Annotated in this window: 56 protein-coding genes, 2 tRNA genes and 1 pseudogene (2 of these 59 only partly in view); 20 read left to right on the top strand and 39 right to left on the bottom strand. The window is 69.2% G+C overall.

Annotation, left to right across the window (positions count from 1 at the left end; all coding sequences use genetic code 11):
• Positions 1-132 carry the final stretch of a Dps family protein gene (locus ACGG9C_RS00575; RefSeq protein WP_071043305.1) on the top strand. Its footprint begins 354 nt before the window's first position, so the window shows 132 of its 486 coding nt (coding positions 355-486); its start codon lies off the left edge, out of view; the stop codon is at positions 130-132.
• A gap of 75 nt (positions 133-207) precedes the next feature.
• Here ACGG9C_RS00575 and ACGG9C_RS00570 read toward each other — a convergent pair whose 3' ends face one another.
• From ACGG9C_RS00570 to ACGG9C_RS00555, 4 genes are all read right to left on the bottom strand, one after another.
• Positions 208-1,704 carry an amidohydrolase family protein gene (locus ACGG9C_RS00570; protein WP_071043303.1) on the bottom strand — a complete coding sequence of 499 codons (1,497 nt, stop codon included), beginning with the start codon at positions 1,702-1,704 and terminating at the stop codon, positions 208-210.
• A gap of 91 nt (positions 1,705-1,795) precedes the next feature.
• Positions 1,796-2,806, bottom strand: a complete 1,011-nt coding sequence (locus tag ACGG9C_RS00565) for an Fpg/Nei family DNA glycosylase (protein WP_390178083.1) — start codon at positions 2,804-2,806, stop codon at positions 1,796-1,798.
• Positions 2,806-3,351 (bottom strand): ribose-5-phosphate isomerase, encoded by a 546-nt coding sequence (locus ACGG9C_RS00560; protein WP_071043300.1) that lies wholly within the window; start codon positions 3,349-3,351, stop codon positions 2,806-2,808. Before ACGG9C_RS00560 ends, ACGG9C_RS00565 begins: the two co-directional genes overlap by 1 nt.
• A 23-nt stretch (positions 3,352-3,374) precedes the next feature.
• A complete protein-coding gene (locus ACGG9C_RS00555; RefSeq protein ID WP_390178082.1) occupies positions 3,375-4,586 on the bottom strand; it encodes a ferrochelatase in 1,212 nt (403 codons plus the stop codon).
• Positions 4,587-4,712: 126 nt separating this feature from the next.
• On the opposite strand from ACGG9C_RS00555, the gene pepN reads away from it, so the two are divergent.
• The 4 genes from pepN to ACGG9C_RS00535 all read left to right on the top strand — a co-directional run bounded on the left by pepN (position 4,713) and on the right by ACGG9C_RS00535 (position 10,586).
• Complete coding sequence (gene pepN, locus ACGG9C_RS00550) at positions 4,713-7,259, top strand: aminopeptidase N (protein ID WP_390178081.1); 2,547 nt, start codon at positions 4,713-4,715, stop codon at positions 7,257-7,259.
• 69 nt (positions 7,260-7,328) lie between these two features.
• On the top strand, positions 7,329-8,429 hold the full coding sequence (locus ACGG9C_RS00545) for a mechanosensitive ion channel family protein (protein ID WP_390178080.1): 1,101 nt from the start codon (positions 7,329-7,331) through the stop codon (positions 8,427-8,429).
• The gene (locus ACGG9C_RS00540; protein WP_194385217.1) at positions 8,429-8,896 is read left to right on the top strand and encodes a globin; all 468 of its coding nucleotides are present in this window, start codon (positions 8,429-8,431) and stop codon (positions 8,894-8,896) included. The genes ACGG9C_RS00545 and ACGG9C_RS00540 overlap by 1 nt, the downstream gene beginning before the upstream one ends.
• 25 nt (positions 8,897-8,921) lie before the next feature.
• Positions 8,922-10,586: an FAD-binding dehydrogenase gene (locus ACGG9C_RS00535; RefSeq protein WP_071043293.1), complete on the top strand. Its 1,665-nt coding sequence runs from the start codon at positions 8,922-8,924 to the stop codon at positions 10,584-10,586.
• Positions 10,587-10,591: 5 nt separating this feature from the next.
• Here ACGG9C_RS00535 and ACGG9C_RS00530 read toward each other — a convergent pair whose 3' ends face one another.
• Positions 10,592-11,263 carry a hypothetical protein gene (locus tag ACGG9C_RS00530; RefSeq protein ID WP_286720684.1) on the bottom strand — a complete coding sequence of 224 codons (672 nt, stop codon included), beginning with the start codon at positions 11,261-11,263 and terminating at the stop codon, positions 10,592-10,594.
• Between the two features lie 58 nt (positions 11,264-11,321).
• Between ACGG9C_RS00530 and ACGG9C_RS00525 the strand changes: the two genes are divergently transcribed.
• Complete coding sequence (locus ACGG9C_RS00525; protein WP_071043291.1) at positions 11,322-12,221, top strand: acyl-CoA thioesterase II; 900 nt, start codon at positions 11,322-11,324, stop codon at positions 12,219-12,221.
• A gap of 11 nt (positions 12,222-12,232) precedes the next feature.
• On the opposite strand, the gene ACGG9C_RS00520 is transcribed toward ACGG9C_RS00525, so the two are convergent.
• The 4 genes from ACGG9C_RS00520 to ssb are packed head-to-tail and all read right to left on the bottom strand — an operon-like array spanning position 12,233 to position 15,550.
• Positions 12,233-12,721, bottom strand: coding sequence for a thioesterase family protein (locus ACGG9C_RS00520; RefSeq protein ID WP_286720686.1), 489 nt, complete (start codon positions 12,719-12,721; stop codon positions 12,233-12,235).
• Entirely contained in the window at positions 12,714-14,393 is a 1,680-nt protein-coding gene (gene ettA, locus ACGG9C_RS00515) for an energy-dependent translational throttle protein EttA (protein ID WP_071043287.1), read from the bottom strand. The genes ACGG9C_RS00520 and ettA overlap by 8 nt, the downstream gene beginning before the upstream one ends.
• 56 nt (positions 14,394-14,449) lie before the next feature.
• Positions 14,450-14,992: a DUF6993 domain-containing protein gene (locus ACGG9C_RS00510; RefSeq protein ID WP_390178079.1), complete on the bottom strand. Its 543-nt coding sequence runs from the start codon at positions 14,990-14,992 to the stop codon at positions 14,450-14,452.
• Between the two features lie 36 nt (positions 14,993-15,028).
• Positions 15,029-15,550: a single-stranded DNA-binding protein gene (ssb, locus tag ACGG9C_RS00505; RefSeq protein WP_071043286.1), complete on the bottom strand. Its 522-nt coding sequence runs from the start codon at positions 15,548-15,550 to the stop codon at positions 15,029-15,031.
• Between the two features lie 225 nt (positions 15,551-15,775).
• On the opposite strand from ssb, the gene ACGG9C_RS00500 reads away from it, so the two are divergent.
• Entirely contained in the window at positions 15,776-16,027 is a 252-nt protein-coding gene (locus ACGG9C_RS00500; protein WP_390178078.1) for a hypothetical protein, read from the top strand.
• An 18-nt stretch (positions 16,028-16,045) separates the two neighbouring features.
• Here the strand turns inward: ACGG9C_RS00500 and ACGG9C_RS00495 are convergent, their stop codons facing one another.
• Complete coding sequence (locus tag ACGG9C_RS00495) at positions 16,046-17,473, bottom strand: PLP-dependent aminotransferase family protein (RefSeq protein ID WP_071043282.1); 1,428 nt, start codon at positions 17,471-17,473, stop codon at positions 16,046-16,048.
• Positions 17,474-17,534: 61 nt separating this feature from the next.
• Here ACGG9C_RS00495 and ACGG9C_RS00490 point away from each other — a divergent pair, with 61 nt between their 5' ends.
• Positions 17,535-18,155, top strand: a complete 621-nt coding sequence (locus ACGG9C_RS00490; RefSeq protein ID WP_390178077.1) for a YitT family protein — start codon at positions 17,535-17,537, stop codon at positions 18,153-18,155.
• On the opposite strand, the gene ACGG9C_RS00485 is transcribed toward ACGG9C_RS00490, so the two are convergent.
• Both ACGG9C_RS00485 and ACGG9C_RS00480 read right to left on the bottom strand, forming a co-directional pair.
• Positions 18,115-18,327, bottom strand: coding sequence for a methyltransferase (locus ACGG9C_RS00485; RefSeq protein ID WP_071043278.1), 213 nt, complete (start codon positions 18,325-18,327; stop codon positions 18,115-18,117). The two genes, ACGG9C_RS00490 and ACGG9C_RS00485, sit on opposite strands and share 41 nt — an antisense overlap.
• Before the next feature lie 77 nt (positions 18,328-18,404).
• Positions 18,405-18,477: transfer RNA gene (locus ACGG9C_RS00480), tRNA-Arg, on the bottom strand.
• A gap of 62 nt (positions 18,478-18,539) precedes the next feature.
• Here ACGG9C_RS00480 and orn point away from each other — a divergent pair.
• The 5 genes from orn to ACGG9C_RS00455 all read left to right on the top strand — a co-directional run bounded on the left by orn (position 18,540) and on the right by ACGG9C_RS00455 (position 20,390).
• Positions 18,540-19,163 (top strand): oligoribonuclease, encoded by a 624-nt coding sequence (gene orn / locus ACGG9C_RS00475; protein ID WP_286720694.1) that lies wholly within the window; start codon positions 18,540-18,542, stop codon positions 19,161-19,163.
• A gap of 37 nt (positions 19,164-19,200) precedes the next feature.
• Positions 19,201-19,276: transfer RNA gene (locus ACGG9C_RS00470), tRNA-His, on the top strand.
• The gene (locus tag ACGG9C_RS00465) at positions 19,277-19,627 is read left to right on the top strand and encodes a metallopeptidase family protein (protein ID WP_071043274.1); all 351 of its coding nucleotides are present in this window, start codon (positions 19,277-19,279) and stop codon (positions 19,625-19,627) included. It abuts the tRNA gene before it with no gap.
• Complete coding sequence (gene clpS, locus ACGG9C_RS00460) at positions 19,624-19,920, top strand: ATP-dependent Clp protease adapter ClpS (protein WP_194385150.1); 297 nt, start codon at positions 19,624-19,626, stop codon at positions 19,918-19,920. The genes ACGG9C_RS00465 and clpS overlap by 4 nt, the downstream gene beginning before the upstream one ends.
• Positions 19,917-20,390 (top strand): DUF2017 family protein, encoded by a 474-nt coding sequence (locus ACGG9C_RS00455; RefSeq protein WP_194385149.1) that lies wholly within the window; start codon positions 19,917-19,919, stop codon positions 20,388-20,390. Before clpS ends, ACGG9C_RS00455 begins: the two co-directional genes overlap by 4 nt.
• Positions 20,391-20,422: 32 nt before the next feature.
• On the opposite strand, the gene ACGG9C_RS00450 is transcribed toward ACGG9C_RS00455, so the two are convergent.
• The 6 genes from ACGG9C_RS00450 to gatC all read right to left on the bottom strand — a co-directional run bounded on the left by ACGG9C_RS00450 (position 20,423) and on the right by gatC (position 26,042).
• Positions 20,423-21,016 (bottom strand): hypothetical protein, encoded by a 594-nt coding sequence (locus tag ACGG9C_RS00450; RefSeq protein WP_228481015.1) that lies wholly within the window; start codon positions 21,014-21,016, stop codon positions 20,423-20,425.
• Positions 20,991-21,311, bottom strand: coding sequence for a hypothetical protein (locus tag ACGG9C_RS00445; protein ID WP_071043395.1), 321 nt, complete (start codon positions 21,309-21,311; stop codon positions 20,991-20,993). Before ACGG9C_RS00445 ends, ACGG9C_RS00450 begins: the two co-directional genes overlap by 26 nt.
• A 44-nt stretch (positions 21,312-21,355) precedes the next feature.
• Positions 21,356-22,621 carry a DNA polymerase IV gene (gene dinB / locus ACGG9C_RS00440; RefSeq protein WP_194385147.1) on the bottom strand — a complete coding sequence of 422 codons (1,266 nt, stop codon included), beginning with the start codon at positions 22,619-22,621 and terminating at the stop codon, positions 21,356-21,358.
• A gap of 66 nt (positions 22,622-22,687) precedes the next feature.
• Positions 22,688-24,217 (bottom strand): Asp-tRNA(Asn)/Glu-tRNA(Gln) amidotransferase subunit GatB, encoded by a 1,530-nt coding sequence (gene gatB / locus ACGG9C_RS00435; protein ID WP_390178076.1) that lies wholly within the window; start codon positions 24,215-24,217, stop codon positions 22,688-22,690.
• A complete protein-coding gene (gene gatA / locus ACGG9C_RS00430; protein ID WP_071043264.1) occupies positions 24,217-25,731 on the bottom strand; it encodes an Asp-tRNA(Asn)/Glu-tRNA(Gln) amidotransferase subunit GatA in 1,515 nt (504 codons plus the stop codon). The genes gatB and gatA overlap by 1 nt, the downstream gene beginning before the upstream one ends.
• A gap of 11 nt (positions 25,732-25,742) precedes the next feature.
• Positions 25,743-26,042 (bottom strand): Asp-tRNA(Asn)/Glu-tRNA(Gln) amidotransferase subunit GatC, encoded by a 300-nt coding sequence (gene gatC, locus ACGG9C_RS00425; RefSeq protein WP_071043262.1) that lies wholly within the window; start codon positions 26,040-26,042, stop codon positions 25,743-25,745.
• Between the two features lie 64 nt (positions 26,043-26,106).
• Between gatC and ACGG9C_RS00420 the strand changes: the two genes are divergently transcribed.
• On the top strand, positions 26,107-27,804 hold the full coding sequence (locus ACGG9C_RS00420; RefSeq protein ID WP_286720701.1) for a long-chain-fatty-acid--CoA ligase: 1,698 nt from the start codon (positions 26,107-26,109) through the stop codon (positions 27,802-27,804).
• A 33-nt stretch (positions 27,805-27,837) separates the two neighbouring features.
• Here ACGG9C_RS00420 and ligA read toward each other — a convergent pair whose 3' ends face one another.
• From ligA to ACGG9C_RS00405, 3 genes are all read right to left on the bottom strand, one after another.
• Positions 27,838-30,096 (bottom strand): NAD-dependent DNA ligase LigA, encoded by a 2,259-nt coding sequence (gene ligA / locus ACGG9C_RS00415; protein WP_071043259.1) that lies wholly within the window; start codon positions 30,094-30,096, stop codon positions 27,838-27,840.
• Between the two features lie 67 nt (positions 30,097-30,163).
• Positions 30,164-31,261, bottom strand: coding sequence for a tRNA 2-thiouridine(34) synthase MnmA (gene mnmA, locus ACGG9C_RS00410; RefSeq protein ID WP_390178075.1), 1,098 nt, complete (start codon positions 31,259-31,261; stop codon positions 30,164-30,166).
• Positions 31,262-31,320: 59 nt separating this feature from the next.
• Complete coding sequence (locus ACGG9C_RS00405) at positions 31,321-32,484, bottom strand: cysteine desulfurase family protein (protein WP_071043256.1); 1,164 nt, start codon at positions 32,482-32,484, stop codon at positions 31,321-31,323.
• Positions 32,485-32,548: 64 nt separating this feature from the next.
• Here ACGG9C_RS00405 and glgX point away from each other — a divergent pair, with 64 nt between their 5' ends.
• From glgX to glgB, 3 genes are read left to right on the top strand one after another with little or no spacing between them, the layout of a single operon-like run.
• Positions 32,549-34,648: a glycogen debranching protein GlgX gene (gene glgX, locus ACGG9C_RS00400; protein ID WP_071043254.1), complete on the top strand. Its 2,100-nt coding sequence runs from the start codon at positions 32,549-32,551 to the stop codon at positions 34,646-34,648.
• A gap of 38 nt (positions 34,649-34,686) precedes the next feature.
• The gene (locus ACGG9C_RS00395) at positions 34,687-36,768 is read left to right on the top strand and encodes an alpha-1,4-glucan--maltose-1-phosphate maltosyltransferase (protein ID WP_390178074.1); all 2,082 of its coding nucleotides are present in this window, start codon (positions 34,687-34,689) and stop codon (positions 36,766-36,768) included.
• Positions 36,765-38,945 (top strand): 1,4-alpha-glucan branching protein GlgB, encoded by a 2,181-nt coding sequence (glgB, locus tag ACGG9C_RS00390; RefSeq protein WP_390178073.1) that lies wholly within the window; start codon positions 36,765-36,767, stop codon positions 38,943-38,945. The genes ACGG9C_RS00395 and glgB overlap by 4 nt, the downstream gene beginning before the upstream one ends.
• 55 nt (positions 38,946-39,000) lie before the next feature.
• Here the strand turns inward: glgB and ACGG9C_RS00385 are convergent, their stop codons facing one another.
• Together ACGG9C_RS00385 and ACGG9C_RS00380 are read right to left on the bottom strand one after the other, a co-directional pair.
• A complete protein-coding gene (locus ACGG9C_RS00385; protein WP_390178136.1) occupies positions 39,001-39,903 on the bottom strand; it encodes a tetratricopeptide repeat protein in 903 nt (300 codons plus the stop codon).
• A gap of 23 nt (positions 39,904-39,926) precedes the next feature.
• Complete coding sequence (locus tag ACGG9C_RS00380; protein WP_390178135.1) at positions 39,927-41,768, bottom strand: glycosyl transferase; 1,842 nt, start codon at positions 41,766-41,768, stop codon at positions 39,927-39,929.
• A 174-nt stretch (positions 41,769-41,942) separates the two neighbouring features.
• On the opposite strand from ACGG9C_RS00380, the gene ACGG9C_RS00375 reads away from it, so the two are divergent.
• A complete protein-coding gene (locus ACGG9C_RS00375) occupies positions 41,943-43,004 on the top strand; it encodes an AI-2E family transporter (RefSeq protein ID WP_071043246.1) in 1,062 nt (353 codons plus the stop codon).
• A gap of 3 nt (positions 43,005-43,007) precedes the next feature.
• On the opposite strand, the gene ACGG9C_RS00370 is transcribed toward ACGG9C_RS00375, so the two are convergent.
• The 9 genes from ACGG9C_RS00370 to rpsB all read right to left on the bottom strand — a co-directional run bounded on the left by ACGG9C_RS00370 (position 43,008) and on the right by rpsB (position 49,720).
• Positions 43,008-43,736: an alpha/beta hydrolase gene (locus ACGG9C_RS00370; RefSeq protein WP_390178072.1), complete on the bottom strand. Its 729-nt coding sequence runs from the start codon at positions 43,734-43,736 to the stop codon at positions 43,008-43,010.
• Entirely contained in the window at positions 43,736-44,023 is a 288-nt protein-coding gene (locus ACGG9C_RS00365) for a hypothetical protein (protein WP_071043242.1), read from the bottom strand. The genes ACGG9C_RS00370 and ACGG9C_RS00365 overlap by 1 nt, the downstream gene beginning before the upstream one ends.
• 3 nt (positions 44,024-44,026) lie before the next feature.
• On the bottom strand, positions 44,027-44,761 hold the full coding sequence (locus ACGG9C_RS00360; RefSeq protein ID WP_071043240.1) for a lytic transglycosylase domain-containing protein: 735 nt from the start codon (positions 44,759-44,761) through the stop codon (positions 44,027-44,029).
• A 55-nt stretch (positions 44,762-44,816) separates the two neighbouring features.
• Complete coding sequence (locus ACGG9C_RS00355; protein ID WP_071043239.1) at positions 44,817-45,404, bottom strand: DivIVA domain-containing protein; 588 nt, start codon at positions 45,402-45,404, stop codon at positions 44,817-44,819.
• Positions 45,401-46,450, bottom strand: a complete 1,050-nt coding sequence (locus ACGG9C_RS00350) for a phosphatidate cytidylyltransferase (RefSeq protein ID WP_071043238.1) — start codon at positions 46,448-46,450, stop codon at positions 45,401-45,403. The genes ACGG9C_RS00355 and ACGG9C_RS00350 overlap by 4 nt, the downstream gene beginning before the upstream one ends.
• Before the next feature lie 8 nt (positions 46,451-46,458).
• Positions 46,459-47,013 (bottom strand): ribosome recycling factor, encoded by a 555-nt coding sequence (gene frr, locus ACGG9C_RS00345; RefSeq protein ID WP_071043236.1) that lies wholly within the window; start codon positions 47,011-47,013, stop codon positions 46,459-46,461.
• A gap of 52 nt (positions 47,014-47,065) precedes the next feature.
• Positions 47,066-47,785, bottom strand: coding sequence for a UMP kinase (gene pyrH / locus ACGG9C_RS00340; protein ID WP_071043235.1), 720 nt, complete (start codon positions 47,783-47,785; stop codon positions 47,066-47,068).
• 83 nt (positions 47,786-47,868) lie between these two features.
• Positions 47,869-48,699 carry a translation elongation factor Ts gene (tsf, locus tag ACGG9C_RS00335; RefSeq protein WP_390178071.1) on the bottom strand — a complete coding sequence of 277 codons (831 nt, stop codon included), beginning with the start codon at positions 48,697-48,699 and terminating at the stop codon, positions 47,869-47,871.
• 97 nt (positions 48,700-48,796) lie between these two features.
• Positions 48,797-49,720 (bottom strand): 30S ribosomal protein S2, encoded by a 924-nt coding sequence (gene rpsB, locus ACGG9C_RS00330; RefSeq protein ID WP_071043231.1) that lies wholly within the window; start codon positions 49,718-49,720, stop codon positions 48,797-48,799.
• 98 nt (positions 49,721-49,818) lie between these two features.
• Between rpsB and ACGG9C_RS00325 the strand changes: the two are divergent.
• Positions 49,819-50,502 (top strand): annotated as a pseudogene (locus tag ACGG9C_RS00325) (murein hydrolase activator EnvC family protein); the annotation flags it as partial.
• 77 nt (positions 50,503-50,579) lie between these two features.
• Here the strand turns inward: ACGG9C_RS00325 and ACGG9C_RS00320 are convergent.
• From ACGG9C_RS00320 to dprA, 3 genes are read right to left on the bottom strand one after another with little or no spacing between them, the layout of a single operon-like run.
• Positions 50,580-51,173, bottom strand: a complete 594-nt coding sequence (locus tag ACGG9C_RS00320) for a DUF3060 domain-containing protein (RefSeq protein WP_194385129.1) — start codon at positions 51,171-51,173, stop codon at positions 50,580-50,582.
• Positions 51,174-51,200: 27 nt separating this feature from the next.
• Entirely contained in the window at positions 51,201-52,103 is a 903-nt protein-coding gene (locus ACGG9C_RS00315) for a tyrosine recombinase XerC (RefSeq protein WP_194385128.1), read from the bottom strand.
• Positions 52,104-52,151: 48 nt separating this feature from the next.
• Entirely contained in the window at positions 52,152-53,336 is a 1,185-nt protein-coding gene (gene dprA / locus ACGG9C_RS00310; protein WP_194385127.1) for a DNA-processing protein DprA, read from the bottom strand.
• 197 nt (positions 53,337-53,533) lie between these two features.
• Here dprA and ACGG9C_RS00305 point away from each other — a divergent pair, with 197 nt between their 5' ends.
• Positions 53,534-54,040, top strand: coding sequence for a hypothetical protein (locus ACGG9C_RS00305; RefSeq protein WP_390178070.1), 507 nt, complete (start codon positions 53,534-53,536; stop codon positions 54,038-54,040).
• Positions 54,041-54,142: 102 nt separating this feature from the next.
• On the opposite strand, the gene ACGG9C_RS00300 is transcribed toward ACGG9C_RS00305, so the two are convergent.
• The 4 genes in view from ACGG9C_RS00300 to ACGG9C_RS00285 are tightly spaced (each overlapping or abutting the next) and all read right to left on the bottom strand, a layout consistent with a single transcriptional unit that may run on beyond the window.
• Complete coding sequence (locus ACGG9C_RS00300; RefSeq protein WP_390178069.1) at positions 54,143-54,439, bottom strand: hypothetical protein; 297 nt, start codon at positions 54,437-54,439, stop codon at positions 54,143-54,145.
• Positions 54,436-54,621 carry a hypothetical protein gene (locus ACGG9C_RS00295; RefSeq protein ID WP_390178068.1) on the bottom strand — a complete coding sequence of 62 codons (186 nt, stop codon included), beginning with the start codon at positions 54,619-54,621 and terminating at the stop codon, positions 54,436-54,438. Before ACGG9C_RS00295 ends, ACGG9C_RS00300 begins: the two co-directional genes overlap by 4 nt.
• Positions 54,618-55,043: a hypothetical protein gene (locus ACGG9C_RS00290; protein WP_390178067.1), complete on the bottom strand. Its 426-nt coding sequence runs from the start codon at positions 55,041-55,043 to the stop codon at positions 54,618-54,620. Before ACGG9C_RS00290 ends, ACGG9C_RS00295 begins: the two co-directional genes overlap by 4 nt.
• Positions 55,033-55,179 carry the 3' portion of a hypothetical protein gene (locus tag ACGG9C_RS00285; RefSeq protein ID WP_390178066.1) on the bottom strand. Its footprint extends 246 nt past the window's final position, so only the last 147 of its 393 coding nucleotides appear in the window; its start codon lies off the right edge, out of view — the gene reads right to left on this strand; its stop codon occupies positions 55,033-55,035. Before ACGG9C_RS00285 ends, ACGG9C_RS00290 begins: the two co-directional genes overlap by 11 nt.

Genomic DNA, 55,179 nt, shown 5'->3' with positions numbered 1-55,179 from the left:
GTGATCGCCGACCTCCAGGCCGCGATCGACGGACTGGACGAGGTCGACCTCACCAGCCAGGACATCGCGATCGCCCTGAAGCAGTCGATCGAGAAGGACCGCTGGTTCCTCGTCGCTCACCTCGCTGAGTGAGATGACGATCCTCGAAGCCCCCGGTGACACTCCTCGCCGGGGGCTTCACTCATGCCGGCGGACGCCGCGCCGGGTTCACGCCAGGTGCGTGACGCGACCAGCCAGAACGGTGGCGGCGACCGTCGTCGCGCGCAGCTCCCATTCGTCGGCCGTCGCGGGATCGCGGTCGCAGACGACCAGATCCGCCACGGTGCCGGGCTGAAGCATGGACGGCGATGTCGAACCGCCCCGTGTCGAAGCTGCCATCGCGATCTCCGCCGAGACCCTCTCATCGGGCCGCCACGCTTCACGTCCATCACGGCTGCGGTGCACAGCCGATGCCATCGCGGCCCAGGGGTCCAGACGCGCCACCGGGGCGTCGGAGCCGAACCGAAGGTTCGCACCGGCCGCCGACAACGAGCGCAGCGGATAGACGAGAGCGGTCTGATCACGCCACATGGCGTCGGTCATGTCGCGATCGTCGAGCGCGTGCTCCGGCTGCACACTCGCCGCGACACCGAGGCGTGCGAACCTGGCCAGATCGGCGTGGGCGACCAGCTGAGCGTGCTCGATCGTCCCCCGCGCCCCCGAGGCGGCGAACGCGTCCAGCGCGGCCGAGTTCGCGACGTCGCCGATCGCGTGGATCGCGCAGTCGATACCCGCTCCCGTCGCGCGCGTCATGAGGGCCAGCACCTCGTCGGGCGGGTAGTTGAGTGCGCCGACATTGCCCGGTTCTCCGGTGTAATGACGCGAGCAGGCCGCCGTCCTCGTGCCGAGCGATCCATCGGTGATCACCTTGAGCGGTCCGACCCGCACGAGGCCGCCGGATCCGGTGAGCTCGTCGCCGGTTCGGAGCCCTTCGCCGACGGCGCGCTCGAGGTGCTCGGGGTAGATGCCGAAATCCACGCGAAGGGCGTCGAACCCGCCCGCCACGCGGCGCTCCCACGCCGAAGCGTTCCATGCCATGTCGAGGTCGACGATCCCGACCACACCTCGGGAGGCGGCATCGGCGGCCATGGCGTCGACGGCGGCGTCACCGACCGCGGGGTCCACATCGTTGAGGCGCCGCGAGATCTCGAAGGCGGGCTCTTCCCGAACGAGACCGCTCTCGTCGGGGCGCATCCCCTCTCGCTCGAAGGCTGCGGAGTTCATCCAGACGCTGTGCACATCGGAATTGATGAGATAGGTCGGCACCGCACCCGTCGCCGCGTCGATCAGCTCCAGTGTCGGCGCGTCGCCCCAGAGCCCGTCGCGGAATCCGGTGCCGACGCGCCTTCCGTCGGAGAGCACCGGAGCCCACGCCATGATCTGCGCGGCATCCGCTGCCGAGGTCGCGACGTCGAGATGCTGACGCTGCGCGACGAGTGCCCACTGCATGACGTGCACGTGATGATCCCACAGCCCCGGGATGACCCACGCGCCGCCGGCGTCGAGGACTCGGCCGACGGGACGCACGGCGCCGGCGGGGGCGATGTCCACGATCACGCCGTCGGCCAGGAAGACATCGACCGGCCCCAGCGGGGCGAGGCTGCTCCCCGGTCCGCTCAGCCGGGCTGCCACGATGGTGTCGACACGGTCCCCGACGGCCGTCACCGATCACCTCTCGAGCTCACTCGTCGGGGGTGGCAAACGCGGGCACGCGAGACGGTCTGACGCACCCGGCCAGCCTACGCGGCGACACGGCTCACGCTTGACAGCGCGGACACCAGTAGAGCTTGCGACCGGCGGCCTCCTCGACCACGATCGCGGTTCCGCAGACCCGGCAGGGCAGACCCGCCCGATGGTAGACCCAATGCCGGTCATCACGACTGGCCATCGCGCGACGGTAGTCCTCGGGCGCGAGGTCGTCCATCGTCATCATCTGGCCGGTCTCGACGCCGATGGCGAGCAGCCTCACCCAGTCGCGCCAAAGCGCTCGGACGATGTCCTCCGGCACCTCTCGACCGGGTGTGTGGGGATTCAGGCGGGCCCGGAAGAGCAGCTCGGCACGGTAGACGTTGCCGATCCCCGACACCACCGACTGATCCATCAGGAGGAGCCCGATCGCGGTCGGCTTGCGTCGCACGACCGAGACGAAGCGCTCTTCGCCGATCGCGGGGTCGTCCACCAGGGGGTCGGGGCCGAGCCGCGAGACGGTGGCCGCCATCTCCTCTCCGGTCTGGAGTGCGCAGGTGGTCGGGCCCCGCAGATCGGCGCAGACGGCATCGGTGAGCAGACGCAGCCGCACCTGCCCCACGACGGGTGGCGGCCAGGGGACATCGCCGTCGTCATCCAGCCCTGTTGTCTGCTCCGACATGCGAACGTGCACCCGAGTCCGCCGCGGTGCGCCGATCGACGAAAGCGAGTTCTCGCCGGCTCGGTCGAAGACGGGCATCTCGTCGCCATCGATCGCGGTGCCGCGGTGATTCGTCTGTCCCATGCGCCCGTTGGCGGACGCGATCGTGGAGTCGACGAGGATATCGCCGGCGAAGTCCCATGCCCCGTACATCCCGAGGTGCACTCGGAGCCACAGATCGTCGTCGAAACCGAGGAACATCTGCTTGCCGACGGCTCTCACCTCGTGCGGAACCCGCCCGTCGAGGACCGCCGCACCCTCGACGAACCTCCCTTGCGGGCTGGATGCCGCCACGGCACGGCCGACGATATTGCGGTCGAACTGTCGCGCGATGCGATGGACGGAATGCCCCTCCGGCATCAGCCGGCTTCGGGGTCGAAGGAACTGTCGTCCGCAGCGAGCACGTCGGGGGCGGCCTCATCGGCCCGCGGGTCGGGAAGCAGCGAGCCGTCCGCCTCGAACGCGGCGATCTGACCGATGCGGCGCACGTGGCGTTCGTCGTGGGAGAACGGGGTCGCGACGAATCGGTCGATGAAGGTCACGGCCTCTTCGAAGGTGTGCTGGCGTGCTCCGATCGCGATGACGTTGGCGTCGTTGTGTTCGCGCGCGAGCTCCGCGGTGGCGATGCTCCACACCAGGGCGGCGCGGATGCCGGCCACCTTGTTGGCCGCGATCTGCTCGCCGTTGCCCGACCCGCCGAAGACCACGCCGAGGGCCGGCACACCGGCGGCCTGGTCCGCCACGACTCCTTGAGCGGCACGGACGCAGAAGGCCGGGTAGTCGTCGAGCGGGTCATAGTCGATCGGACCGTGATCGACGACCTCGTGCCCCTCCGCGGCGAGGTGATGCTGCAGCTGCGTGGAGAACTCCAGGCCCGCGTGATCGGTGGCGATGTGGATGCGCATGGCGCCCATCCTATTGACGCCGATCACGGCGCGATGCCGGCCGCTGCCGGCTTGAAGCCGGCACGGACGTTCTCGCAGCATCCGGGGCGGCAGACGTCGTACCACGGACCGAGCGGCGTCTCATGCGGCCGATCGCCCGCCTTCGTTCCGGCCAGCCGTTCCTGGACGAGGTCGACCAGGCCGCTGACGTACGCCGGATCGACACCGGGGGTCTGGGACCGGATAGCGCGCAGGCCCGCCTCCTCGGCCGCCTCCATGGCCTCGGTGTCGAGATCCCACAGCACTTCCATGTGGTCGCTGACGAAGCCGAGAGGAACGATGACCACGGCTCTCGCCCCGCGGGCGGGTAGCTCCGCGATGACGTCGCACACGTCCGGCTCGAGCCAGGGCTGCGACGGCGGTCCGGAGCGCGACTGGTAGACGAGCTCCCACGGGATCCCGCTCGCGGCGGGCACAGCGGCGGCGACGGCGTCCATGACGACCTGAGCCACGGCGAGGTGCTGCGCGGCGTAGGCGCCCCCGTCGCCGAAGTCGACGTCCCGGGGCCCGGAACGCTGCGCATCGGCGGTCGGGATGCTGTGGGTGGAGAAGAGCACGTGCACGTTCTCGGGTGCGATGCCCTCGTCGGTGACGAACGTCGACACGGCCGCCTCGACACCGTCGACGAACGGCCGCACGAAGCCCGGGTGATCGAAGAACTGGCGCACCTTGTCGATCGTCACCCGCTCCCCCAGGCCGGTCTCGGTCAGCACGCGCGCGAAGTCCTCCCGATACTGACGACAGCTCGAGAAGGAACTGTAGGCGCTGGTCGCCAGCGCGAGCAGCGTGGTGTCCCCGGCCGCCGCGGCATCCTGCACGGCGTCTTCGAGGTAGGGCGCCCAGTTGCGGTTCCCCCAGTACACCGGCAGGTCGATGCCGCGTCGCGCCAGCTCCGCCTCGAGTGCCGCTTTCAGCGCTCGGTTCTGGGCGTTGATCGGGCTCACGCCGCCGAAGTGACGGTAGTGATGGGCGACCTCTTCGAGCCGCTCATCGGGGATCCCGCGTCCGCGTGTGACATTGCGCAGGAACGGGATGACATCATCCTGTCCCTCGGGTCCGCCGAACCCGGCGAGCAGGAGGCCGTCGTAGGAGACGGGCTCCTCGACGTGCTCCGGGCCGGAGGCGGCGAACGGTGAGGCGAACGGCACAGGACCGGACACGCCGGCGGGGTCGGATGCGGGAGAAGGCGTACTCACCCCACCATCCTCGCACCGCGCGAACACGCCGGATCCGCACCGCCGACTGGCGTAGGGTGGGAGGGTTGTCGCCGGCGCCAGCAGCGCCGCTCCGCGGCATCCACCCCAACCCCGGGAGCAGACTCAGTGCCAGGAGAGAACCTCACCCGCCTCGAAGCGCAGGAGCGCCGCGCGGTCGTCGACACCCAGTCGTACGCGATCACCCTCGACCTGAACCGGGGCGCCGAGGTCTTCGGCTCCCGCACGGTCGTGCGCTTCACGGCCACCGAAGGCGCCTCGACCTTCATCGACCTGATCGCGCGCGATGTGCGCGAGATCACCCTGAACGGCCGGTCGATCGACCCCGCCGTGGCGTTCGCCGATTCGCGGATCGCGCTGGACGGGCTCGCGGCCACGAACGAGCTGGTCGTCGACGCCGACGGCGTCTACACGAACACCGGTGAGGGCCTGCACCGCTTCGTCGACCCCGTCGACGGCGAGGTCTACCTCTACTCCCAGTTCGAGGTGCCCGATTCCCGCCGCGTCTTCGCGGTCTTCGAGCAGCCCGACCTGAAGGCCGAGTTCCAGTTCACCGTGACGGCTCCGGCGGCATGGAAGGTCATCTCCAACTCCCCCACCCCCGAACCGGAGCCGGGCGACGACGGCACGGCGACCTGGACCTTCGAGCCCACACCGCGCATCTCGTCGTACATCACCGCGCTTGTGGCCGGTCCGTATGAGGCGACCTACTCGGAGCTGACCAGCGCATCCGGGCGCGTCATCCCGCTGGGGGTGTTCGCCCGCAAGAGCCTGTGGCAGCACCTCGACGCGGACTACGTGTTCGAGAAGACCCGCCAGGGCTTCGCCTACTACGAGGAGAAGTTCTCCTACCCGTACCCGTTCGCCAAGTACGACCAGATGTTCGTTCCGGAGTTCAACGCGGGCGCCATGGAGAACGCCGGCGCAGTGACCTTCACCGAGACGTACGTGTTCCGCAGCAAGGTCACCGACGCCGTCCGCGAACGTCGCGTGGTCACGATCCTGCACGAGCTGGCGCACATGTGGTTCGGCGATCTGGTCACCATGAAGTGGTGGAATGACCTGTGGCTGAACGAGTCGTTCGCCGAGTGGGCCTCGACGATCGCCACCGCCGAGGCCACCGAGTGGACGGCGGCGTGGACGACCTTCAACGCCATGGAGAAGACCTGGGCGTACCGCCAGGATCAGCTGCCATCCACCCACCCCGTCGTCGCCGAGATCAACGACCTCGAGGATGTGCAGGTCAATTTCGATGGGATCACCTACGCCAAGGGCGGATCGGTGCTCAAGCAGCTGGCCGCTTGGGTGGGGGTCGAGGCCTTCTTCGCGGGCGTCTCCGCGTACTTCACCAAGCACGAGTTCGGCAACACCGAGCTCACCGACCTCCTGGTCGAGCTCGAGGCCACCAGCGGCCGCGAACTGACGGCCTGGTCGAAGAAGTGGCTTGAGACCGCCGGCGTCAACACGCTCTCCCCCGCGATCACCGAGGGTTCCGACGGCACGATCTCGCGCTTCGCCGTCGTGCAGACCGCCCCCGCGGACTATCCCACGATCCGTCCGCACCGGCTGGGCATCGGCTTCTACAACCTCGACGGCTCCAGCCTCGTGCGCACGCATCACGTGGAGCTCGACGTGGACGGCGACCTCACGGAGGTGCCGGACCTCGTCGGCCAGAAGCGCCCCGATCTCGTGCTGCTCAATGATGACGACCTCGCCTATGCGAAGATCCGGCTCGATGAGCGTTCGCTGCAGACCGCGATCGACCATCTCTCGAAGATCAGCGATCCGCTCGCCCGCTCCCTCGTGTGGGGTGCAGCGTGGGACCAGACGCGCGACGCGGAAGCCCCGGCGAGCGACTACGTCGATCTCGTGCTGCGCAACATCGGCAGCGAGACCGAGTCGACGACGGTGCGCACCACCCTCGCCCAGCTGCAGCTGGCGGCGAACGCCTACGTCGCACCCGAGAAGCGCGAGATCACGCGCATCAAGGTCGCCGATGCGCTGTGGGATCTCGCTCTGGAGGCTCCCTCGGGAAGCGACAGCCAATTGCAGTTCGCCACGGCGTTCGCCGCCGCCGCGGCGACACCGTCGCAGTGGGAGAACGTGCGTGCGCTGCGCGACGGCGAGACCGCTCTCGAGGGTCTCGAGATCGACACCGACCTGTCGTGGCAGCTGCTGGTTTCTCTCGCTGCGGGTGCGGTCATCGACGTGCCGGACATCGAGCGCGCCCTCGCCCAGGACAACACGGCAAAGGGCGGTGAATTCGCCGCCCAGGCCCGTGCCGCCCTCCCCACGCCGGAAGCGAAGAAGGCCGCATGGGCTTCGCTGGTCGAGCGGGATGACCTGCCGAACACGATCGTGCGCTTCGCGGCCATGGGCTTCGTGCACCCCTCGGGTGCGGCACTGCTGCCGGACTTCGTCGAACCGTACTTCGCGATGCTCGACACCGTCTGGACCAGCCGCACGTACAAGATCGCCGAGTATCTGATCACCGGGCTCTATCCGAGCGTGCTCGCGTCGGTCGAGCTGCGCGACGCGACGCGCGCCTGGCTGGACACCCACTCGGATGCCCCGGCGGCTCTGCGCCGCATGGTCTACGAGAACCTCGCCGGTGTCGAGCGCGCGCTCGCGGTTCAGGAGCGCGACGCCTCGTGATCCCGCTCCGGTTGCCCCGGTGCTCGCCGCACAGCGAGCACCGGGGCATCCGTCGTTAGGATCGTCGCGATGAGCGCCATCGACTTCGCGCATGACACGACCGAGCAGGTTCTGGAGACGGACCTGTGGACGGCTGTGCAGGCGTGGCTCTTGGAAGCCGGCACCCGCCTGCTGGCGGTGGCGGCGATCGTCGCGGTGGCCGTGGTCGTCGCGTGGATCCTGCGGATCATCATCCGAAGGGTGGTGGACCGCATCGTCCACGGCGCGAAGTCTCGCGCCAACGTGCTCGACACCCAGGCGCTGGAGAGGTCGCCGCTGGCCTCACTCCGACTCGTGCAGCGCACGCGCACCCTCGGCTCGATCCTGCAGAACATCGTCGGTGTGGCGGTGGTGATCGTCTCCGGACTGCTGATCGTGAACGTGCTCGCCCCGAACGCGCTGGGGTCCCTCACCCTCCTCACCGCCGCGATCGGAGCGGGACTGGGGTTCGGGGCGCAGAACATCGTCAAGGACGTGCTGAACGGCATCTTCATCGTCGCCGAGGATCAGATCGGCATCGGCGACGTGGTCGATCTCGGGCTCGCGACCGGCATCGTCGAGTACGTCAGCGTGCGCATCACCCACGTGCGCGATGTCCACGGCACCCTCTGGTATGTGCGCAACGGTGAGATCACGCGGATCGGCAACATGTCGCAGGGGTGGTCGCGCGTGGTCCTCGACATCGGCGTCGCGCGCGCCGCCGATGTCGACCGTGCCGAAGCAGTCATGCTCACGGCAGCGACCGACCTTGCAGAGGATCCGAAGTGGCGCACGCGCGTCATCGAGCCTCCCGAGGTGTGGGGTCTGGAATCGATCGGCGGCGATGCCATCGTCGTGCGCGTGGTCATCAAGACGCGCGCCGGCGCACGGGATGATGTCGGACAGGAGCTGCGCACACGCGTGCGGCGCGCGCTCGACGCCGACGGCATCGACGTTCCGCACCTGAGCACGGTGACCCTGACCGGCCCGGACGCGGCACAGCGCGTGCGCGGCGCGAACCCGCCCAAGACGAAGCCGAACCCGCTCGCACCCGCCACCGACGAGCTCCCCGCATCTCCGCGGTGGCGTTTCAAGCGAGGCGCCGACGCGCCTCCGCCCCAGACGGCGGCGGACGACGAGGAGGAGAACTGATGACCGACCCCGCACCCGCCAGCTTCTACGACGAGATCGGCGGCCACGAGACCTTCGTGAAGCTGGTCGATGTCTTCTACGACGGTGTCGCGGGCGACGACGTGCTGCAGCCCATGTACCCCGAGGCGGATCTCGGTCCGGCGAAGGAGCGCCTCCTGATGTTCCTGGAGCAGTACTGGGGCGGCCCGACCACCTACGGGGAACGGCGCGGGCATCCGCGCCTGCGGATGCGGCACCGGCCGTTCCACGTCAATCCCGACGCGCGGGATCGGTGGCTGGCGCACATGCGCACCGCGGTGGATTCCCTGCATCTCGCGCCGCTGCACGAGGCCACGCTGTGGGACTACCTCGAGCGGGCGGCGCACGCGATGGTCAACACGTTCGAGCCGACCGGCATCGGCGCCGCCGCTGACGGTCGCGATCATGGCAACCTGTCGGTGACCGCCCAGGAGGACGCACCCTCCTGACGCGGGTCGAGACGAAGGAGTCCCGATGACCGGAAACATGCAGCGCACCGACGTCCTGGTGATCGGATGGGGCCTTGCCGGCCTCGTCGCAGCCTCCGAGGCTCTCGCCGCCGGACGACATGTCACACTGATCGACCAGGAGCCCCGCTTCAATCTCGGCGGACAGGCGTGGTGGTCGTTCGGTGGGCTCTTCTTCGTGGACTCGCCGGAGCAGCGACGCATGGGAATCCGCGATTCCCCGGATCTGGCCCGACAGGACTGGTTCGGAACGGCGGGCTTCGACCGCGCCGAGGACGCGTGGCCACGGAAGTGGGCGGAGGCGTATCTGGAATTCGCCCACCGTGAGAAGCGCTCGTGGCTCCGGTCCAAGGGAGTGCGGTTCTTCCCCGTCGTCGGCTGGGCCGAGCGGGGCGGCTACGGAGCGACCGGCCCCGGCAACTCCGTCCCGCGCTTCCACATCGTCTGGGGAACGGGACCGGCTCTCGTCGCAGCCTTCCAGGCCGAGCTCGAGCAGGCAGAGGGCGAGGGCCGTGCCGTCATCCTCCCCCGCAGGCGAGTGCGCGAGCTCACCGTGGTCGACGGCTCTGTCACGGGTGCCGCGGGCGACGTGCTGGCGCCCTCCGGTGCGGTGCGGGGCACCGCGTCGTCCCGCGAGATCGTGGGAGAGTTCCAAATCGACGCGGCGGCGACCATCGTGGCATCCGGGGGTATCGGCGGAAACCACGACCTGGTGCGTCGCCGGTGGCCGGAGCGTCTCGGTCCCCCACCGGCGACGATGGTGACGGGTGTCCCGGCCTACGTCGACGGAGCCATGCTCGGCGTCTCCGAGACCGCCGGCGCACGCCTCATCAACGGCGACCGCATGTGGCACTACGTCGAGGGGGTGCAGAACTGGTCGCCGATCTGGCCGGGACACGGCATCCGCATCCTGCCCGGGCCCTCTTCGCTCTGGCTCGACGCGACCGGCCGCCGTCTGCCGGTGCCGCTCTACCCCGGCTTCGACACCCTGGGCACCCTTGCCCACCTGCGATCGACCGGTCACGACCACTCCTGGTTCGTGCTGTCGCAGAAGATCATCGAGAAGGAGTTCACCCTCTCCGGCAGTGAACAGAATCCCGACCTCACCGGAAAGGACATCAGCCTGCTGCTGCGCTCGCGCCTGGGCAGGGGCGCGAGCGGGCCCGTGCAGGCTTTCCTCGACCGTGGCGACGATTTCGTGGTCAGCCCCGACCTCGACGGCCTGATCGTGAAGATGCGTGAGCTTCCCGGCGGAGACGCGCTGGATTCCGCGCTCGTTCGTGCAGAGGTCGAGGGTCGTGATCGCGAGGTCGGAAACACCTTCACGAAGGATGCCCAGATCGCGATGCTGCGCTCCGCGCGCGCCTACCGCGGCGACCGGCTCGTGCGCACCGCATCACCGCATCGACTGCTGGACCCCGCAGCCGGTCCGCTCATCGCGGTCAAGCTGCACATCCTCACGCGCAAGTCCCTCGGTGGCATCGAGACCGACCTGTCCTCGCGCGCGCTCGGTGCCACCGGGGATCCGATTCCCGGCCTCTACGCGGCCGGTGAGGCGAGCGGTTTCGGCGGGGGCGGCGTTCACGGCTATCGCGCGCTGGAGGGGACGTTCCTCGGCGGGTGCCTCTTCTCCGGTCGCTCCGCAGGACGAGCGGCGGCCGCCGCGGTCTGAGGCGATCAGCGCGATCCGGTGGACCGAACGTCGGTCATGCCCACGCGGACCGGCCCCCGCACCACCACGTGGCCACGGTCGAGGGTGACACGCGTCCAGGGTCCGTTGATCAGCACGCGAGCCGCTTCTTCGCCACCGATGAATCCGAGCGCGAACGCGGCGAAAGCCGCGCCGAGGGGAAGCCCGCCGAGCGCGTCGTCCGGCTCGCCCCAGATCGCCGCCCGGACCTCGCGCACGATGTCCTCGCCCGGATCGACCGGCATCGCGTCCGCCACCGCGGCGATGCCGAACTGGGCGCGCGAGGCCAGCACCGACGCCGCCAACCCACCGTGGGCCTCCCACGATCCGCGCGGCGGCGAGACCCCGGCCCACGGCGCTGAGACGGCGGAGTCGGGCAGGATCAGCGCCGAGGAGGAGGCGTCTTCGCGATCGAGGGCGGACGCGTCCACCAGGAGATCGCACTCGAGTTCGGGATCGGCCTGAAGCATGCGCATCGCCAGGACCGTCGGGGTGCGGTCGAACAGTCCGCGCGGTGCGAGCGGGGCGGAGGTCATCACGAGCACGCCCGCCGACGCGCGAAGCCTCACCGCGCCATCGCCGAGGGCACGGGTGCGTCCGGCGAAGGTGAGGGCATCCGATGCGGCGTGCGGATCGGCAAGAAGAAGGCGCGGGGACATCCGACTTAGACTATCCACCAGCCGTGCTCCGACGGCGTGAACGGCATCCGGAGGCCCCATGACCGACGTCGCCCCGACCTCGCCCACCGCCGACCATGACCCGGTCGCGGCCATGCTGCACGTGCTGGACCTGTCGACGACGGCGGCCCGGACGACCGAGGACATCTTCACCGGCTCCTCCCTCGCGATGCCGCTCGGACGCGTGTTCGGCGGGCAGGTGCTGGCGCAGTCGATCGTCGCCGCGGAGCGAACCATCCCCGACGATCGCGCGGTGCACTCGATGCACGGATACTTTCTGCGGCCCGGCGACTCCGCCCAGGGCATCACGTTCTCCGTCGATCGCATCCACGACGGCCGTTCCTTCTCCACGCGACGCACGCAGGCCTTCCAGGACGGTGTGCCCATCTTCTCGATGATCGCGTCGTTCCAGGTCGACGACCCGGGCTTCGAGCATCACGCGCCGATGCCGGAGGGTCTGCCCGGTCCGGAGGATCTGCCCCGCATCGAGGATCACCTTCCCGACGTCCACCCCATGTCCAAGAGCCTGTTCATCGATCGGCCGGTCGACCTCCGGCACATCCCGTCGCCGCTGTATCTGAGCGTCGAGGGCGAGCACAGCCCCAGCCAGGCGGTGTGGCTGCGGCTGCGACGTCCCATCGGCGACGACCCCCTGGTGCACCGAGCGGTCCTGGCCTACATGAGCGACCTGTCCATCCAGGAGTCCATCCTGCGCGCGCACGGCATCGCGTGGGCGACGCCGGGTCTGAAGGTCGCCAGCCTCGATCACGCCATGTGGTGGCACCGCTTCGCGCGCGTCGACGAGTGGCTGCTCTATGTGCAGGAATCCCCGAGCGCGCGCGGCGGCCGCGGTCTCGGCACCGGCCGGCTCTACACGCGGGACGGCGCCCTCGTGGCAAGCGTCGCCCAGGAGGTCATGGTGCGCGTCCCGGCATCGTGACGGGGCGGGACTCAGCGCCGGTGGCCGAAGCTGATCGGATCACCCAGGAACGGCTCCCACGCGGACCTCTCGTCCGTCGAGAGCCGCATCGGACGGCCGGATGCGGCGTCCACCTTCACGACGACAGTCGTGGCCCGTGCGAACACCTGCGGCTCGGGGTCGGTGATCGGCCCGCACACCTCGTAGCAGACATCGATGCTCGACCCGCCGAGTCTCCCGAACCAGATCTGCACATCCAGCGGCTCGCGTCGGTAGGGCACCGGCGCGAGATACTCGATCTCCTGTCGGGCGATGAGCGTGAGCACGCCGCTGTGCAGCCCGGAATCGAGCACGGCCGTCGACGGCGCGGTCTCGCCGGCATGCGGCAGCCAGAAGGCACGCACGCGCGCCTCTTCGAGGAGCTTCAGCATCGTCGCGTTGTTGACGTGATTGAACGCGTCGAGGTCGCCCCACCGTAGATGGATGGGGATGTGGAGCCGACCGCCGCCGGTCTCAGTCACGCGTGAGCTTGCGATACGTCGAGCTCGCCCGGTTGAGGGCGTCGGGCCCGAGACGCTCGAGCTTGTTCTGCTCGTAGGCCTCGAAGTTGCCCTCGAACCAGTACCACCGGTCGGGATCCTCATCGGTGCCCTCGTAGGCGAGGATGTGGGTGGCGATGCGGTCGAGGAACCACCGGTCGTGCGTGATGACCACGGCGCATCCCGGGAACTCCAGGAGCGCGTTCTCGAGCGAGCCGAGGGTCTCCACGTCGAGGTCGTTGGTGGGCTCGTCGAGCAGCAACAGGTTCCCACCCTCCTTGAGCGTGAGCGCGAGGTTCAGTCGGTTGCGCTCACCTCCGGAGAGGACGCCCGCCTTCTTCTGCTGGTCCGGCCCCTTGAATCCGAACTTCGACACGTAGGCACGAGAGGGGATCTCGGTCTTGCCCACGGTGATGATGTCCAGGCCGTCCGAGACGACCTCCCACAGCGACTTGTTCGGGTCGATGTTCGAGCGCGTCTGATCGACGTAACTGATCTTGACGGTCTCACCGACCTTCAGATCCCCGCCGTCGAGCGATTCCAGGCCGACGATCGTCTTGAACAGCGTGGTCTTGCCGACACCGTTGGGACCGATGACGCCGACGATGCCGTTCGGCGGCAGGCTGAAGGTGAGACCGTCGATGAGCGAACGACCGTCGAAGCCCTTCTGCAGCTTCTTCGCCTCGATCACGATGTTGCCGAGGCGAGGTCCCGGCGGAATCTGGATCTCCTCGAAGTCGAGCTTGCGGGTGCGCTCAGCCTCGGCCGCCATCTCCTCGTAGCGAGCCAGACGCGCCTTCGACTTGGCCTGACGGCCCTTGGTGTTCGAGCGGACCCAGTCGAGTTCCTCGGAAAGGCGTTTGGCGAGCTTCGCGTCCTTCTTGCCCTGGATCTCGAGGCGTTCGCGCTTCTTCTCGAGGTAGGTCGAGTAATTGCCCTCGTACGGATAGAGACGCCCGCGGTCGACCTCCGCGATCCACTCTGCGACGTTGTCGAGGAAGTACCGGTCGTGGGTGATCGCGATCACCGCACCGGCGTACTTCTGCAGGTGCTGCTCGAGCCACAGCACACTCTCCGCGTCGAGGTGGTTGGTGGGCTCGTCCAGCAGGAGCAGATCGGGCTTCTGAAGCAGGAGCTTGGTCAGGGCGACACGACGCTTCTCGCCTCCGGAGAGGTGCGAGATCTCGGCGTCGCCGGGCGGTGTGCGGAGGGCGCTCATGGCCTGTTCCAGCTGCGAGTCGAGATCCCACGCGTCGGCCGCGTCGATCTCCTCCTGCAACTGGCCCATCTCCGCCAGCAGTGCGTCGAAGTCGGCGTCGGGGTCGCTCATCAGCGCCGAGATCTCGTTGAAGCGGTCGAGCTTGGCCTTGATGGCGACGCCCTCCTGGATGTTCTCCAGCACGGTCTTGGTCTCGTCGAGCTCCGGCTCCTGCATGAGGATGCCGACGGTGAAGCCCGGGCTGAGCTTCGCCTCGCCGTTCGACGGCTGGTCGAGGCCGGCCATGATCTTCAGGATCGTCGACTTGCCGGCGCCGTTGGGGCCCACCATGCCGATCTTCGCACCGGGGATGAACGACATCGTGACGTCGTCAAGGATCAACTTCTCGCCCACGGCCTTGCGCGCGCGGACCATCTGATAGATGTACTCAGCCATAGCCGCTCCAGTCTATGCGGGTCCGCGAACCGCTTGCGCGCCGTAGCGGGACCTGCTCACCAGTCGATCGGACGCGTTGCACCGACCAGGCATCCCCCGTCGGGAAGCGCATCGACGACGACCGTGAACGGATCTCCCGTCGCCGGACCGACCTGTCCCACGAGGCATTCCTCGCCCCACGCGACCGAGAACTGGATGCTCTCAGCGGGGTTGCCGACCGTGGAGGTGTCCTCGGTGACCTGCATCGCGGACTTGTCGAAACCGGCGGCGGTGAGTGCGTCGATGTACGTCCTGCCGGCGACGGCACTCTCGCCCCCGGCCGCCCACACCTCTTCGACCACGAGGGTGAAGAACTCCAGGTTCTCCGCGGCGGTGCCCTCCGGACGGAGCGCCGGCTCCGCCGGTTCGGTGGGCGTCGGGGTCACCTCGATGGACACGGTCGGCGTCGCCGTCGGGCCCGGGTCCTCCGCGAGAGCGGTGCACCCGGTGAGCGCGACGACGCCGAACACCGCGAGTGCGGCGAGCGGGGTCCTGGCCGCGCCTCGCGTGGGCGTCACGGGCGGATGCAGGCGGCGGGAATCTCGCAGGCGCGGGGACACCCTGCCGAGTCTACGTGCGCCATGCTGCGCGCCCGGTCAGAACGGCGTGGCCTCCGCCTCGGGGGCCGGCGCACCCCAGTCCCCCGCCGCGCCGGTCGCCGGAGAGGCCGCGAGCGCTCCGTTCTCGGAGGAATCGCTCCCGCCCGGTGTCGCCGTCGTCCAGGTGTCCGATGCCTCGGAAGGTGTTCGCTCCGAAGTCGACCGCTCCTGGGGGCGGAACGACGTGACGCCGTAGCGGAGGTCGGGTCCGATCGCGTCGGCGTCGACCTCCGGCGACGTCCGCCATCCGTGCTCGGACTGCCACGAGCGCAGTCGCAGGCGCCCCGTCACGACGACCCTGCTCCCCTTCGTCAGCGACTGCGCCACGTGCTGGCCGAACTCCCGATACGCGGAGACCGTGTAGTAATTTGCGTCGACGTCGACGAAGCGACCGGCGCCGGTGTCGAACTTCCGCCTGCTCGAGGCGAGCCGGAAGCTGGTCACGGGCGTGCCGTCCGGGAGGTGCTTCGTCTCGGGTGGCGTGGCGAGGTTGCCCACCACGGTGATGGTGTCGTTCATGTCTCCTCCTCAGCGTGCGCGGGGGACTTCCCCACGATGTGAGCCGGCGGCCGCGTGCCCGACGACCGCCGGCACGACCAGCTTCACCGGCGCCGACGAGACGACGACCGTCCACCGGCTTCGCCGTGGACAGAGCACGGCGAGGCATCACCTGTGCAGGAAGGGTGAGCCCCCGATCGCGATGTCGGAGGTCGAAGCTACGTTCGAACTCGAGAGGAGAGAATCATGATCGTCCTGACCGACACCATCGCGCCGCACCTCACGCGACCCACCCCGCTGCGACTGCACCCGGCATCTTTCGGCCTGTGGCGTGTGCTCGACGCGCGGGGCAGGATCGTCGGTCACCTCGAGCGCGTCGGAGACGACACGCTCGAGCGCTGGCGCGCACGTCGTCTCAACCCGCTGCGTCGAGAGTTCCAGAACCTGGGAGATTTCTGGTCACCCGACGACGCTCTCGAGTGCATCCGCTACACATGACGAGGCCGCGTGCGGGCCTCACACGACGGTCGCGAGAGCGTCCACGCCGGCGTCCGGAGCGAGCCGCCGCACCTGCGGCCAGCGCTCCGCGAGAATGTCGACCGCACGCACCAGGGCGTCGGGCGCACTCGTGAACGGGACCCGAAGGTGGCGGTCATGGCCACCCTCGATCGAGAAGCGCGGCCCCGCCGAGAGCAGAAGGCCCCGTGATCGCACATCCATCACCAAGGCGGAGCTCAGCGGCGCATCCAGCCCGACCCACAACGAGACGCCTCCGCGCACCTCCGGCACGGCCCATTCGGGAAGCCGTTCGCGCAGCGCCGCCGTCACGGCATCGCGACCTTCCCCCAGCACGTGCGCCCGCTGGGTGACGATCTCGTCCAGGCGAGCGACGAGACGTCGAGCGATGTCCTGCTCCAGCTCCGGGGTGCCGAGGTCGCCCTCCGGCCGTGCCGCGACGAGTCGGCGCAGCAGCCCCACCTCGCCCCGGATCCATCCGACGCGCAAGCCGCCCCAGACGGTCTTGCCGACCGAGCCGATGCGCACGACGTGCGCGGGATCAGCGGCGCGGAAAGATCGCACGCCGGAACGGGGTTCCTCGATCCCGAGGTCCGCCGTCGTCTCGTCCACGATGAGGGTGGTGCCCGCTCGCTCGGCCTCGCGAAGGAAGACGGCCCGCTCCTCGTCGGACATCGACCGCCCGGTCGGGTTCTGGAAGTCGGGCATGAGGTAAGCGAGCATCGGCAGAGTGCGCCCGAAGGCCTGGGTCGCGCGATCGAGATCCCAGCCGTCGGACGTGGTCACCGGAACGCCGACCAATCGGGCTCCGGCGCGTCGGAAGGCGTCCGCGGCGTGCGGATACGTGGGAGTCTCCAGCAACACGCGGTCACCGCGCGTCACGAGCGTGCGCGCCAGAAGATGGATGGCGCTCTGCGCGCCGTTCGTGATCAGCACCTGCTCGGGATCGGTCGGCAGGCCGCGCTCGGAGTAGCGAGCCGCGATCCCGGCGCGCAGGCGCTCGTCGCCGACCATGTCGTAGCCGGATCGTCCGACAAGAGAGGCTGCGTCGGCCGCCGCCTCGGCGATCACCCCCGACAGCCCCGGCCACGCGGGCGGACTCGCCTGCTGCAGGTCGATCGCGCCCTCGTCGCCTCGAGTGTGGCCGGGGTCGTGTCGCCGGAGCGGCAAGGTGATCGAGCCGGATCCGCGCACGCTCGTGATGTGTCCGGACTCCCGCAGACTGCGGTACGCCGCCGCCACCGTGCTGCGGCTGAGGCCGAGCGCGTGTGCGAGCTCGCGCTCAGCCGGCAGTGCGGTTCGCGGAGCGATCCGGTTGTCCATGCACAAGAGCCGCACCCCGTCGGCCAGCGCTTCGTAGGCGGGCTCGCGCGACCGCCAGCCGCCGAGCGCAGATGACAGGGAACGTGCCGAGATCTTCGCATCCACGAAGCCACCCCTATCACATTGGCCCGTTTACCTCGAGCCAATCGAGGTATTGGATTGAGACATGACACGTCGCCTCGTGCAGCTCGTGGTGGGGCTGCTGCTTTACGGAGCCGGGTGCGCCCTGACCGTGCGGGCGGGCCTCGGCGTGGACCCGTGGACCGTCCTCGCCGAAGGTGTCTCCGGTCACATCGGCATCGGTGTCGGGTGGACGACGAATCTCATCGGACTCGGCGTGCTCCTGCTGTGGCTACCGCTTCGACAGCGACCCGGCGCCGGTACCGTGGCCAACATCGTTCTCGTCGGCACCTCCATGCAGGTCGTCCTCGACGTCCTGCCTCCGGCGGAGGGCACCCTGGGGCAGGTCGCCGCGTGCCTCGGCGGGATCGTGGTGGTCGCCGCCGCCTCCGGCCTCTACATCGGAGCGAACTTCGGTCCCGGTCCGCGCGACGGTCTCATGACCGGAATCCACCGACGGTGGAGGTGGCCCATCTGGCTGGCACGCGGCAGCGTCGAAGTCACGGTGCTTGCCGCCGGGTGGATGCTCGGCGGCACCGTGGGTGTGGGCACCGTGCTGTTCGCGGTGTTGATCGGTCCGCTCGTCCACGTCGCGCTACCGCTGACGGAGACCCGACGACGCGGCGTCAGTGTTCGCGGAACTGCGGCCAGTCCGACCCCGGCTTGAGATGGGCGTGCAGTGCGCTCTTCGCGACGTCCATCGTCGGGTAGGTGCCGATCGCCTCGTCTGCGCCGGCCATCGTGACGGTGTAGCCCGCGTCGTCCCGGCGAATGCTTCCCACCACGCCCGCGGGCCCGTAGGCGACCCACAGTCCGTGCATGGTCTCGGTCGTTGCCATGATGAACTCCTTCCGACGCCACCGACGGTACGCCCGTCATACACGGAACGGAAGGGGGTCGCGTGACCGATCAGAAGCGCCCCCGACAGGACTCGAACCTGCAACCACCGGATTAGAAGGCCGATGCTCTATCCATTGAGCTACGAGGGCCCTTCCAGAGTAGCGAACGGTGCGCACGCGGCCGGTGTCGGCGCGATCGATAGGATGAGCCCATGGCCGGGAGCGAGAACGACAGACTCGTATGGATCGACTGCGAGATGACGGGTCTCGACCTTGCGGTCGACGAACTCGTCGAAATCGCCGTCGTGGTGACCGATTTCGAGCTGCGTGTGCTCGACCCGGGATTCCAGGTCGTGATCAAGCCGTCCCAGACCGCGCTGGCCAATATGAACGACTTCGTCACCTCGATGCACGAGTCCTCCGGGCTTCTCGACGAACTCCCCGCAGGCGTCAGCCTCGCGGACGCGCAGGCGCAGACTCTCGCGTACATCCGCCGATTCGCCCCCCTGCCGAGCAAGGCCCCGCTGGCCGGCAACACCATCGGAACGGACCGCATGTTCCTGGCGAAGTACATGCCCGACGTCGACGATCACCTGCACTATCGGAACGTCGACGTTTCCAGCATCAAGGAGCTCTCCCGACGCTGGTATCCCCGCGCATACATTCACGCGCCGGCGAAAGACGGCGGCCATCGCGCGCTCGCCGACATCAAGGAGTCGATCCGCGAACTGGCCTACTACCGCCAGGCGGTCTTCGTGCCGGAGCCCGGCCCGACGAGCGATCACGCACGCACCGCCGCGGCATCCGTCGTGTCGTCGTTCGCTCCGATTATGTGAGAGAATCTTCTGGTTGCCCGCTCGGCGGGAGGACATGGTGGCTATAGCTCAGTTGGTAGAGCACCGCGTTGTGGTCGCGGGGGTCGCGGGTTCAAGTCCCGTTAGCCACCCCAATGCGTGACATGGATGCCGAGACATTCGAGGCGCTCGTCGTGGACGAGCTCGACCGACTGCCCGACGACATGGTCGACGGTCTCGACAATGTCGTGTTCGTGGTGGAGGACCGCCCGGAGGACGGGAGTCTCGATCTGCTCGGCCTCTACGACGGATGGTCGCTGACCGAGCGTGATCGATACGGCATGGGCGAGCTGCCCGATCGCATCATCGTCTACCGCGAGCCCCACCTGGACCGGTGCGCCGACGAGCCGGAGCTGCGCCGCGAGGTGCACACGACGCTCGTTCACGAGATCGCGCACTTCTACGGGATCGACGACGAGAAGCTGCACGAACTGGGGTGGGCATGACGACGACTCCGACACTCCCAGAGATCGAGCAGTCCGTCACCGCTGGCCAGCACTTCGCACGCGTCTGGCAGACCGTGGTCTGGAACGACCCCGTGAATCTGATGAGCTATGTGGTGCACGTGTTCCGCACGTACTTCGGCTATCCGCGGGATCGCGCCGAGCATCTCATGCTCGCCGTGCACCACGACGGACATGCCGTCGTGGCTGAGGGAGCGCGCGAACAGATGGAGCTTCATGCGCAAGCGATGCACGACTACGGACTGTGGGCGACCGTGAGAGAGGCACCGGAATGACCGACGCCAAGACCGTGATCCTCGAGATCACTCCACTCGAGGCGACGCACCTCACCGACCTCGTCACGCAGTTCGACGAGCTGCTTCAGGCGTCACGACCGACGGAGGACCCGGCGGTCGCGCGACTGGTCCCCGATGCGTACACCGACGACCCGCAGGGCTCAGCCGAATTCCGCCGCCTCACCGAGCCGACCCTCCTGGAGCGGCGCAGCGACGACGCCGCGATGGTGGTGGCGTCGTTGGCGCCCCTGCTCGCGGAGGATCCGACCGACCTCGAGCCGGTGGGACTTCCCCTGGATCCGCCCACCGCGGCCGCGTGGGTACGCTGCCTGGCCGCCCTGCGACTCGTGCTCGCCGAGCGCCTCGGGATCCGGACGGAGAGCGACGGCGAGGTCGATGATCCCCGCTTCGGCGTCTACGAATGGCTGGGATTCCGTCTCGACGGCCTGATGACGGCTCTCGACGACTGATATCGCCGAGCGCGGATCACCTCACGGCGTGATCAGGGCACGGGGAACACGTGCGTCGCACGGGACGCCGGCTCGTCTTCGGCGAGGTGGCGGTCCTCCTGCGCCGCCCACCGTTCCCAGTGCGGACGGTAGGTCTCGCCGTCGCGATCGAGCGCGCGGTGCCGACGGGAGGCCGCCGGAGACTCGAGCCAGACGCGGACGTCGCCCAGCGGCGCCGTCCCGGGAGTGAGAAGCCCGGCTCCCTCGACGATGAGCGGCAGCGCCGGGTCGACGGCGTGGGCCGCATCCCACCCGTCGCGCTCCCAATCCCAGCTGCGCCACACGCCGATGACACCGCGAGCATGAGGGATCAGGATCTGCTCTCGCGCGAGCTCGACACCCTCGCGCAGCCCGTCCCATCCGGGATAGAGCGCGTCGAGGGCGACAGCCTGCACGCGACCGCGCATCGGCCAATCCCGTATCAGACGTCGCGCCAGTGAGGACTTTCCTGCCCCGCTGCGACCGTCGATGAGCACGACCGGATTCGCCGCAGCGGTCGCCGCAACGGCATCCCGCACGACGGAGGCCGCACGGGCGAGGGCGAGATCGACCGGGTCGCGACTACTTCTTGAGGATGCGGATGACACGGCTGAGCGAGCGACCCGCGACCCACACGAAGGGGATCGCGACGGCGAGCAGCGACACGATGTTCGGCTCGAAGCGGAGGTCGTCACCGCGGCGGATGTACGCGCCGAGCGGGATCGCGTAGCCACCGCCACCGCCACCACCGTTGCCCGCGTCGTCGCTGCCGCCACCGAATCCCGACCACGACAGGGCGACGGGAACGATGCGGACGCCGTCGACGTCCTGCTGTTCTCCATACGCGCTGTTGACGCCGAAGGCCGCCGACTGCTTGCCGAGTTCGAGTGCGATGTTGGGCATGTCGTCCACGCTACCCGCATCCGAGCCGCGGGGACAGATCCCGATCAGTGTGCGGGCGGGTGGTCGGCCCGCGGATGCGACGGCGCGGCACCACCGGCTCTCGCGGGCCCGAGAAGGGTGGCCCGTGTCACAGCGCCCTTCCCGAACTTCGCCGTCGCGCCGTCGAGCGCGTCTTCGACGCGCCGCCAGTCCTCATCGTCGTCCCAGAGCGCCAGCGCTCCGCTGCCGGACGAACGGAGCTTTTCTCCGCGGACCCCGATCAGGCGCACCGGCAGATCCCGCGCCACCGTCTCGAACAGCTCGATCGCGGTCTCCCCGATCCGCTGACCGACGGACGTCGGCTCAGCGAGAGTCTGCGATCTCGACAGGGTGGTGAAGTCGGACAGACGCACCTTCACCGCGACGACGCCGGCCTCCCACCCGTGCGATCGGAGCCGAGCCGCCACACGATCGGCGAGGCGCCGGAACTCGGAGCGGAGCACGCGCGGGTCGTCGATGTCTTCGCCGAAGGTCTCCTCGTGCCCGACGCTCTTCTCCACCCGCTCCGTCGTGACCTCGCGGGGGTCGATCCCTCGGGAGAGGTGCCACACGCGGTGGGCCATCGCGGAGCCGAGAGCGTGCTCGAGCACCGATGTGGGTGCGTCGAGAACGTCGGCGACGGTGCGCAGTCCGCGCGATTCGAGCGCTTCCGCCGCTTTGGGCCCCACGCCCCACAGCGCGCGTACCGAGCGGGCAGCGAGGAAACGCTGCGTGTCTGCCTCGGCCACGATGAGCAGCCCGTCGGGCTTGCTGATCGTCGACGCCATCTTCGCGACGTGCTTCGTGGCCGCTGCGCCGATGCTGCACGTGAGGCCGGTTTCATCGCGGACCTTCCGCCGCAGCATCCGTGCGATCTCCCCAGGTCTCCCCCAGAGTCGTCGCGCCCCGCGCACGTCGAGGAAGGCCTCGTCGATGGACAGCGGCTCGACAAGGGGCGTGACATCCCGGAAGATGTCCATCACCTGCCGCGACAGGGCGATGTAGCGCTCGAAGTGCGGCGGGACGACGGTCGCCGTCGGGCAGAGGCGCAGCGCCTGCCCCACGGGCATCGCCGAGCGCACGCCGAAGCGCCGGGCCTCGTACGACGCGCTCGAGACGACCCCGCGCCCCTTCGGCGCACCGACGATGATCGGCTTCCCGGCCAGGGAAGGGTCGTCGAGCACCTCCACCGCCGCATAGAACGCGTCCATGTCGACGTGGAGGATTCCCGCCCCCGTGTCATCCGCGCCCGCGGCGGACACGATGCGCCCCGAACCGTCCCCGCGTCCCATGCTTCTATCGTGCTCCCGGCCACCGACACGCCGCCCGCAGCCGACGCCGGTCGGCTGACCGGCTGATCACTGCGCGGCGCGCTCCAGGATGAGCTCCCGCACCCGTGCGGCGTCGGCCTGCCCCCTCATCGCTTTCATGACGGCACCGATGATCGCTCCGGCGGCCTGTACCTTGCCGTCCCGGATCTTCTCGAGCACGTCGGGCTGTGCGGCCAGGGCTTCGTCGATCGCCGCCACGAGCGCGCCGTCGTCGGAGACGACGGCAAGACCACGTGCGTCGACGATCTCCTGCGGTGTGCCCTCGCCGGCGATCATCGCCTCGAGCACCTGCCGTGCGAGCTTGTCGGTGAGGGTGCCGGCCACGACCAGCGCCTGCAGGGCCGCGACATCGGCCGGCGTGACGAGCGCTCCCGGGTCGGCACCCTGCGCGTTCGCGATGCGGCTGATCTCACCCGTCCACCACTTGCGGGCGGCAGCGGGCGCACACCCGGCGGCGACGGTCGCCTCGACCTCCGAGAGCAGTCCGCCGTTGCGGACGTCCTGGAATTCCAGGTCGGTGAACCCCCACGCGGCCTTCAGGCGACGACGATGCGCCGCCGGCGCTTCCGGAAGGGCCGCGCGAATCTTCTCGACCAGGTCGGGCGCCGGCGCGACGGGCAGCAGATCCGGCTCGGGGAAGTAACGATAGTCGTCCGCGTCGGACTTCGGGCGCCCAGGTGACGTGGTGCCGGTGTCCTCGTGCCAGTGGCGGGTCTCCTGCACGATCGCGCCGCCATCGGCCAGGATCGCGGCCTGTCGCTGGATCTCGTAGCGCACGGCGCGCTCGACCGAGCGCATCGAGTTGACGTTCTTCGTCTCGGTTCTGGTGCCCAGCGGCGCCACCGGCTGTCCCGCTGCGGCCCGCGGCCGCAGGGAGACGTTCGCGTCGCAGCGCAGGTTGCCGCGCTCCATCCGCGCTTCCGAGATGCCCAGCGATCGCACGATGTCGCGGATCGTGGCGACGTAGGCCTTCGCGAGATCGGGCGCGCGGTGCTCCGCACCGAAGATCGGCTTGGTGACGATCTCGACCAGCGGAACGCCGGCGCGGTTGTAGTCGACCAGCGAGTATTCCGCCCCCTGGATGCGGCCCGTGGCACCGCCCATGTGGGTGAGCTTTCCGGCGTCCTCCTCCATGTGCGCACGCTCGATGGGGACCTCGACGATCGTTCCGTCCTCGAGCTCCACCTCGACTCTCCCCTCGAAGGCGATGGGTTCGTCGTACTGCGAGATCTGGTAGTTCTTCCCCAGGTCGGGATAGAAGTAGTTCTTGCGTGCGAATCGGCTCGACGGGGCGATGGAGCACCCGAGCGCCAAGCCCAGACTGATCGATGAGCGGATCGCCTGCTCGTTCACCACCGGCAGTGAACCGGGAAGCCCCATGTCCACGGGAGCCACCAGGGTGTTCGGCGCGGCGTCGTGGTTGTCGGGGTGGGCGGGATTGGGCGCACCGGAGAACATCTTGGTGCGGGTGTTCAACTCGACGTGCACCTCGAACCCGAGCACGGGCTCGAAGCGCTCGAGCGCCTCGTCGAAGTCCATCAGCTTGCTGCCGGCCATCAGCGTGCCCCTCCTCGGACAGGTGCGCGGTCCAGAAGCGGACCTCCCCATGAATCGACAAGACGAGCCTCGAGTGCGGCCCCGACACGGTACAGACGGGCGTCCTCGCGAGCGGGCGCGAGGAACTGGATGCCGACGGGCAGGCCGTCCTCCGCCGCGAGGCCGGCCGGAATCGAGATCCCCGGCACGCCGGCGAGGTTCGCCGGGATCGTCGTGACGTCGTTCAGGTACATCTGCATCGGGTCGTCGAGCTTCTCGCCGAGGCGGAACGCCGTGGTGGGCGCGGTCGGGGTGGCGATGACGTCGACTCTCTCGAAGGCGGCGTCGAAGTCGGACTGGATGAGCGTGCGCACCTTCTGCGCCGAGCCGTAGTAGGCGTCGTAGTATCCGGCAGAGAGGGCGTAGGTGCCCAGGATGATCCGCCGCTTGACCTCGTCGCCGAACCCCGCGTCGCGCGTGGCGGCCATGACGTCTTCGACCGTCGCGCCCGCGCGAGGGCTCACGCGCATGCCGAAGCGCACGGAGTCGAACTTCGCGAGATTGCTCGATGCCTCGGCGGGCAGCACGAGATAGTAGGCGGCCACGCCGTATTCGAAGTGAGGAGCGCTGATCTCGACGATATCGGCACCCGCGGCCTCCATCGCCGACAGCGACGCGCGGAATGCCGCGGTCACGCCGGGCTGGAATCCATCCTCCCCGAGCTCGCGGATCACGCCCACCCGCAGACCCCGGAGCACATCGCCGCGCGCGCCCTCTCGGGCGGCTTCGGCGAAGGACGGCCAGGAATCCGTGAGCGACGTGGAGTCGTTCGCGTCATGACCGCCGATGACATCGTGCAGGAGTCCGGCGTCGAGCACCGTTCGGGTGACAGGGCCGACCTGATCCAGGCTCGATGCCAGGGCGATCGCGCCGTATCGGCTCACGGCACCGTAGGTCGGCTTCACCCCGACCGTTCCCGTGACATGCGCCGGCTGCCGGATCGAGCCCCCGGTGTCGGAGCCGAGCGCGAGGGGCGCTTCGTAGGCGGCGACCGCGGCGGCGGAGCCGCCGCCCGACCCGCCGGGGATGCGTTCCAGGTCCCACGGGTTGCGGGTCGGCCCGTAGGCGGAGTGCTCGGTGGACGAGCCCATCGCGAACTCGTCCATGTTCGTCTTGCCGAGCGGAACCAGGCCCGCCGTACGCGAACGCGCGACGACGGTCGCGTCGTACGGCGACATGTACCCCTCGAGGATCTTCGATCCGCTCGTGGAGGGCATGTCCGTGGTCACGAGCACGTCTTTGATCGCCACCGGCACGCCGGCGAGAGCATTGAGGACCTCGCCGGACGCGCGACGACGGTCGATGTCCGCGGCGACGTCGAGTGCATGGTCGCTGACGTGCAGGAAGGCATGGATGTCGCCGTCGACGGCGGCGATGCGATCGAGGTGGGCCTGTGTCGCCTCGACGCTGGAGATCTCGCCGGCAGCGAGGCGGTCGGCGAGCGCGGCGGCGGAGAGGTTGGTGATGTCGGTCACGAATCCGTCCTCTACTGCTCTTCGCCGAGGATCGCGGTCACGCGGAAACGGCCGTCGGCGGCATCCGGAGCGTTCTGGAGCGCCTCGTCGACGGTGAGCGTGTGCCCCACCTCGTCGGCACGGAAGACGTTCAGCAGCGGGATGGGATGGCTCGTGGCGACCACATCCGGTGTCGCCACCTGCGACACCTTCGCGATGTTGTCGACGATCGCATCGAGCTGCCCGGTGAGGCGGTCGACCTCCTCGTCGTCGAGCTGGATCCTGGCGAGCACACCGAGATGGCGCACGAGATCGGGGGTGATTTCAGACACCAGACCATTGTAGGCGGGTGTCTCCGTCCGTCCCGGGGCACGCGACCCGTCTAGGCTGATGCCCGTGTCAGCGACCTACGACCCGCCGCGTCCGTGGATCCACAGCTACGCCGAAGGAGTTCCGGAGGACCTGGCGGAGGTCTCGGGCTCGCTCGTGGACATCGTCGCCGCTTCGGCGCGCACCCACCCCGATGCTCCCGCGCTGGAGTTCTTCGGGCGCACGACGAGCTATCAGGATCTGGAGGTGCAGATCTCTCGAGCCGCCGCCGGGCTGAGGGAGGTCGGGGTGACCGCGGGCGAACCGGTCGCGATCGTCCTTCCCAACTGCCCGCAGCACGTCGTGGCCTTCTACGCGATCCTGCGCCTGGGTGCGGTCGTCGTGGAGCACAATCCGCTCTACACGCCGGTCGAGCTGGAACGCCAGTTCGCCGATCACGGCGCGAAGCACGCCATCGTGTGGTCCAAGGTCGCGGCGACGGTGCAGGCGTTCTCCGACGAGGTACGCGTGGACTCCCTCGTCTCGGTGGATCTCACCACCGCGATGCCCTGGCACACCCGACTGGCGCTGCACCTGCCCATCCGAAAGGCGCGCGAGGGGCGTGAGGCGCTGACGGCACCCACCTCCGGGACCATCGCCTGGGACGACGTCGTCAGCGCCACCGCCTTGGATGCCTCGCATCCGCGACCGGAGACGGACGACCTCGCGCTCATCCAATACACCAGCGGCACGACCGGGTCACCGAAGGGCGCCCGCCTCACGCACCGGAACCTTCTCGCAAACGCGGCGCAGGCCCGAGCATGGGTTCCCACGATCACGCGCGGCGAAGGCTGCGTCGTCTACGCGGTGCTTCCGATGTTCCATGCCTACGGCCTCACGCTCTGCTTGACATTCGCCATGTCGATGGCGGCCCGCCTGGTGCTCTTCCCTCGCTTCGATCCCGACATGGTGCTGTCGGTCACGAAGAAGCGGCCCGCGACGTTCCTCCCTCTCGTGCCGCCGATCGCACGACGCCTGCTCGCCTCGGCCGAGGAGCGGGGAGTGTCGCTGGCGGGAACCGGCATCGCGATCTCCGGCGCCATGGCGCTCTCACACGATCTGGTCGTGCCCTTCGAGGCGGCCACCGGCGGCTATCTGGTCGAGGGGTACGGCCTGTCGGAGTGCTCCCCCGTCCTGATGGCCAACCCGGTCGCCCCCCACCGCGTCCCTGGAACCGTCGGACTCCCCCTCCCCGGCACGGAGTGCCGCGTCGTGGATCCCGAGGATCCCGGCCGCGACATGCCCCCGGGAGAGGCGGGTGAGCTGATCGTGCGCGGACCGCAGGTCTTCGACGGGTACTTCCGCAAGCCGGAGGAGACCGCCGCCGTCTTCGCGGGCGACTGGTTCCGCACCGGGGATATCGTCACGATCGACGATGCCGGGTTCGTCCGGATCGTCGACCGCATCAAGGAGCTCGTGATCACGGGCGGCTTCAACGTCGCTCCGACCGAGGTCGAGAACGCGCTGCGGCGGCATCCGAGCATCGCCGATGCCGCCGTCGTCGGTCTGCCCGATGATCGTGCCGGTGAACAGGTCGTCGCGGCCGTCGTCGCCGCCGCCGGAGCCCGGATCGACCCGGAGGCGATCCGGGCCTTCGCCCGCGAGGAGCTCACGCCCTACAAGGTGCCCAAGCGGGTCGTCGTGGTCGACGAGCTGCCGACATCATTGATCGGCAAGGTGCTGCGGCGGCAGGTGCGCGATCGACTCCTTGCGGACGACGTCTGAGCCGGGCGGCCGTCGCCGGACGGACGTCCGGAGTCAGGCCGGTTCCTCCAGCGCGGAGGGACCTTCGGTGACGAGCAGGTGGAACTGAGCGGCGTCGATCACCCGCACCCCGAGCTGCTCTGCCTTGGCGAGCTTGGACCCCGCGCCGGGACCGGCCGCGACGAAGTCGGTCTTCTTGGACACGCTCGAAGCCGCCTTGCCACCCGCGTTGACGATCGCCTCCTGCGCTCCCTCGCGCGTATAGCCCTCCAGCGTCCCCGTCGCCACCACGGTGACGCCTTCGAGCACGCCCCCCGCGACGGCCGCCGCCCCCGGTCCGGGGTGACCGGGAGTCGCCAATCGCGCGCCGGCCGCGGCCCATCGCTCGACGATGTCGCGATGCCAGTCGACATCGAACCATGCCTGCAGGGAATCCGCGATGATGCCGCCGACGCCGTCGACCGCCGCGAGCTCGTCGCGGGTCGCTGCCCGGATCGCATCGACCGATCCGAACCACTGCGCGAGGGCGCGGGCGGCGACCGGACCCACATGCCGGATGTTGAGCGCAACGAGGAAGCGCCACAGCTCCTTCGACCTCGCGCCGTCGAGATTCGCGAGCAGTGATGTCGCCGCGGCGGAGAGGATGTGCTCTTCGTCGCCGTCGAAATCGCCGCCGTCGTCGAACGCGGGATCTGTGCGTTTGCGACGCCGCCGGAACGGCGACCGTGTATCGGGGGTGCCGTCTTCGAGCAGTCGAGGGAGACCGGTCTCGGCGTCGCGCACGACCACATCGATTCCGAACAGGTCGCGCGGAGTGAGGTCGAACAGGCCCGCCTCGGTGCTCAGCGGGGGTTCCTCGGGGCGCACCGGCTGCGTGAGGGCGGCGGCGGACACCTCGCCCAGTCCTTCGATGTCGAGCGCACCGCGCGACCCGATGTGCTCGACGCGACCGCGCACCTGAGCCGGGCACGACCTGGTGTTCGGGCAGCGCAGGTCGATGTCGCCCTCCTTCGCGGGGGCGAGCGGTGAATCGCACTCCGGGCACCTCGCGGGCATCACGAACGCGCGTTCACCGCCGTCCCGCAGCTCGACGACCGGCCCCAGCACCTCGGGAATGACGTCGCCGGCCTTGCGGAGCACGACGGTGTCGCCGATGAGAACCCCCTTGGCCTTCACGACATCCTGATTGTGGAGGGTCGCCTGACGCACGACCGAGCCGGCGACCTTCGCGGGCTCGAGGACGGCGAAGGGCGTGGCGCGCCCCGTGCGTCCGACCGAGACCACGATGTCGAGCAGCTTGGTGTTCACCTGTTCCGGCGGATACTTGTAGGCGATGGCCCAGCGCGGGGCGCGGCTGGTCGCCCCGAGCTCCTCGTGCATCGCCAGGTCGTCCACCTTGACGACGATGCCGTCGATCTCGTGCTCCACGTCGTGGCGGTGCTCGCCGTAATGACGGATGAATGCGGCGGCCTCGGCCGCGCCGGGGACCACGCGGAAGTACGGGCTGACCGGAAGACCCCACGACGCCAGCAGGCCGTACACCTCGCTCTGGGACGCGACCGGCGGATTCGGCCAGGCCCCGATCCCGTGCACCGTGAGCCGCAGCCGCGACAGCCGCTCATGCATCGCCTGCAGCTGACGCTCGTTCTTGCCCTCGCGCTTCTGGCGCAGCGATCCCGACGCGGCGTTCCGCGGGTTGGCGAACAGGCGGTCGCCCTGCTCCTGCTGGAAAGCGTTCAGCGAGTCGAAGTCGGCGACTGTGAAGAAGACCTCGCCGCGCACCTCGACCAGGGGCGGATGCCCGTCTCCGTGCAGCGCAGACGGGATGCCCGCGATGCCGCGCACGTTCTCCGTCACGTCTTCGCCGACGCGACCGTCTCCACGCGTGGCGGCACTGGTCAGCCTGCCGTGCTCGTAGCGAAGCGACAGCGCGAGGCCGTCGATCTTGAGTTCGCACAGGAACGGCACCACGCGGCCGGCATCGCGCTCCACGCGTGCCGCCCACACCCGGAATTCGTCCTCGCTGAAGACGTTGTCCAGGCTCAGCATGCGCTCGGCGTGCGTGACCGGCGCGAACAGCGTGCCGGAGGCCGCGCCAACGGTGAGCGTCGGGGAATCCTGGCCCTGCAGTTCCGGGTGGAGCCGCTCGAGCTCGTCCAGGCGCTGCATCCAGCCGTCGTAGGTGGCGTCGTCGACGATCTCCGCATCGTCGCCGTAATAGGCGTCGCGCGCGGCGCCGATGCGGTCGGTGAGGTTTCTCACCTCGTCGCGCGCCTGGTCGAGAGTCAGCTCAGCTCGTTCACCTTCAGCCACCCCGTCAGTCTATGGACGCCCGCCGACACGACGGTCGGACGGGGCCGGAGCGGGATCGCGGCCACCCTCATGCGTCGACGGGAACGGCTGATTCCGTCCGGTCGATCGTGAACTGGCCGAGTACGCGCGTGCCGTCGTAGAGCACGGCCGTCTGTCCCGGGGCGACGCCGTCGAACGGCTTCTGCGGCTCGACGGTGATCACGTCGTCCTCGATCCACGCCCGCGCCGGCACCGGCTCCGCGTGAGCGCGGATCTGCACGTGACAGGAGAAGTCCGACTCCGTCGGGGCCGCGCCCGCCCACGAGCGGCGCACGCCCGCGATGCGCGCGCACGCGAGCGCCTCCTTCGGACCGACCACGACCGTGTTCGACACCGGCCTGACCTCGAGCACGAAACGGGGCTTGCCGTCGGCTGCGGGCACGCCGAGTTGAAGACCCCGACGCTGCCCCACGGTGAACGCGTGCGCCCCTTCGTGCGATCCCACGACCGCGCCGGCGCGATCGACGATGTCGCCCTTCTCCGCCCCGACCCTGTCGGCCAGCCACCCTCGGGTGTCACCGTCGGGGATGAAGCAGATGTCATGGCTGTCGGGCTTGCGGGCCACGGTCAGCCCCCGCTCTTCGGCTTCGGCCCGGACGAGCTCCTTCGAGGGCGTGTCGCCCAGGGGGAAGTACGTGTGCGCCAGCTGGTCGGCGGTGAGCACACCGAGCACATACGACTGGTCCTTCGCGGCGTCGGATGCGCGGTGCAGCTCGAGTCCGCCCTCACCCTCGACGAGCGTGGCGTAGTGCCCGGTGCACACCGCGTCGAAGCCGAGCTCGAGAGCGCGCTCGAGGAGAGCGGCGAACTTGATCTTCTCGTTGCAGCGCATGCAGGGGTTGGGCGTTCGACCGGCGCGGTACTCGGCGACGAAGTCATCGATGACGTCATCGCGGAAGCGCTCGGAGAAGTCCCACACGTAGAACGGGATGCCGAGTGAATCCGCGGCGCGACGGGCGTCCATCGCATCCTCGATCGTGCAGCAGCCGCGACTGCCGGCTCGGAGCGTGCCGCCTGCGCGCGACAGCGCCAGATGCACGCCGACGACGTCGTGACCGGCCTCGACCGCCCGGGCGGTCGCCACCGCCGAGTCGACACCGCCACTCATCGCCGCAAGGATCCTCATGCGAACCAGTCTAGGGACGGCGGACTGACCGCCTGACCTCCGGTCCTCGCGCGGCCTTCTCAGCGGGCGGCGCGAGCCCGCGACACCGCTTCCGGAAGCGCCGCGGACAGCGCGTCGACGTCGTCGACGGTGCTCGTGCGACCGAGAGTGATGCGAAGCACCTGTCGCGCCGCCCGCTCGTCGAACCCCAGCGCCTGCACGACGTGGGACGGTTCGGGCACGCCCGCCTGGCACGCCGAGCCGGTGGAGACGGCGATCCCGCGTTGATCGAGCAGGAACAGCAGGGACTCGCCCCCCGCTCCCGGCAGATGCAGGTGCAGATTGCCCGGGATCCTGTCGATCGGATCTCCGAGGGGAACGACATCCGGGATGTCGCGGCGGATGGCCGTCAGCGCGCGCTCGCGCAGCGCGGAGAGGCGCCTGGCCTCCTCCTCCCGTTCGGCGACGGCGAGTTCGGCGGCCACGGCGAAGGCGGTCGCTCCGGCGACATCCTGCGTGCCCGCCCGCAGGGAGCGCTGCTGTCCGCCTCCGTGCAGCAGCGGCGTCGGCTCGGCGTGGCGCGACACCACGAGCGCGCCCACCCCCACGGGCCCTCCGATCTTGTGCGCCGACACGCTGAGTGCCACCAGCCCCGTTCCATCGCGGACATCGCCCCGCCACCGAGCGAAGTCGACGGGCACGTGCCCGAAGGCCGAGACGGCGTCGAGGTGGAGAGGCGTCCCCGCGGCGACTGCCTCCGCCGCGAGAGCCGGCGCATCGTTGACGGTGCCGACCTCGTTGTTCGCGACGAGGGCCGTGGCCAAGGCCGCACCCGGGAGGGCCGCCCCGAAGGACGCAGGCGGGATGCGCCCGAGCCGGTCGAGCTCCACCGAGCGGACACGGGCTCCGCGGCGGGCTGCCAGCCATCCCACCGTGTCGAGGGTCGCGTGATGCTCGCCGTCGGGGAGGACGATCGCATCCCCATCACCCCCGCGCGCGTCCCACAGGCCCTTGATCGCCAGGTTCACCGCTTCGGTGCCTCCCGACGTGAACACCACCTCGATCGATCCGCATCCGAGCACCGCTGCGAGCCGTTCGCGCGCTTCCTCCAGGAGGCGGCGCGCGCCCTGGCCGGCGGCGTGGATCGCAGACGCATTGCCGACGCGCGTCTGCACGTGCACCCAGGCGTCGCGCGCCTCGGGGCGCAGCGATGTGCCGGCGGCGTGATCGAGGTAGACGACCATCCCCCTCCTTCGACGGTCTCGCGTCCGAGTGCTGCTGCCTCGCGGCGTCACTACTCTAGATCGCATGTCCCCCGCGCCCTCCACCGCGCCCGCGTCGGCTCTTTCCTCGCACGCTTTCGACGATCTGGGAGTCACCCTGCACGACGGCGGCGGCACCCTCCGCGTGTGGTCCGAGGACGCGGGTGGGATCGACCTCGTGGTCTTCGATGACGCCGATCTCGACTGGAGCATCGCGGACATCCCGCTGGAACCGGTCGGCGACGGCGTGTGGAGCGTGAGCAGCGATCTGCTGCGGCCGGGTGCGCGATATGCCGTGCGCGCGGACGGCCCACGCACGCCGGGGGCCACCTTCAACCGTGGCACGCTGCTCATCGAACCGTACTCCCGGGGCCTGGCCACCGGTGACGGCTACGAGGACTGGCGGTCGGTCGTGGTGGATCGGAGCTTCGACTGGGGAGGCGTCACGAAGCCGCTCACCCCCATGGATCGCACCGTGATCTACGAGGGTCACGTGAAGGGACTCTCCAAGCGCCACCCGGGAGTGCCGCCCGCGCTGCACGGCACGTATGCAGGCCTCGCGCATCCGGCGATGATCGAGCACTTCCAGCGGCTCGGGGTGACCGCGCTGCAGCTGCTGCCCATTCATGCATTCGCCACGGAACCTCGGCTCCTGCAGCACGGGCTGGCCAACTACTGGGGCTACAACTCGCTGAACTTCTTCACTCCCCACGCCGCGTACGCGACCGAGGAGAACCGTCGCCGAGGCCCCGACGCGGTCCTGCGCGAGGTGAAGGGAATGGTGAAGCTCCTGCACGAGGCGGGCATCGAGGTCATCCTCGACGTCGTCTACAACCACACCAGCGAAGAAGGTCTCGGCGGACCCCGCACGAGCCTGCGCGGTCTGGACAACCGCCACTACTACCGGCAGCAGGACGACGGCACCTACATCGACGTCACCGGGTGCGGGAACTCGCTGAACACCGCAACGGATGCCGCCGCCCGTCTCGTGCTGGACTCGCTCCGATACTGGGCGCAGGACGTGCAGATCGACGGCTTCCGCTTCGATCTCGCCGCCACCCTGGGCCGCGACGCCGCCCACGCCTTCACCCCGGACCATCCCCTGCTGCAGGCGATCATCGCCGATCCGGCTTTGGCGGGCGTGAAGAAGATCGCCGAACCGTGGGATGTCGGAATGGGGGGCTGGCAGACCGGCAACTTCGGCGACGGCTGGCACGAATGGAACGACCGCTACCGCGATCGCGTGCGCAACTTCTGGCTGAGCGACATCGATTACGCGCGCCGGGCCGATGTCACGCCCGTCGGAGTCGGCGGCTTCGCCACGCGACTCGCGGGTTCCTCCCACACGTTCTCCGCCGAGCGCGGGCCGCTGGCGAGCGTGAACTTCGTCACCGCCCACGACGGATTCACCCTTCACGACCTCGTCTCTTACGACGTCAAGCACAATCTCGGCAACGGCGAGCAGAATCGCGACGGCGCCGACACCAATCGCTCGTTCAACCACGGTGCCGAGGGGCACACAGACGACGCGGGAATCCTCGCGACACGACGCAAGGCGATGCGGAACCTGCTCGGAACACTTCTGCTTTCGGCAGGCGTGCCGATGCTGACGGCGGGCGACGAGTTCGGACGCAGCCAGCGCGGGAACAACAACGCCTACTGCCACGATTCCCCGCTCACGTGGCTGTCGTGGGAGCACGCGGGCTGGCAGGAGGACCTCCAGGCTCACGTCGCGCGCCTCATCGCACTGCGTCAGCAGAATCCGGCCCTGCGGCCTGTGCGCTACGCCAAGCGCGGGGAGCACGTTCCGTCCGCGTCGGTGATGGAGTGGTACGACGAGCACGGCGAGACGATGTCGGATGAGCGATGGAACGACTCCTCCAAGCGCACCCTCCAGTATGTCGCGGCATCGACGCCCGAGCACGAGGCCCGCAATCGCATCCTGCTCGTCGTGCACGGGTCCGAGCGTCCGGTCACGGTGACCCTCCCCGAGATCGACGACGCGCACCGCTTCGTCCGCCTGTGGTCCAGCCTCGACGAACGACCCGCGCAGGAGGCCTCCGCCCACGCGCCCGGCGACCGCATCGACCTGCCGGGGACCGCTATGGAACTGTTCCGCGTGGAGAGTGTCAACCCCCACCCCTGACCCTGTATCCCTCGACGCTGTCGCGATAGGTTCGGACCGTGGTCACGTCGCGCACAGCACAGCCCCAGTCCTGGCGGAGCGCCGCCTCGATCCCCGTCCGGCCTGCGTCGGATGCGCAACCCGCGCGGGATACCGCGATCGGGCGCATCCCCACCACGGGATCCTCTCCCACCGTGCCGGACGGCGACTTCCGCCCCAAGGCGTTCGTCGGCGAGGTGGTGCCGTTCGAGATCACGGCGTTCCGCGACGGGCACGACCGGATCGGCGTTCAGGTGCGCCTCACGTCGCCGGGCGGAGACCAGTCCCTCCATCGGTTGAACCCGCTCGATGGCGGGATGGACCGGTGGAGCGCACTCGTATCGGTTCTCGAGCAGGGCGTGTGGCGCTTCCGCTTCGAGGCGTTCTCCGACGAGTTCGCGACGTGGCGCCATGCCGCCGACGTGAAGATCGCCGCGGGTGTGGACACGGCGCTCATGCGGGAGATCGGTGCGCGGCTGTTCACGCGCGGCGCCGAGGAGCGATCCCGGCCGGCAGCCGAGAAGCGGGCGCTCACCGCCGCCGCGGCCTTTCTGCGCGACGACCAGGTCGACGATGTCGCGGCACGCGGCATCGTGCTCGACGACGAGATCGCGGCGATGTTCTGGCGGCGACCCCTGACGGCCCTGATGACGCGCGGCGACGAGCAGGAGCTGCTGGTGGAGCGCGAGCGGGCGGGCGTGGGTGCGTGGTACGAGTTCTTCCCCCGGTCCGAAGGCGCGACCGTCCTCGAGGATGGATCGATCCGCAGCGGCACGTTCGCGACCGCGACCGAGCGGCTTCCCGCCGTCGCGGCGATGGGTTTCGACGTCCTTTACCTGCCGCCGATCCATCCGATCGGCCGCACGAACCGCAAAGGCCCGAACAACTCCCTGGATGCCGGGCCCGCCGACCCGGGCTCGCCGTGGGCCATCGGGTCCGCCGACGGCGGACACGATGCCGTCCACCCCGATTTGGGAACCCTTGGAGACTTCCGTGCGTTCGTGCAGGAGGCCCGCACCCACGGCGTCGAGGTGGCGCTCGACCTCGCCCTGCAGGCCTCCCCCGACCACCCGTGGGTCACCGAGCACCCGGAGTGGTTCACGACCCTCCCGGACGGTTCCATCGCCTACGCCGAGAACCCGCCGAAGAAGTACCAGGACATCTACCCGATCAACTTCGACAACGATCCGGCGGGCATCCGCGCCGAAGTTCTGCGGGTGGTCCGGCACTGGATCCAGCAGGGGGTGCGGATCTTCCGCGTCGACAACCCGCACACCAAGCCGCTGCAGTTCTGGGAGTGGCTCATCGCCACGGTGAACGCGGAGGAGCCCGACGTGGTCTTCCTCGCCGAAGCCTTCACGCGGCCCGCGCCGCTGCAGGGACTCGCCAAGGCGGGATTCCAGCAGAGCTACACCTACTTCACCTGGCGCAACGAGAAGGCGGAGTTGGAGGAGTTCCTCGGCGGTCTGGCCCACGAGACGGCCGATTTCCTGCGGCCGAACCTCTTCGTGAACACGCCCGACATCCTGACCGAGTTCCTGCAGTTCGGCGGCCGACCGGCCTATGTGATCCGGGCGGCGATCGCAGCGACCGCCGCCCCCGTCTACGGTGTCTACGCCGGATACGAGCACTTCGAGAATGTGGCGCGGCCCGGCTCGGAAGAGAACATCGACAACGAGAAGTACGAGTACAAGATCCGCGACTGGCAGGGTGCCGTCGAGACCGGCGACTCGCTCGCGCCGTTCCTCACCCGCCTCAATGAGATCCGTCGAGGCCATCCCGCCCTTCGTCAGCTTCGCAACTTCTCCGCCCACTGGAGCGACGACGATTCGGTGCTGGTCTACTCCAAGCATCTGGACGCCGCCCTCAGCCCCGAAGGCGTCGCCGACACGATCATCGTCGTCGTCAACGTCGATCCGCACTCGGTGCGGGAGACCACCGTGCACCTGGACACCCGGATCTGGGGCATCGCCCCGGGCGACGCCTACGAGGTCGAAGACCTCGTGACCGGGGCTCGCTGGACATGGACCGACCACAACTACGTGCGACTGGACGCGTTCACCCAACCGGTGCACATCCTCCACGTGAAGGAGGCGCGATGACCTACCCCGATGAATCCCTGCTCGACGCGATCGCGTCCGGCTCCCACCACGACCCTCACTCGGTCCTCGGCCTTCACGCCACCCGCGACGACGAGGGAGCCTCGGTGTGGACCGTGCGGGCGCGGCGCCCCCTCGCATCGAGTGTGACCGCCGTCTTCGACGACGGCACGCGCGTTCCGCTCGAACACGTGCGCGGTGGAGTCTGGGAGGGATCGCGCGGGGGCGATGCGGCAGCGTACGAGATCGTCGCATCCTACGATGACGGGCCCGACTGGATCGTCGACGATCCGTATCGACACCCGCCGACGGTCGGCGAGCTCGACCTGCACCTGATCGGCGAGGGCCGCCACGAGCAGCTGTGGCTCGCGCTCGGCGCGCACACGCGCGAGTCCGGCGGCAGCACGGGCACCGCGTTCACCGTCTGGGCGCCGAACGCCCAGGCCGCGCGCGTGATCGGCGACTTCAACGGGTGGGACGGCGCCGCGCACGCGATGCGATCGATGGGTTCCAGCGGCGTGTGGGAGCTGTTCGTCCCGGGCGTCGAGCCCGGCTCGGCGTACAAGTTCGAGTTGCGCACCAAGAGCGGTCACTGGGTCGAGAAGGCCGACCCGATGGCGCGCTGGGCGGAACTGCCTCCAGCGACTGCATCGGTGGTCGTCGACACGTCCTACTCGTGGCAGGACGATGCCTGGATGACCGAGCGCGCCCAGACGCCGGCGTTGTCGCGGCCGATGTCGATCTACGAGCTGCACCTCGGATCCTGGCGCCCGGGGCTGTCCTACCGCGAGGCGGCCGACCCGCTCGTCGAGTACGTGACCGCGCACGGATTCACGCACGTCGAGTTCCTCCCCCTCGCCGAGCATCCCTTCGGCGGGTCCTGGGGGTATCAGGTCACCGGCTACTACTCCCCGACGCGACGCTTCGGGCATCCGGACGACCTCCGCTACCTCATCGACCGGCTGCACCAGGCCGGCATCGGCGTGATCATGGACTGGGTCCCCGGTCACTTCCCGAAGGACGCCTGGGCGCTGGCGCGATTCGACGGCGAGGCGCTGTACGAGCATCCCGATCCCCGGCGAGGTGAGCACAAGGACTGGGGCACCCTCATCTTCGACTACGGCCGCAACGAGGTGCGCAACTTCCTCGTGGCCAACGCCCTGTACTGGCTTGAGGAGTTCCATGTCGATGGTCTGCGTGTCGACGCCGTCGCGTCGATGCTCTACCTGGACTACTCCCGCGAAGCCGGGGAGTGGGAACCCAACGTGCACGGCGGTCGCGAGAACCTGGAGGCGATCCGTTTCCTGCAAGAGGTCAACGCGACCGCGTACAAGCGATACCCGGGCATCTCGATGATCGCCGAGGAATCGACCAGCTTCCCCGGCGTCACGGCCCCCACCGACCACGCCGGACTCGGCTTCGGCTTCAAGTGGAACATGGGCTGGATGAACGACTCGCTGCAGTACGTCGCGCGCGACCCGATGTACCGGGGTCATCACGAGGGAGAGATGTCCTTCTCGTTCGTGTACGCCTTCAGCGAGAACTTCGTGCTGCCGATCAGCCACGACGAGGTCGTCCACGGCAAGGGCAGCCTGTTCGGGCGCATGCCCGGCGATCACTGGCAGAAGCTCGCCAACATGCGCGGCTACCTCGCCTACATGTGGGGGCATCCGGGCAAGCAGCTCCTGTTCATGGGCCAGGAGTTCGGTCAGATGTCCGAGTGGTCCGAGGGGCGCAGCCTCGACTGGTGGATGCTCGAGCAGCCCAGTCACGAGCAGCTGGCGCGGTTCGTCTCCACGCTGAACCACGTCTACCGGGATCACTCCGCGCTGTGGTCGCGGGATGCCGACGGAGCGGCCTTCTCTCGCCTCGGCGGTCCGGCGTGGAATTCCAGCGTGATCGCCTTCTCCCGCCGGGACTGGCATGGAAACACCGTCGCGGTGATCTGCAACTTCTCCGGGGTGCCGGTGAGACCGTACGAGATCGACCTCCCGGAGGCCGGGGTGTGGCGGGAGATCCTCAATTCCGACGCCGAGGAGTACGGCGGATCAGGCGTCGGCAATCTCGGTGTGGTCCACGCCGACGAGAACGGCCGCGCCACGATGGTGCTGCCTCCTCTCGGAGTGCTCTGGCTGAGCCACGATCGGCGGGCGAGTATCCCGTCGCCGACGCACCGCTGACACGAGATCGCCCCCGGCACGAATGGCCGGGGGCGATCAGGTCGCGTCGTCGGAGTCAGAACAGCAAGGAGGCAAGCCGCGCACGTGCGCGGATCACCCGGGGGTCGGCGTCGCCGACGACCTGGAACAGCTCGACCAGGCGCGCACGCACGGGTGCACGGTCGTCTCCGGCGAGCTGGGAGAACAGCTCGAGAAGCCGGGCGAACGCGTCGTCGACATGACCGCCGGCGACATCGAGGTCGGCCACGAGCAGCTGCGCGTCCACGTCGGTGGGCGCATCGGCGGCAGCCGCGCGCGCCTGCTGCAGGTCTGCGCCCTGCACCCGCAGCAGCAGCTGCACCTGCGCCAGACCGGCTTTCGCGTCGGCGTCGCCGGGGTTCTCGGTGATCGCCGCCTCATACGCTCGCGCGGCGCGCTCGTAGTCGCCGGCCTCGATCGCGGCGTATGCCTCCGCGTGGGCCGGCGGCAGTGCGGGCTCGCTTTCGGCGACGTCGTCGTCCGGCGCATCCTCCGGCGTGATCGTGCCCGTCACACCGTTCTGCGCCGCAGCATGCAGGAGCTGCGCGAACACCTCGCGCACCTGCTGTTCGGGCACGGCTCCCTGGAACAGCGGCACGGGCTGTCCGGCCAGGAGGGCGACGACCATCGGAATCGACTGCGCACGGAATCCCTGTGCGAGCTGCGGGTTCGCATCGACGTCGACCTTGGCGAGGACGATTCGCCCGCCGAGCTCGGTGACGACCTTCTCGAGAATGGGGCTCAGCTGCTTGCACGGCCCGCACCACTCGGCCCACAGATCCACCACCACCGGGACGGTGCGCGAGAGCTCGAGCACCTCACCGAACGTGGCGTCCGTGACGTCGCGCACGAGCGCCGACGAAACCGAACCGCCGGCCGCACGGGGCGCGGCGGGGTCCGGGCGGTTACGGAGGGAAGACAGGTCGACGGCACCGCGCATCGCGGCCGCCGTGGCGGCATCGGTCACTCAATCACCTTCGCGTCGAGAATGTTGGAAACGTATCCGAGAAGCCGGATCTTCTCGCTCGAGCCCTGGCCGGGCACGTAGAAGAACAGCTGGTCGACATACACGGTACTGAATCCTTCGGAGGATTCGTCCACACCGGTCAGCGTCTGCACGGTGGGATTGTTGTCGAGCTTGATCACCGCATCGTCGTCGGTGGGCTGGACCGTGTCGATCTCCTGGATGGTGACCGCCACGATGGCTCCGCTCTCGAGGGTGGCCAGCGCTGTGGGGTCCTCCTCGCCGGGCTCGGTCGAGAAGGTCAGCTCCCCTGTCGATTCGGCCGTCTCGTTGAACTCGTCGAGCCGCTTCTGCCGGTCGGCAGCGACACCGATGCGGAACTGGTCCTCATCGAGCTCGAACAGGGAGGCGTACTCGCTGTCTTCGCCGTTGTTGATCACATCCGCGTAGGCGGTCGACAATTCCTGCGGCTCCATGATGAGGAACGGCGAATCGGGCTGAACCTGCGTCGCACCGACGTACACGGGCGCCAGGTCGGGAAGGGTCGTGTCTGCTTCGAGATACGAGTACGAGGTCAGCTTGTAGTCCGACCATGCGTCCTGCTGGCTCAGGAACATCGTCGTCGCGGCCGTGCCCTCGGGATCGTTCACAACCGCGAGGAAGGTGCGGGGCCAGCCTTCGGTCGCCTGGGGCAGCACGACCTCGAGGGGCGTGGTGGCGAAGGCCGGCAGCCCCTCACGGTCCTCGATCGCCTCTTGCAGGGTGTACAGGGTCTCTCGCTCGGCGAGGGGTGCACCCTCGAGCCGCGTGGCCGCCAGATCGGCGTCTCGGGCCTCGTCCGCCTCGGCGACGGTCGCCGCCACGCGCTCGATGATGCGCTCCGCCTGGGGCCGCGTGACCGCAGGAGACTGCTGGCCCTCCGGGACGATGACCGAAGCGGTGGGCGAAGGGGTGGGTGTTCCGGCCAGGTCGGGCCACGCGTCGGCCGTGCAGCCTGCGAGGACCAGCGCCGAAGCGGCGACGACCGGGACCGCGATCATGCTGCGCCGACCACGCCCCACGGCGCGCCGGGACGGGGTGCTGCTGATCACGCCCTTGTCGGGGTCGTCGACCGCGACGTCGATCGGCTCCGTCGCGGGAAGGGGCAGACCCTTCCGGCGCGGTCCGCGCGACCGGCGCACGTGACGGATTCCGAGCACGTACAGGATCAGTCCGATGACCATGAGGATCGCACCACCCACGATGAGAGGGCCGGCCCACGGCGTGCCGTTCTCGATCGGCCACGACACGCTGAGATCCGTGGGCGCGGGCTCCGTTCCGTCGGCGGCCACGAGCACGCTCATGTCCGCGGGAAGCTGCAGCGGCGCCACGAGGAGGTCGGCCTGCTGATACTCGTCGAGCCAGAGGTCGGATCCGACCGGATTGCGCCCGGGCGCTGCCTCTTCGGCGGCGGCGTCGTCCGCGGAAGCGGCATCGTCGGCACCCTCACCCTCATCGGCGACCTCCGTCTCTGCCGGCTCCGGGACGGCGGGGGCGATGGTGGACGTCGTGATCGTGCCGGTGTCGTCGGCGGTCACGTGGGCGTACTCGGCGTCGGAGAGCCACGCCTCGAGATCGGCCGTGCGGCCGTAGGCCGCGAAGAGCTCGCCCTCCCCCTGCACCCGAAGCGTCTGCGGACCGGACACAGCCGTCATCGCGCCGCCGTCGATGAGCACGTACGGCACATCTCCCTCGACGTCGAACTGCGCGGTCTGCGCGTCGGGACCCTGGAAGACGGTGCGCTGCGCGATACCCGCGCCGATCATCACCGCGGCGAGGACGAACGCCAGCACGGCCCACACGAATCGCAAGGAAACACCTCTCCACGTCCGCTTCGGGTCCCAACGCAGACGTCAATCGACGTTTCAGACTAGCGGAGACGACCTGAAAGGCCACCGGGAGGCGTCGATGCGCAGACTCCTCGGCGCGCATGCGTATCCTGACACCACAGGAGCACGGCCGAGGCAGGAGACCGCGTGAAGATCCATAACCCGTTCCGGGTGGCGTTCCTCGCCACGCTGGGCGTCGGGCTCGGTCTGGTGCTCATCGCCAGCATTCAGACTCTCTCGACCATCCTCCTCTACGTCGGCACCGCGCTGTTCCTCTCGCTGGGTCTGGACCCGGTGATCTCCTTCCTGGAGCGGCGGCGGCTGCCCCGCTGGGCGGCGGTGGTGGTGACGATCCTGGGAGTCCTCGCGCTCTTCGCGGGTATCGTCCTCATGATCGTCCCGCTGATCGTGTCGCAGATCTCGCAGCTCGTCACCGCCATCGTGCGACTCGTCGAGCGCGGCACCTTCATCGAGGATCTGCGTTCCTGGCTGCAGACGACCTTCCCCACGCTGAGGGTCGACGACGTATTCAGCTACGTCGAGGACTGGCTGACGACGAACGTCACCGAGATCGGCGGATCGATCGGTCAAGGCGTCCTCGCCTTCAGCGGAGCCGTCCTGGCCGGACTCACCGGCGCGTTCATCGTGCTCATCCTCACGATCTACTTCACCGCATCGACTCCCAGCCTGAAGCGAGCGGTCTACCAGCTTGTCCCGGCATCCAAGCGCGCCCGCTTCATCGATCTGTCCGAGCAGATCACCGACTCGGTGGGCTACTACGTGATCGGACAGCTCTCGCTCGGCGTGCTCAACGGCGTGCTGAGCGCGATCTTCCTGTCGATCATCGGCGCGCCCTTCCCGGCCGTGCTCGCCGTCGTCGCGTTCCTCTTCTCGATCATCCCGCTCGTGGGCACCCTCACCGGATCGACCATCATCGTGCTGCTGTGCCTCATTCCGGGACTGGGCGGCACGTCGACGGCGATCATCGCGGCGGTCTACTACCTCGTGTACATGCAGTTGGAGGCGTACGTGATCGCCCCCCGCATCATGGGTCGCGCGGTCTCCGTCCCCGGCGCCGTGATCGTCATCGCCGCCCTCGCCGGCGGTTCCCTCCTCGGACTGCTCGGTGCGCTCGTGGCGATCCCGGTCGCGGCCAGCATCCTCATCCTCTACCGGCAGGTGCTGATCCCCCGTCAGAACGAACGGTGATCGTCACGCCGTGCCGGGGATCTCTCCCGACCATTCGGTGGGGAGAGGCAGCGCGTCGGGGTTCACCGCGGCGACGATCTCGGTGAGCACCCGTCGCGTCTGCGACTCCCCCACCCACAGGTGCTTGGCGCCGTCGACCGCGATGAGGTTCGCGTGCGGCACGGCGGCGAACCGCTCCGCGGCTTCGTCCGGGCGCAGAAAGCCGTCGAGCTCGGGCACGAGGATGATGAGCGGGCGCTCTTCCTGAGCCCACGCGGCGACCTCCTCCGGTGTCGCACGATGCAGCGGGGGCGAGAGCAGAATGAAGCCCTCGGCGGCGTGGTCGCGTCCGTACTTGAGGGTCAGCTCCGTACCGAAGGACCACCCGATCAGCCACGGATGCGGGAGCCCGCGCTCGCGGACGAAGTCCATGGCCGCGGCGACGTCGAAGGCCTCCGCGCGCCCACCGTCGAACTCCCCCTCGCTGGTGCCGCGCGGCGATGACGTGCCGCGGGTGTTGAACCGCAGAACGGCGAGATCGGCCAGCGCGGGAAGGCGCGCGGCCGCTTTGCGGAAGACGTGCGAGTCCATGAATCCGCCTGCGGTCGGCAAGGGGTGGAGGGTCACCAACGTCGCGCGCGGCTCACGATCGGCGGGCAGCGCGAGCTCGCCGACGAGGGTGAGCCCGTCGAGCGTCTCGAGCTCGATCTCTTCCCGGCGAGCGGGAAGCATGAGCGGTCCGCGAATCTCCATCAGCTGATCCTCCAGCAGGCGTTGTGCCAGTGTCTGCGCGCCGCGAGGTCGGCGCGGTCGCCGAGCACGCCGTCGGCCCGCCAGGCCACCAGGTGTGCCGTACCCGGCTCGATCACGCGCGAGCATCCCGGGCACGTGTACGGCTTGACCGCCTGTGCGGCCGAGAGGGGCTGCACCGTCCACTCGGCGCCGCGGCGCACCTCCGTGCGCTTCCACCCCGCCAGGAGCCGATCGAAGGATGCGTCGCCCGCCGCCTGGTCGCGGCGCCGACGGTTGGACCGCGGCACGGGTCAGTACCAGCCGACGGACTGCGAGTGCCCCCACGCCCCGCACGGGGTCCCGTAGCGTCCGCCGATGTATCCCAGGCCCCACGAGATCTGGGTGGCCGGATTGGTCTCCCAGTCGGCCCCGGCACTGGCCATCTTGCTTCCCGGCAACGACTGCGGGATGCCGTAGGCCCCGCTGGAGGCGTTGTAGGCGTTGACGCGCCAGCCCGACTCCTTGTTCCACAGCGCCACGAGGCAGGAGAACTCGCCGTCGCCCCATCCCCGAGCGGTCACCATCTCGTACGCGATGGCCTGTGCGGACCCGGGATCGGGCGTGACGAACGGCGGCGCCCATCCTCCCTCGGTCGACGATGACGACGACTCACTCGCGACGACGGGTTCCGGAGTCGGGGTCGGCGTCGGCGTGACATAGACCTCGTAGTTCCCGCGCTCGAAGGTCGGGATCTCGTCGCCCTCGCCGGCGTCGGCGGTGACGAGGGTCTGCACGTCTCCCAACGTGCTCGAGTACAGCGTGATGGGCTGCGTCTCCTCGGCGGCCGCCTGACTGAGAGCGACGCCCGTCGGGCCGGCGTACGCGATGACGAAGCCGAACGCGGCCAGCGTGGCGAACACGGCGAGGACCCCGCGACGCCGGGACCAGCGTTGCGCCGGTGCCGACGGGCGGCCTGCCGGCGCGGCGACGTTCGCCACGTCGCGACGCGAGCGGCGCGCGGGGGTCAGGTCGCTTCCGGCAGTCACAGTGACCCGATTCTAGCCGCGAGGACTCCCGGTGTCATCCGCCCCGCAACGCGCGTCACCGCACAGCGAGCATCACCTCGACGACCGCGTCGAGAACGGCATCCACCTGCGCCTCGCGGTACCCGCCGCGCTGCATGCGGAACGCCACCGATCGCACCTGCTCGACCGAGACGGGTTCGCCGTCCGCCAGGTAGCGGGCGAGCTTGTCCCCCACCAGATCGACCTCATCGATGCGATACCCGTACCGCAGCGCGCCGACACGGTCGAATCGTCGTCCCTTGCGTCGTGTCAGGCGATCGAGCACCTCTTGCGCGGTTCCGCGCGTCGCGCCGACCCATCCGCCGACACCACCGTCCGCGAGTGCCGTCTCGCGCTCACGGGCGGCGAAGGCGTCTTCGATGCGCGCGAGCGCCGCATCGACCGCCGCGATGACATAGCCATGGCGCGTCAGGGGGAAGGCCGCGCGTCGCACGCTCTCGGAGGTCAGCGCGTCTCCGGTCTCGCCTTCGAAGACACCGCGTGCACGAGCGAGGAAGTCGTCGACGGCCGCGCGGTCATACCCCTTCGTGCGCCCCTGCGCGATCGGGAACGACGTGCGCTCGGAGGGCGAGGGGGAATCGGACGACACGGGGGCCGAGCTCATGGGGTCACCACCAGAGGAGTGAACAGATAGGACAGTGCGAGGGCCACGGTGACCGACGGGAGGATCGAGTCCAGGCGATCGAGCACACCGCCGTGACCGGGCAGCCACGAACTCATGTCTTTGATGCCCATATCGCGCTTGATCATGGATTCACCGAGGTCACCGGCCGTGGCCGTCGCCAGGATCGCGGCTCCGAAGACGAGGCCGGTCCACCACGGCAGCCCGAGCAGGAACATCGACGCGAGCACACCCGCGACGAGGGCCGCGACGGCAGCTCCGGCGAAGCCCTCCCACGTCTTCTTCGGGCTGATCCGGGGCGCCATCGGATGACGCCCGAAGGTGAGTCCGCTGATGTAGGCGCCGGTGTCGGCCACGACGGCGATCAGGATGAACGTGATGATCCACCACTCGCCGCCGTCCTGACGCAGCAGCACGAGCGAGAGACTGGCGAAGAAGGGCACGTACAGCTGGACGAAGCCGCCCGTCAGCACATCGGCGAGCACGTCCGACGGTGAGCGCTGGTCCACGGCCACCATCTGGGCGATCAGTCGCCAGACGGCGATCACGACGACGGCGACGAACGTGACGACCCAGTGGAACCACAGGTCGGCGAACAGGCCTGACAGCACGAGGACGACGCCGACGCCCACCTGCGGTGCGACGTCGATACGGCGACCGGCGACCGTGAGCGCGCGGCTGATCTCGAGGATCCCGAAGACGGTCGCGACGAGCGCGAAGAGGATGAAGATCCACTTCAGCAGCACGAGCGAGAGCAGCAGCACACCGCCGATCGCGATGCCGATCACAATGGCGACGATGAGGTCACGACCGGTTCGCTCCTTGATCCGCTCGTTCGCCTGGTCGAATTCCGCCCGCGCGTGAGCCATCTGCGACTCGACACCGGTGCGCATCGCCCGCATGTGCTCCTGGAAAGCCTGCGAGGGGTCCTGCGCGTCGGATCCGGGCTCCTGGCGCGCTCCAGCGTCCCGCCGGGTCAGTGGTGGGACGTCGTCGTCTCCGGACGGAGCGTCGGGCGCGTCGGTCATCCGGCGACTCAGACCTCTAGCAGCTCCGCCTCTTTGCGCTTCAGAGCGTCGTCGATCTCGTCGACGTGCGCGCGCGTGAGGGCGTCGAGTTCCTTCTCGGCACGGACGAGCTCGTCTTCGCCGACATCGCTCTTGAGGGCGTCGAGGTCGTCCTTGGTCTTGCGACGGATGCCGCGCACGTGCACCTTGGCGTCCTCCCCCTTGCCGCGGACGATCTTGACGTACTCCTTGCGACGCTCCTCCGTCAGCTCGGGCATGGTCACGCGCACGATGTTTCCGTCGTTGGTGGGATTCGCACCGAGGTTCGGGGTGTCGCGGATCGCCTGCTCGATCGCCTTGAGGGCGGACTTGTCGTAGGGGGTGACCACGAGCGAGCGAGCCTCGGGGTTGGCGAGCGACGCGAGCTGCGCGAGCGGTGTCGGGCTGCCGTAGTAGTCGACGAGGATCTTCTGGAACAGCTGCGGGTTGGCGCGCCCCGTGCGCACCGTCGCGAAGTCTTCCTTCGCCGCCTCGACGGCGCGGTCCATGCGCGCTCCGGCATCCGCCAATACGTCAGCGATCACGAGTGACTCCCATCGTTCGAACCGAAAACTCAGTCTAGTCAGCCGGCGGCGATCACGCCGTGACCAGCGTGCCGATCGATTCGCCCAGCAGCGCCCGCGTCACGTTTCCCGCCGGCTCCATTCCGAACACCCGCATGTCCATGCGGTTGTCCATGCAGAGGCTGAACGCCGTCGAGTCGACGACCTTCAGACCGCGCTGCAGCGCGTCCAAGTAGGTGATGCGGTCGATGCGGGTCGCGGACGCGTCGGTGCGCGGGTCTGCCGTGTACACCCCGTCCACACCGTTCTTGGCCACGAGCACCTCGGATGCGCCGATCTCGAGCGCACGCTGAGCGGCGACGGTGTCGGTGGAGAAGTACGGCAGGCCGGCGCCGGCACCGAAGATGACAACCCGGCCCTTCTCCATGTGCCGCTCGGCGCGCCGCGGGATGTAGGGCTCGGCGACCTGCGTCATCGAGATCGCCGACTGCACGCGCGTGGCGGCTCCGGCCTGCTCGAGGAAATCCTGGAGCGCCAGAGCGTTCATCACCGTGCCGAGCATCCCCATGTAGTCGGCGCGGCCGCGATCCATGCCGCGCTGACTCAACTCGGCTCCGCGGAAGAAGTTCCCCCCGCCGACGACGACGGCGATCTCCACCCGGTCCACCGCCTCGGCGATCTCACGGGCGATCTGCGACACGACGTCGGGGTTGACCCCGAGCGCCCCGCCGCCGAAAGCCTCGCCCGACAGCTTCAGCAGAACGCGCCGGCGTCCGGTCGCTTCATCGATCACGTGATTCCTCTCGTCGCTTACAACTTATCGAAGGGCATGAGAAAAGGCCCGCACCACCGAAGCGGTGCGGGCCTTCTTCAACGTCAGGCTCCGACCTTGAACCGGGCGAAGCCGGTGAGGGTGAGACCGGCGTCGGCGGCGACCTTGGCCACCGACTGCTTGTTGTCCTTGGCGTAGTCCTGGTCGAGCAGCGCGACCTGCTTGAAGAACGCGTTCACACGACCTTCGACGATCTTCGGAAGGGCCGCCTCGGGCTTCCCCTCGTTGCGGGAGATCTCGGTGACGATCTCGCGCTCCTTCTCGACGTCGGCCTCGGGAACCTCGTCCCGACTGAGATAAGACGGGTTGGCGAACGAGATGTGCTGCGCAAGGCTGCGCGCGGTCTCGGCGTCATCGCCGGTGTAGGCGAGGACGACACCGACCTGCGGCGGAAGGTCCTTGCTGGTCTTGTGCAGGTAGACCTCGAACGCGTCGCCGGTCAGGGTGCGAACGCGGCGCAGTTCGACCTTCTCGCCGATGATGGCGGCCTCGTCCGAGATCAGCTGCTCGACCGTCTGGCCCGACGCGTCGGCCGCGAGTGCAGCCTCCGCGGAGTCGGCGCGGGAGGAGGCGGCGGCGGCGGCGAGGACCTTCTCGGCCAGCGCGCCGAAGCGTTCGTTCTTGGCGACGAAGTCGGTCTCGCAGGCGAGTTCGATCAGGGTGACCGCGCCGTCCTGCTCGTGAGCGGCGACGAGTCCTTCGCTCGTGGAGCGGTCGGCGCGCTTGGCGTTGCCCTTCGCACCCTTCAGACGCAGGATCTCGGTGGCCTTGTCGACGTCGCCGTCAGCCTCCTCGAGCGCCTTCTTGGTGTCGACCATGCCCGTGCCGAGCTGCTCGCGCAGCGCCTTGATGTCGGCGATCGTGAAGTTTGCCATGGGTGGCGGCTCCTTGTTCAGATGATTCGTGCTTCGCTTCGGCGGGGCCGTCCGGAGACGGCCCCGCCGAACATACTCGGTGTCGGTTGCGCGACGGTTACTTCGCGTCCGCGGCGGCTGCGCCGGCGGCATCCGCCTCCGACTCGGTGGCCTTCTCGCCCTCGGCGGCCTGCTCCTCGGCGACGATCTCGCTCGCCTCGACCGTGGCCTCGGCCTCATCGGCCACCTTCTCGGTGTCTGCCGACGACTGCGCGGGAGCACCCGACTCGAGCAGTTCACGCTCCCACTCGGCGAGGGGCTCAGCGGCCTCCTCGACCTCGTCCGCGGGCTGGTGGCGCTGGATCAGGCCCTCGGCGGCGGCGTCGGCGATGATGCGCGTCAGCAGGCTCACCGAGCGGATCGCGTCGTCGTTGCCGGGGATCGGGTACTGGAACTCGTCCGGATCGGCATTGGTGTCCAGGATGCCGATGATCGGGATGCCCAGCTTGGTGGCCTCGTCGACGGCGAGGTGCTCACGCTTGGCGTCGACGACCCAGATGGCCGACGGCGTCTTCTGGAGGTTGCGGATACCACCGAGCGACTTGTGCAGCTTGTCGAGCTCGCGCTTCTTCAGCAGCAGCTCCTTCTTCGTGAAGCCGCTCGCAGCCGGGTCGTCGTAGTCGAGCTCCTCGAGCTCCTTCATGCGGGCGAGGCGCTTGCTGACGGTGGTGAAGTTCGTCAGCAGACCACCGAGCCAGCGCTGGTTGACGTAAGGCTGGCCGACGCGGGTCGCCTGCTCGGCGATGATCTCCTGCGCCTGCTTCTTGGTGCCGACGAAGAGGACCGTTCCGCCGTGGGCGACGGTCTCCTTGACGAACTCGTACGCCTTGTCGATGTACGACAGCGACTGCTGCAGGTCGATGATGTGGATGCCGCTGCGCTCGGTGAGGATGAAGCGCTTGACCTTCGGGTTCCACCGGCGGGTCTGGTGTCCGAAGTGAACGCCGCTGTCGAGCAGCTGGCGAATGGTGACGACGGCCATGGCCGTTCTCCTGTTCTGGCGCGTGCGCGCCGATTTCGGTTATCGGTCGGCCGGTCGGCCGACGCGTCCTGGTGCCCGGCGCACCCCCGCCCCTGCCGATGTGTGGATCGGGAAGAGGACCGGAGGGAGTGGATGCCACGCGCCGGAACCGGCGCGCTGAGGGCACGCGTAGTCACCCCGAGAACGGGATGCCCCTCGATCATACCAGCCGGAGACCCTCCCCACGCGGCGGACCGTCGGAGCCCTCCACAGGTTCATCCGTCGGCGTACGCGCACCCGTCACGGGACGCGACGATAGGGCCATGCTCGTCCTGCCGGCCTCGACATCCGCCCGTCGAGGCATCCGTGCGCTCGCGGCGGCGGCGCTGTTGAGCCTGGTCGTCGTCGTTGCCTTCGGCGGCCCGGCACGTGCTGTGGACGACGAGCCGGAGACTCTGGCCGGCTGGAGGTGGCCGGTGCACCCGTTCCGCATCGTCGAAGCCTTCGTCGCGCCGGCGCACGAGTACGGCCCCGGCCATCGCGGTGTCGATATCGCCCCGTCCGACCCCGCCCGCGTGATCTCGTCCCCGGCAGCAGGGGTGATCGCGTTCGCCGGGCCGGTCGCCGGACGCGGCGTCGTCACGATCGACCACGGCGGCGGACTCGTCACGACCCTCGAGCCGGTCTCGCCCGAGGCCACCGTGGGCGAAGCCGTCGTCGCGGGAGAGCCGGTGGGAACGCTGTCGACGGGTGGCCATACCCCGCCGGGCGCGCTCCACTTCGGCGTGCGGCTCGATGGCGAGTACATCAATCCCCTGCTGCTGTTGGGCGGAGTGCCTCGCGCCGTGCTCCTCCCCTGCTGCGAACCGATCGCCGCCGCTCAGCCGATGGTGTTGCGCTCTCCCGCGTCGTCGATCTCCCCGATGCCGCTCGCGGCTGCCACGGTGTTGTCGTGGCCGGTCACGGCGACCGAGTCGATTCCCGTCTCCGATCGGACGGTGTTGCGGTCCCCCGACACCGTGGCGGCTGTGATCTCGTCGGCCTCGACCACGACGTCGTAGCCCGCGATCGACAGCGAAGGCAGCGCTGCCGCCACCACCGAGACGCGGTCGGCGCGAATGATCAGGTCGCCGACGTCGGCACTGCTCACGTCGATGATGAGGTCGTTGCCGCTGACCGTCACCGTGGGACAGCTTCCGACGACGTCGACGCGCGGATCCGCCCTCTCGGCGATCTCGAGAGGCGCCTCGGAGCATTCGACGGTCTGGTCGGCGAGGTTCTCCGGGTTCCTCTCGGCGGGACTCACGAAGGGCGACGCAGAGGACGCGGAGGTCCCCGCCGATCCGGTGGGCTCCTCGGGGAGGCGCACGACGGTCTCGGTCACGCACCCCGTGAGCGACGCGATCGCAAGGATCGTGACGGCGGCCGCGGCGCCCCGGAATCGGGCACCGGGCATGGGAAGGTCCATCGGCATGCATCCAGCCTATGCGCGGGGTGGGCCCTAAGCACGAGGGTGGGCGAGGCGGTAGGTCGCAGCGAGGCGCTCACTCGAGACATGGGTGTAGATCTGCGTGGTCGCCAGGCTCGCGTGTCCGAGAAGCTCCTGGACCGTGCGAAGGTCGGCTCCGCCGTCGAGCAGGTGAGTGGCGGCGGAGTGCCGGAGCGCATGGGGGCCGACGCTCGCACCGATGACCGGCCCGAGTCGTCGCGCGACAACGTCGTAGACCGCGCGCGGGCCGATGCGCGCACCTCGGGTGCCGAGGAATACCGCGGCGACGGGGGCGCCGTCGCAGCGGGCGTGCAGCACCGGGCGACCCCGCACGAGATAGGCCTCGAGCGCAGCGGAGGCCGGGGCACCGAAGGGCACCATCCGCTCCTTGTCGCCTTTCCCGACCACGCGGAGGGTGCGGCGTTCGTCATCGATCGCGTCGCGGTCGAGAGCGCAGAGCTCGGACACGCGGATGGCGGTGCCGTAGAGCACTTCGAGCAGCGCACTGTCCCGCAGCAGCACGGGATCACCGTCGCGTGCGGCATCGCGCAGGTCGTCGAGGAGGTCGGAGACGCCGTCCGCGGTAGCCACCCGGGGAAGGGTGCGCCCCCGTTTGGGGGTGACAAGGCGAGCGCTCGGATCGACCTCGACCAGACCCGTCTCCAGTGCCCAGGCGAAGAATCCGCGAACCGCCGCGGCTCGGCGAGCAAGAGTCGACGCACTGTGACCGCGCTGCACCGACTCCCACAGCCACTCGCGGAGAGCGTGGACGTCGACGTCCGTCAACACCGGATCCCCGGTGGCCGCCACGACATCGGCGAGGTCGCCGCGATATGCACGTACGGTCCGTGGTGAGAGCCGACGCACGTGAGCCAGATGATCCAGGTAGCTCTCCGCCGCCTCGCCGAACCTCATGCTCCCAGCTTCCCCTCCTTTTCGTCGCCGAGGTGCGCGGCGCACCGATCAGGCGCGACGCCATCCGCGATCGTCGCGGCGGACACGCCCTTCGAGTTCGAGCAGCCCGAGAAGTGACCCCGTCTCCGCGACGGAGAGGCCGGCACCGCGCGCCGCCTCGTCGGTGGAGCGACCGGCGCGCGTGCTCAGGGCGTCGACGACGCGCGTCGCCGCATCCGTCCTCGGACCACCCATCGCACCGTCCGCGCGTTCCACCTCCCGCGCGTCGAGCCGACCCACCAGCTCCCAGGCGTCGTCCGCTCCGGTCACGGCGACCGCGTCGTACTCCCGCAGCAGTCGATGGCAGCCCGCCGAGGCGGCACTGGTCACCGGGCCGGGGACGGCGCCGAGTGGTCGCCCGAGGCTCACGGCGTGGCCGGCGGTGTTGAGCGAACCGCTGCGCCAGCCCGCCTCGACCACGACGGTCGCTGCTCCGAGCGCCGCAATCAGCCGATTGCGCTGGAGGAAGCGCCACTTCGTGGGAGCTGCGCCCGGTGGCAGTTCACTCACGAGCGCCCCGACCTCGGCAATGCGCTCGATCAGCGCGCTGTTGCCTCTCGGGTAGGCGCGATCGACGCCACCGGCCAAAAAGGCGACCGTCGGCGAACCCACGGCGAGCGCCGCCCGATGCGCGGCTCCGTCGACGCCGTAGGCCGCGCCCGAGACCACGGCGCCGCCATACGCGCCGATGCCCGCGGCGAGGTCGGCGGCGACGTGCTCGCCGTAGGAGGTCGCCGCGCGGGCTCCGACGATCGCCACCGCCGTCGAGCGCCACGCGTCGACGGTTCCCCGCACCCAGACCGCCACGGGCGCGTGTGCACCGAGGTCGTTCAGACTCTCCGGCCAGTCGGACGCAGCCGGCGTGATCAGCATCGCCCCGATGCGGTGCGCCGCCCGCAAGGAACGGAAGACCGCGTCGCCGTCGAGGCGAGGCCGCCACCGAGCCCACGCGTGGCGCGCGGCCAGCCCGTCGAGCTCCCCGACAGGCGTCGGCACCGAACTGGCGACGGTGTCGAGCGCGACAGCCGGGCCGAGCGCACCGATCAATGCACCGGCGTCGGCATCGCCCGGTTCGGCGACGTGCGACCACGCGACGCGGGCGTACATCTCCACCGCCGCCTCGTCATCGAGACCCTCGCCGAAGGGTCCGAGCGCGTCTCGGATCGCCGTCGGGGTGAGGTCGTAGTCCGTCATGAAGCAATTCCCTTCTTCAGGTAGAGGGCACGTCCGATGTCGTCGAGGCCGAGGCGCGGCCTGCCCGCGAGATCCGCCAGACTCCACGCGACGCAATAGGTAGCGTCAGGACGTATGTCGTTTTCACGTGCCGCAGCGTCCGTCGGAGCGTCGGAGCGATCCCCTACATTGGGACTTCAAATCCGAAGGGGGACAACATGACCGACGCTCCGAATGAAGACACGAAGCCGAAGTACCGGATCGAAGACGATCCCGACGAGCCCGATTGGAGCGATCTCCTCTCGCCTGACTACGGGCTGGAAGACGTACTCGACCACACGCTAGGAGCAGGCGACGAGGCAGAAGACGCTGAGATTAGCCTCACGATCGTTCTTCAAGGCGTGCTCGTCAGCGGCAGAGCCATTACACGCCGCGCATGGGTCGACGGTATGACCGCGATCGGTGGGGACAAAGAAGGCAGCGTTGCGAACGCCTTGAAGAAGCTCTGGTCCAGCGAAATCGACGCGGGAAAGAAGATGCGCGCTCGACGTGAAGCGGCTGAGCTCCCTCAGTACGCCCGCCGCCATGTCTACATGAAGGACACGCAAATTCTTCCCGCAGGCGGATCGAGCATCGTCAATGCGGGCTTCTTCCGCGCCAGAATCAGCGAGATCGGCGGATGGACCCTCGGCGTCGCCGCCCCCGCCAATCCCGTGGACGACTGACAAAGGTGAGCCCCCGCGGGGGCGATCCGCGGGGGCTCCACCGCCTGCGACGAGCGGTGCTTCTCGGCGGCTCATCACCCCGCCGAGGGTCTAGGGGTGCGTCTACTTCTCGACGCCGCGCTCGCGGAGTTCGCGTGCCGCGGCCTTGCCGCCGAGCATGTGCGCCCCGGCGATCTCGGATGCCGTCGCCGGTCGTCGGTCGTCGTCAGCGTCTGACGACCCTTCCTCGCGCTCACCGAGATCGCGGGCTCGGGCGAGGAGCGACCGGGCAGCGAGGCGGTCGCGCTCGCTCCACGACCCGCGCGCGAGAAGCCTCTCGGCGTCGCTCATGATGTCGTCGTGGTCAGCGCCAATCCCGAGCCGGGCGGCTGCCTTCTGTGATGCGGTGCGGTCGGTCATGATCCGTTCTCCTTCTGGTAGTCGTCGAGATTGAGTCGGGCATGTAGAAGCGCCATGTCGGCGGCGAAGTAGGCGTCTTTTTCCGGCCACCGCGAGCGTTGCCACGCCTCAAAGGCGCGGTCGCGTTCCCGCTCGGCATAGGCGACCTCGGCTTCGAGTTGCGCTAGTTCGGTCACGGTCACTCCCAGTCGTCGTCGTCGGTGATCGGCAGGTAGCCGATCAGGCCCGGAGGACGTCGTCTGCGCGCCTTGCGCTTTGTGTCGTCCCTCTCACCGTCGGGCGCTGTCCTGGGGGCAGCGGCGACCCTCTCGGCGGCGGCCGTGGCCGTCTCTGCCTTGACCGCGGGGCGATGCCCGGCGTAGAGGTCGCCGGCAATGGGCGCGGCGAGAAGTCCCTCGCGGTCGAGTTCCTTCATCGCCGCCGACAGGTCGCCGCCGCGCTCGATCACCCGAGCGACCCACTTCTTCGCCTTGCGCGCCCGCTTTGCCTCGGCCTTCTCGCTGAGCGGGGCGAGCGGCGCCTGAAGCTCGTCGTGGACGGCGGCGCGGAGAGCGCGGGCTTCCGGCGTCTCGCGGAGTGCCCGCGGTGTGCGCTTACGCGGCATCTTCATCACCCCCACGGAGATTGAGGCCGAGGAGCCGTGAACGCTGCGCCTCGGCCGCCAGCAACACGCGGTAGATCGCCGTGCGCTCACCCTGTGACTGCGCGAGCGCGAGATCGACGTTCGCCTTCCGCACGAC

It is taken from the genome of Microbacterium sp. MTN4-26, from assembly GCF_042846595.1.
Classification (GTDB): domain Bacteria; phylum Actinomycetota; class Actinomycetes; order Actinomycetales; family Microbacteriaceae; genus Microbacterium; species Microbacterium luteum.
Note: the sequence above shows the minus strand (reverse complement) of the source record. Positions and strands in the feature narration are given on the sequence as shown.

Bases quoted from the DNA above. Each gene is read 5' to 3' on its own strand.
- orn (WP_286720694.1), top strand. From the start codon at position 18,540: ATGGCCGGGAGCGAGAACGACAGACTCGTATGGATCGACTGCGAGATG.
- clpS (WP_194385150.1), top strand. From the start codon at position 19,624: ATGACGACGACTCCGACACTCCCAGAGATCGAGCAGTCCGTCACCGCT.
- ACGG9C_RS00500 (WP_390178078.1), top strand. From the start codon at position 15,776: ATGATCGTCCTGACCGACACCATCGCGCCGCACCTCACGCGACCCACC.
- ACGG9C_RS00405 (WP_071043256.1), bottom strand. From the start codon at position 32,484: ATGGTCGTCTACCTCGATCACGCCGCCGGCACATCGCTGCGCCCCGAG.
- ACGG9C_RS00320 (WP_194385129.1), bottom strand. From the start codon at position 51,173: ATGCCGATGGACCTTCCCATGCCCGGTGCCCGATTCCGGGGCGCCGCG.
- dprA (WP_194385127.1), bottom strand. From the start codon at position 53,336: ATGACGGACTACGACCTCACCCCGACGGCGATCCGAGACGCGCTCGGA.
- ACGG9C_RS00530 (WP_286720684.1), bottom strand. From the start codon at position 11,263: ATGTCCCCGCGCCTTCTTCTTGCCGATCCGCACGCCGCATCGGATGCC.
- ACGG9C_RS00540 (WP_194385217.1), top strand. From the start codon at position 8,429: ATGACCGACCCCGCACCCGCCAGCTTCTACGACGAGATCGGCGGCCAC.
- gatB (WP_390178076.1), bottom strand. From the start codon at position 24,217: ATGGCCGGCAGCAAGCTGATGGACTTCGACGAGGCGCTCGAGCGCTTC.
- ACGG9C_RS00355 (WP_071043239.1), bottom strand. From the start codon at position 45,404: ATGAGCTCGGCCCCCGTGTCGTCCGATTCCCCCTCGCCCTCCGAGCGC.
- ACGG9C_RS00315 (WP_194385128.1), bottom strand. From the start codon at position 52,103: ATGAGGTTCGGCGAGGCGGCGGAGAGCTACCTGGATCATCTGGCTCAC.
- ACGG9C_RS00300 (WP_390178069.1), bottom strand. From the start codon at position 54,439: ATGACCGACCGCACCGCATCACAGAAGGCAGCCGCCCGGCTCGGGATT.
- rpsB (WP_071043231.1), bottom strand. From the start codon at position 49,720: ATGGCCGTCGTCACCATTCGCCAGCTGCTCGACAGCGGCGTTCACTTC.
- ACGG9C_RS00535 (WP_071043293.1), top strand. From the start codon at position 8,922: ATGACCGGAAACATGCAGCGCACCGACGTCCTGGTGATCGGATGGGGC.
- ACGG9C_RS00485 (WP_071043278.1), bottom strand. From the start codon at position 18,327: ATGGCAACGACCGAGACCATGCACGGACTGTGGGTCGCCTACGGGCCC.
- glgX (WP_071043254.1), top strand. From the start codon at position 32,549: ATGTCCCCCGCGCCCTCCACCGCGCCCGCGTCGGCTCTTTCCTCGCAC.
- ACGG9C_RS00565 (WP_390178083.1), bottom strand. From the start codon at position 2,806: ATGCCGGAGGGGCATTCCGTCCATCGCATCGCGCGACAGTTCGACCGC.
- ACGG9C_RS00370 (WP_390178072.1), bottom strand. From the start codon at position 43,736: ATGGAGATTCGCGGACCGCTCATGCTTCCCGCTCGCCGGGAAGAGATC.
- mnmA (WP_390178075.1), bottom strand. From the start codon at position 31,261: ATGAGGATCCTTGCGGCGATGAGTGGCGGTGTCGACTCGGCGGTGGCG.
- glgB (WP_390178073.1), top strand. From the start codon at position 36,765: ATGACCTACCCCGATGAATCCCTGCTCGACGCGATCGCGTCCGGCTCC.
- ACGG9C_RS00350 (WP_071043238.1), bottom strand. From the start codon at position 46,450: ATGACCGACGCGCCCGACGCTCCGTCCGGAGACGACGACGTCCCACCA.
- dinB (WP_194385147.1), bottom strand. From the start codon at position 22,621: ATGGGACGCGGGGACGGTTCGGGGCGCATCGTGTCCGCCGCGGGCGCG.
- ACGG9C_RS00455 (WP_194385149.1), top strand. From the start codon at position 19,917: ATGACCGACGCCAAGACCGTGATCCTCGAGATCACTCCACTCGAGGCG.
- ACGG9C_RS00385 (WP_390178136.1), bottom strand. From the start codon at position 39,903: ATGCGCGGTGCCGTCGACCTGTCTTCCCTCCGTAACCGCCCGGACCCC.
- ssb (WP_071043286.1), bottom strand. From the start codon at position 15,550: ATGAACGACACCATCACCGTGGTGGGCAACCTCGCCACGCCACCCGAG.
- ACGG9C_RS00465 (WP_071043274.1), top strand. From the start codon at position 19,277: ATGCGTGACATGGATGCCGAGACATTCGAGGCGCTCGTCGTGGACGAG.
- ACGG9C_RS00490 (WP_390178077.1), top strand. From the start codon at position 17,535: ATGACACGTCGCCTCGTGCAGCTCGTGGTGGGGCTGCTGCTTTACGGA.
- ACGG9C_RS00305 (WP_390178070.1), top strand. From the start codon at position 53,534: ATGACCGACGCTCCGAATGAAGACACGAAGCCGAAGTACCGGATCGAA.
- ACGG9C_RS00445 (WP_071043395.1), bottom strand. From the start codon at position 21,311: ATGCCCAACATCGCACTCGAACTCGGCAAGCAGTCGGCGGCCTTCGGC.
- ACGG9C_RS00290 (WP_390178067.1), bottom strand. From the start codon at position 55,043: ATGCCGCGTAAGCGCACACCGCGGGCACTCCGCGAGACGCCGGAAGCC.
- tsf (WP_390178071.1), bottom strand. From the start codon at position 48,699: ATGGCAAACTTCACGATCGCCGACATCAAGGCGCTGCGCGAGCAGCTC.
- ACGG9C_RS00525 (WP_071043291.1), top strand. From the start codon at position 11,322: ATGACCGACGTCGCCCCGACCTCGCCCACCGCCGACCATGACCCGGTC.
- ACGG9C_RS00545 (WP_390178080.1), top strand. From the start codon at position 7,329: ATGAGCGCCATCGACTTCGCGCATGACACGACCGAGCAGGTTCTGGAG.
- ACGG9C_RS00560 (WP_071043300.1), bottom strand. From the start codon at position 3,351: ATGCGCATCCACATCGCCACCGATCACGCGGGCCTGGAGTTCTCCACG.
- ettA (WP_071043287.1), bottom strand. From the start codon at position 14,393: ATGGCTGAGTACATCTATCAGATGGTCCGCGCGCGCAAGGCCGTGGGC.